This window comes from Gordonia metallireducens, assembly GCF_021245825.1.
GTDB lineage: Bacteria > Actinomycetota > Actinomycetes > Mycobacteriales > Mycobacteriaceae > Gordonia > Gordonia namibiensis.
Genome location: NZ_JAJQJP010000029.1, coordinates 1 through 57,335, shown reverse-complemented (window position 1 = coordinate 57,335; position 57,335 = coordinate 1). Strand labels below are relative to the sequence as shown.

51 protein-coding genes and 1 riboswitch are annotated in these 57,335 nt (G+C 68.5%); of the genes, 29 read left to right on the top strand and 22 right to left on the bottom strand.

The window, feature by feature from the left end; all coding sequences use genetic code 11:
• The first annotated feature begins 1 nt into the window (after position 1).
• A complete protein-coding gene (gene sepH, locus LQD00_RS11335) occupies positions 2 to 1,078 on the top strand; it encodes a septation protein SepH (protein ID WP_232717299.1) in 1,077 nt (358 codons plus the stop codon).
• Between the two features lie 3 nt (positions 1,079 to 1,081).
• Entirely contained in the window at positions 1,082 to 1,852 is a 771-nt protein-coding gene (locus LQD00_RS11330; protein WP_232717277.1) for a DUF6928 family protein, read from the top strand.
• Positions 1,853 to 2,127: 275 nt separating this feature from the next.
• Here LQD00_RS11330 and LQD00_RS11325 read toward each other — a convergent pair whose 3' ends face one another.
• The 3 genes from LQD00_RS11325 to LQD00_RS11315 form a co-directional block, all read right to left on the bottom strand.
• Positions 2,128 to 3,696 (bottom strand): HNH endonuclease signature motif containing protein, encoded by a 1,569-nt coding sequence (locus LQD00_RS11325; protein ID WP_232717297.1) that lies wholly within the window; start codon positions 3,694 to 3,696, stop codon positions 2,128 to 2,130.
• A 464-nt stretch (positions 3,697 to 4,160) separates the two neighbouring features.
• Positions 4,161 to 4,460, bottom strand: coding sequence for a DUF2537 domain-containing protein (locus LQD00_RS11320; RefSeq protein WP_232717276.1), 300 nt, complete (start codon positions 4,458 to 4,460; stop codon positions 4,161 to 4,163).
• On the bottom strand, positions 4,457 to 5,311 hold the full coding sequence (locus LQD00_RS11315; RefSeq protein WP_232717275.1) for a TrmH family RNA methyltransferase: 855 nt from the start codon (positions 5,309 to 5,311) through the stop codon (positions 4,457 to 4,459). Before LQD00_RS11315 ends, LQD00_RS11320 begins: the two co-directional genes overlap by 4 nt.
• Before the next feature lie 140 nt (positions 5,312 to 5,451).
• Between LQD00_RS11315 and LQD00_RS11310 the strand changes: the two genes are divergently transcribed.
• Entirely contained in the window at positions 5,452 to 6,702 is a 1,251-nt protein-coding gene (locus LQD00_RS11310; protein ID WP_232717274.1) for a GNAT family N-acetyltransferase, read from the top strand.
• 33 nt (positions 6,703 to 6,735) lie between these two features.
• Here the strand turns inward: LQD00_RS11310 and LQD00_RS11305 are convergent, their stop codons facing one another.
• Together LQD00_RS11305 and LQD00_RS11300 are read right to left on the bottom strand one after the other, a co-directional pair.
• Complete coding sequence (locus LQD00_RS11305) at positions 6,736 to 7,203, bottom strand: MarR family winged helix-turn-helix transcriptional regulator (protein ID WP_006868354.1); 468 nt, start codon at positions 7,201 to 7,203, stop codon at positions 6,736 to 6,738.
• A gap of 97 nt (positions 7,204 to 7,300) precedes the next feature.
• Entirely contained in the window at positions 7,301 to 8,899 is a 1,599-nt protein-coding gene (locus LQD00_RS11300; RefSeq protein WP_232717273.1) for an NCS2 family permease, read from the bottom strand.
• A gap of 24 nt (positions 8,900 to 8,923) precedes the next feature.
• On the opposite strand from LQD00_RS11300, the gene LQD00_RS11295 reads away from it, so the two are divergent.
• Positions 8,924 to 9,172: a DUF2530 domain-containing protein gene (locus tag LQD00_RS11295; RefSeq protein ID WP_006868352.1), complete on the top strand. Its 249-nt coding sequence runs from the start codon at positions 8,924 to 8,926 to the stop codon at positions 9,170 to 9,172.
• Positions 9,173 to 9,190: 18 nt separating this feature from the next.
• Here the strand turns inward: LQD00_RS11295 and LQD00_RS11290 are convergent, their stop codons facing one another.
• Complete coding sequence (locus LQD00_RS11290) at positions 9,191 to 9,793, bottom strand: TetR/AcrR family transcriptional regulator (RefSeq protein WP_232717271.1); 603 nt, start codon at positions 9,791 to 9,793, stop codon at positions 9,191 to 9,193.
• Positions 9,794 to 9,846: 53 nt separating this feature from the next.
• Between LQD00_RS11290 and LQD00_RS11285 the strand changes: the two genes are divergently transcribed.
• Positions 9,847 to 10,818, top strand: coding sequence for an oxygenase MpaB family protein (locus tag LQD00_RS11285; protein ID WP_232717268.1), 972 nt, complete (start codon positions 9,847 to 9,849; stop codon positions 10,816 to 10,818).
• Between the two features lie 3 nt (positions 10,819 to 10,821).
• Here LQD00_RS11285 and LQD00_RS11280 read toward each other — a convergent pair whose 3' ends face one another.
• From LQD00_RS11280 to LQD00_RS11265, 4 genes are read right to left on the bottom strand one after another with little or no spacing between them, the layout of a single operon-like run.
• Entirely contained in the window at positions 10,822 to 11,895 is a 1,074-nt protein-coding gene (locus tag LQD00_RS11280; RefSeq protein WP_232717266.1) for a phosphotransferase family protein, read from the bottom strand.
• Between the two features lie 47 nt (positions 11,896 to 11,942).
• A complete protein-coding gene (locus LQD00_RS11275) occupies positions 11,943 to 13,193 on the bottom strand; it encodes an acyl-CoA dehydrogenase family protein (protein WP_232717264.1) in 1,251 nt (416 codons plus the stop codon).
• 35 nt (positions 13,194 to 13,228) lie between these two features.
• The gene (locus LQD00_RS11270; RefSeq protein ID WP_406567007.1) at positions 13,229 to 15,904 is read right to left on the bottom strand and encodes an outer membrane protein assembly factor BamB family protein; all 2,676 of its coding nucleotides are present in this window, start codon (positions 15,902 to 15,904) and stop codon (positions 13,229 to 13,231) included.
• Positions 15,905 to 15,964: 60 nt separating this feature from the next.
• Positions 15,965 to 16,546 (bottom strand): phosphatase PAP2 family protein, encoded by a 582-nt coding sequence (locus LQD00_RS11265; RefSeq protein WP_232717295.1) that lies wholly within the window; start codon positions 16,544 to 16,546, stop codon positions 15,965 to 15,967.
• Between the two features lie 224 nt (positions 16,547 to 16,770).
• On the opposite strand from LQD00_RS11265, the gene LQD00_RS11260 reads away from it, so the two are divergent.
• Positions 16,771 to 17,493 carry a hemerythrin domain-containing protein gene (locus tag LQD00_RS11260; RefSeq protein WP_232717260.1) on the top strand — a complete coding sequence of 241 codons (723 nt, stop codon included), beginning with the start codon at positions 16,771 to 16,773 and terminating at the stop codon, positions 17,491 to 17,493.
• 126 nt (positions 17,494 to 17,619) lie between these two features.
• On the opposite strand, the gene LQD00_RS11255 is transcribed toward LQD00_RS11260, so the two are convergent.
• The gene (locus tag LQD00_RS11255) at positions 17,620 to 18,759 is read right to left on the bottom strand and encodes an acyl-CoA dehydrogenase family protein (protein ID WP_232717259.1); all 1,140 of its coding nucleotides are present in this window, start codon (positions 18,757 to 18,759) and stop codon (positions 17,620 to 17,622) included.
• A gap of 109 nt (positions 18,760 to 18,868) precedes the next feature.
• On the opposite strand from LQD00_RS11255, the gene LQD00_RS11250 reads away from it, so the two are divergent.
• Positions 18,869 to 19,447, top strand: coding sequence for a TetR/AcrR family transcriptional regulator (locus LQD00_RS11250; protein ID WP_232717257.1), 579 nt, complete (start codon positions 18,869 to 18,871; stop codon positions 19,445 to 19,447).
• A 471-nt stretch (positions 19,448 to 19,918) separates the two neighbouring features.
• Here the strand turns inward: LQD00_RS11250 and LQD00_RS11245 are convergent, their stop codons facing one another.
• Both LQD00_RS11245 and LQD00_RS11240 read right to left on the bottom strand, forming a co-directional pair.
• Entirely contained in the window at positions 19,919 to 22,705 is a 2,787-nt protein-coding gene (locus tag LQD00_RS11245; protein ID WP_232717255.1) for a sacsin N-terminal ATP-binding-like domain-containing protein, read from the bottom strand.
• A 17-nt stretch (positions 22,706 to 22,722) separates the two neighbouring features.
• On the bottom strand, positions 22,723 to 23,511 hold the full coding sequence (locus tag LQD00_RS11240) for a DUF3027 domain-containing protein (RefSeq protein ID WP_232717254.1): 789 nt from the start codon (positions 23,509 to 23,511) through the stop codon (positions 22,723 to 22,725).
• Between the two features lie 86 nt (positions 23,512 to 23,597).
• Between LQD00_RS11240 and LQD00_RS11235 the strand changes: the two genes are divergently transcribed.
• Positions 23,598 to 25,565, top strand: coding sequence for an MFS transporter (locus LQD00_RS11235; RefSeq protein WP_406567006.1), 1,968 nt, complete (start codon positions 23,598 to 23,600; stop codon positions 25,563 to 25,565).
• Positions 25,562 to 26,095, top strand: a complete 534-nt coding sequence (locus LQD00_RS11230; protein WP_232717252.1) for a DUF2771 family protein — start codon at positions 25,562 to 25,564, stop codon at positions 26,093 to 26,095. Before LQD00_RS11235 ends, LQD00_RS11230 begins: the two co-directional genes overlap by 4 nt.
• Before the next feature lie 36 nt (positions 26,096 to 26,131).
• Here LQD00_RS11230 and LQD00_RS11225 read toward each other — a convergent pair whose 3' ends face one another.
• Positions 26,132 to 26,545: a cold-shock protein gene (locus LQD00_RS11225; RefSeq protein ID WP_204718563.1), complete on the bottom strand. Its 414-nt coding sequence runs from the start codon at positions 26,543 to 26,545 to the stop codon at positions 26,132 to 26,134.
• A 241-nt stretch (positions 26,546 to 26,786) separates the two neighbouring features.
• Here LQD00_RS11225 and LQD00_RS11220 point away from each other — a divergent pair, with 241 nt between their 5' ends.
• The 5 genes from LQD00_RS11220 (at position 26,787) to LQD00_RS11200 (ending at position 30,003) form a co-directional block, all read left to right on the top strand.
• Positions 26,787 to 26,996: a hypothetical protein gene (locus tag LQD00_RS11220; RefSeq protein WP_232717250.1), complete on the top strand. Its 210-nt coding sequence runs from the start codon at positions 26,787 to 26,789 to the stop codon at positions 26,994 to 26,996.
• Positions 26,997 to 27,001: 5 nt separating this feature from the next.
• Positions 27,002 to 27,547, top strand: a complete 546-nt coding sequence (locus tag LQD00_RS11215; RefSeq protein WP_232717248.1) for a flavin reductase family protein — start codon at positions 27,002 to 27,004, stop codon at positions 27,545 to 27,547.
• Positions 27,548 to 27,560: 13 nt separating this feature from the next.
• Positions 27,561 to 28,649 carry a GTP 3',8-cyclase MoaA gene (gene moaA, locus LQD00_RS11210; protein ID WP_232717247.1) on the top strand — a complete coding sequence of 363 codons (1,089 nt, stop codon included), beginning with the start codon at positions 27,561 to 27,563 and terminating at the stop codon, positions 28,647 to 28,649.
• Between the two features lie 11 nt (positions 28,650 to 28,660).
• The gene (locus tag LQD00_RS11205) at positions 28,661 to 28,909 is read left to right on the top strand and encodes a MoaD/ThiS family protein (protein WP_232717245.1); all 249 of its coding nucleotides are present in this window, start codon (positions 28,661 to 28,663) and stop codon (positions 28,907 to 28,909) included.
• Positions 28,910 to 29,163: 254 nt separating this feature from the next.
• Positions 29,164 to 29,362: riboswitch (cyclic di-AMP (ydaO/yuaA leader) on the top strand.
• A 5-nt stretch (positions 29,363 to 29,367) separates the two neighbouring features.
• Positions 29,368 to 30,003: a transglycosylase family protein gene (locus tag LQD00_RS11200; RefSeq protein WP_232717244.1), complete on the top strand. Its 636-nt coding sequence runs from the start codon at positions 29,368 to 29,370 to the stop codon at positions 30,001 to 30,003.
• A gap of 111 nt (positions 30,004 to 30,114) precedes the next feature.
• On the opposite strand, the gene LQD00_RS11195 is transcribed toward LQD00_RS11200, so the two are convergent.
• Positions 30,115 to 30,966 (bottom strand): helix-turn-helix transcriptional regulator, encoded by an 852-nt coding sequence (locus LQD00_RS11195; RefSeq protein WP_232717241.1) that lies wholly within the window; start codon positions 30,964 to 30,966, stop codon positions 30,115 to 30,117.
• 86 nt (positions 30,967 to 31,052) lie between these two features.
• On the opposite strand from LQD00_RS11195, the gene LQD00_RS11190 reads away from it, so the two are divergent.
• Positions 31,053 to 31,847, top strand: coding sequence for an SDR family NAD(P)-dependent oxidoreductase (locus LQD00_RS11190; protein WP_232717239.1), 795 nt, complete (start codon positions 31,053 to 31,055; stop codon positions 31,845 to 31,847).
• Positions 31,848 to 31,895: 48 nt separating this feature from the next.
• On the opposite strand, the gene LQD00_RS11185 is transcribed toward LQD00_RS11190, so the two are convergent.
• From LQD00_RS11185 to LQD00_RS11170, 4 genes are read right to left on the bottom strand one after another with little or no spacing between them, the layout of a single operon-like run.
• Entirely contained in the window at positions 31,896 to 32,327 is a 432-nt protein-coding gene (locus LQD00_RS11185; RefSeq protein WP_006868179.1) for a molybdenum cofactor biosynthesis protein MoaE, read from the bottom strand.
• Positions 32,328 to 32,364: 37 nt separating this feature from the next.
• Complete coding sequence (locus LQD00_RS11180) at positions 32,365 to 32,868, bottom strand: MogA/MoaB family molybdenum cofactor biosynthesis protein (protein ID WP_232717238.1); 504 nt, start codon at positions 32,866 to 32,868, stop codon at positions 32,365 to 32,367.
• Positions 32,861 to 33,394: a cyclic pyranopterin monophosphate synthase MoaC gene (gene moaC, locus LQD00_RS11175; protein WP_232717237.1), complete on the bottom strand. Its 534-nt coding sequence runs from the start codon at positions 33,392 to 33,394 to the stop codon at positions 32,861 to 32,863. The genes LQD00_RS11180 and moaC overlap by 8 nt, the downstream gene beginning before the upstream one ends.
• 5 nt (positions 33,395 to 33,399) lie before the next feature.
• Positions 33,400 to 33,630 (bottom strand): hypothetical protein, encoded by a 231-nt coding sequence (locus tag LQD00_RS11170; protein ID WP_006868182.1) that lies wholly within the window; start codon positions 33,628 to 33,630, stop codon positions 33,400 to 33,402.
• Positions 33,631 to 33,719: 89 nt separating this feature from the next.
• Between LQD00_RS11170 and LQD00_RS11165 the strand changes: the two genes are divergently transcribed.
• Both LQD00_RS11165 and LQD00_RS11160 read left to right on the top strand, forming a co-directional pair.
• Positions 33,720 to 35,915 (top strand): RCC1 domain-containing protein, encoded by a 2,196-nt coding sequence (locus LQD00_RS11165; protein WP_232717236.1) that lies wholly within the window; start codon positions 33,720 to 33,722, stop codon positions 35,913 to 35,915.
• 140 nt (positions 35,916 to 36,055) lie between these two features.
• Entirely contained in the window at positions 36,056 to 38,422 is a 2,367-nt protein-coding gene (locus tag LQD00_RS11160) for a protein kinase domain-containing protein (protein ID WP_232717235.1), read from the top strand.
• A 24-nt stretch (positions 38,423 to 38,446) separates the two neighbouring features.
• Here the strand turns inward: LQD00_RS11160 and LQD00_RS11155 are convergent, their stop codons facing one another.
• Positions 38,447 to 39,208, bottom strand: coding sequence for an IclR family transcriptional regulator (locus LQD00_RS11155; protein WP_232717234.1), 762 nt, complete (start codon positions 39,206 to 39,208; stop codon positions 38,447 to 38,449).
• A 150-nt stretch (positions 39,209 to 39,358) separates the two neighbouring features.
• Between LQD00_RS11155 and LQD00_RS11150 the strand changes: the two genes are divergently transcribed.
• From LQD00_RS11150 to LQD00_RS11115, 8 genes are all read left to right on the top strand, one after another.
• Positions 39,359 to 40,627, top strand: a complete 1,269-nt coding sequence (locus LQD00_RS11150) for a DUF6986 family protein (RefSeq protein ID WP_232717233.1) — start codon at positions 39,359 to 39,361, stop codon at positions 40,625 to 40,627.
• Between the two features lie 51 nt (positions 40,628 to 40,678).
• On the top strand, positions 40,679 to 41,491 hold the full coding sequence (locus LQD00_RS11145; RefSeq protein ID WP_232717232.1) for a bifunctional allantoicase/(S)-ureidoglycine aminohydrolase: 813 nt from the start codon (positions 40,679 to 40,681) through the stop codon (positions 41,489 to 41,491).
• A gap of 73 nt (positions 41,492 to 41,564) precedes the next feature.
• Positions 41,565 to 42,227 (top strand): response regulator transcription factor, encoded by a 663-nt coding sequence (locus LQD00_RS11140; protein ID WP_232717231.1) that lies wholly within the window; start codon positions 41,565 to 41,567, stop codon positions 42,225 to 42,227.
• 3 nt (positions 42,228 to 42,230) lie between these two features.
• On the top strand, positions 42,231 to 43,664 hold the full coding sequence (locus tag LQD00_RS11135) for a sensor histidine kinase (protein WP_232717230.1): 1,434 nt from the start codon (positions 42,231 to 42,233) through the stop codon (positions 43,662 to 43,664).
• 113 nt (positions 43,665 to 43,777) lie between these two features.
• Positions 43,778 to 45,169, top strand: a complete 1,392-nt coding sequence (locus tag LQD00_RS11130) for an MFS transporter (RefSeq protein WP_232717228.1) — start codon at positions 43,778 to 43,780, stop codon at positions 45,167 to 45,169.
• A gap of 9 nt (positions 45,170 to 45,178) precedes the next feature.
• Positions 45,179 to 46,114, top strand: coding sequence for a TAXI family TRAP transporter solute-binding subunit (locus LQD00_RS11125; RefSeq protein ID WP_232717226.1), 936 nt, complete (start codon positions 45,179 to 45,181; stop codon positions 46,112 to 46,114).
• 144 nt (positions 46,115 to 46,258) lie between these two features.
• Positions 46,259 to 46,858 (top strand): LGFP repeat-containing protein, encoded by a 600-nt coding sequence (locus tag LQD00_RS11120; protein WP_232717224.1) that lies wholly within the window; start codon positions 46,259 to 46,261, stop codon positions 46,856 to 46,858.
• A 114-nt stretch (positions 46,859 to 46,972) separates the two neighbouring features.
• Positions 46,973 to 47,584 (top strand): TIGR03086 family metal-binding protein, encoded by a 612-nt coding sequence (locus LQD00_RS11115; RefSeq protein ID WP_232717223.1) that lies wholly within the window; start codon positions 46,973 to 46,975, stop codon positions 47,582 to 47,584.
• A 107-nt stretch (positions 47,585 to 47,691) separates the two neighbouring features.
• Here the strand turns inward: LQD00_RS11115 and LQD00_RS11110 are convergent, their stop codons facing one another.
• Entirely contained in the window at positions 47,692 to 48,414 is a 723-nt protein-coding gene (locus LQD00_RS11110) for an aspartate/glutamate racemase family protein (RefSeq protein ID WP_232717221.1), read from the bottom strand.
• Positions 48,415 to 48,433: 19 nt separating this feature from the next.
• Complete coding sequence (locus LQD00_RS11105) at positions 48,434 to 49,987, bottom strand: NCS1 family nucleobase:cation symporter-1 (protein ID WP_232717220.1); 1,554 nt, start codon at positions 49,985 to 49,987, stop codon at positions 48,434 to 48,436.
• Between the two features lie 249 nt (positions 49,988 to 50,236).
• On the opposite strand from LQD00_RS11105, the gene allB reads away from it, so the two are divergent.
• From allB to LQD00_RS11085, 4 genes are all read left to right on the top strand, one after another.
• A complete protein-coding gene (gene allB, locus LQD00_RS11100) occupies positions 50,237 to 51,631 on the top strand; it encodes an allantoinase AllB (RefSeq protein WP_232717218.1) in 1,395 nt (464 codons plus the stop codon).
• 391 nt (positions 51,632 to 52,022) lie between these two features.
• A complete protein-coding gene (locus LQD00_RS11095; protein ID WP_232717216.1) occupies positions 52,023 to 54,371 on the top strand; it encodes a helicase-associated domain-containing protein in 2,349 nt (782 codons plus the stop codon).
• Between the two features lie 85 nt (positions 54,372 to 54,456).
• Positions 54,457 to 55,374, top strand: coding sequence for an oxygenase MpaB family protein (locus tag LQD00_RS11090; RefSeq protein WP_232717214.1), 918 nt, complete (start codon positions 54,457 to 54,459; stop codon positions 55,372 to 55,374).
• A gap of 55 nt (positions 55,375 to 55,429) precedes the next feature.
• Positions 55,430 to 57,100 (top strand): DNA repair helicase XPB, encoded by a 1,671-nt coding sequence (locus LQD00_RS11085; RefSeq protein ID WP_406567003.1) that lies wholly within the window; start codon positions 55,430 to 55,432, stop codon positions 57,098 to 57,100.
• Positions 57,101 to 57,335: the final 235 nt, after the last annotated feature.

Sequence of the window (57,335 nt, the reverse complement as noted above, 5' to 3'; positions counted from 1 at the left end):
GATGCGTGAGCTCCGCGTCGTCGGAGTGGAAACCGATGGTTCCCACGTCATCTGCCAAGACCCTCAATCGGGTGAGAAATTCCGGATCGCCTCCGACGAACGCCTTCGCGCCGCGGCCCGCGGCGACATCACCAGGCTGGGACAGATCGAGATCGAGATGGAAAGTGCATTGAGGCCACGAGAGATCCAGGCACGCATCCGTGCGGGTGCCTCCGTCGCCGAGGTCGCCGCCGCGGCCGGTGTGGGCGTCGACAAGATCGAACGATTCGCCCACCCGGTGCTCCTCGAGCGCAGCCGCGCCACCGAGCTCGCCGGTGCGGCCCACCCGATCCGGCACGACGGCCCGGCCGTCGCGACACTCGCCGAATCCGTTGCTGAAGGTCTCGTCGCCTACGGTCACAACCCGGCCGACGCCGACTGGGACGCCTGGAAGGACGACAGCGGCTACTGGGTCGTGCAGGTCGCCTGGAGCGTCGGACGCACCGACAACCTCGCACACTGGCGCTACCAGCCCGGCACCCACGGCGGCACCGTCGACCCGCTCGACGACCTCGCCGACGAACTGACACACCCCGAGACCATCGCGCCGCGGCGTCGACTCACTCCTGTCGCCGCACCGGAGGTTGCCGTCGAGACGACGTCCGCCGGGCGTGAGGAAGTCACCATCGACGCCAACTCCCTCATCGGTGCTCAGCGTGCCCGCCAGGAACGTCGCACTGCGGACGACGACCACGGCACCGTCCCCCTGGATTTCGGGTTCGACGACGACGAGACCGACGAGCGCACGCCGCCGGCTCCGGTCACCCCGATCTCCGCTCCCGTCGCACAGGCACCCGTCGAGGCCGCCCCGGTCGAGGCACATGTCGAGGACGAGCCCGCCGAACCCGCACTCCGGGAGACCACCGACGCCGAGCCGGCGGCCACCCCGGACAGCACTCCTAATTCATCGGAGTCGTCGGCGACCCGCGATTCCGGACCGGCCCACGCCGACCGTCCGCGCAAGAAGAAGACCCGCAAGCCCGCCGTGCCCGCCTGGGAGGACGTCCTGCTCGGCGTACGTAGCAACGGGAACAGCTGATCGATGTCGGCACGCGCCGCCACCGTCTGGTTCATCGACTCCCCTGATCCGGCCGACGACCTCCGAACCGTCGTGCGCGCTCCACAGCATGACCATCAGCACGCCCAGCAGCTCGCGTCGAAGATCTACGGCGACAGCGTGCTCGTCCCGCTCGTCGACACCGACCTCGCGACCGCGGCCGCGGCGAAGGACCACCACGTCTACGCCGGCTTCTACGGCTCGCTCGCCGTGGTCTCGTGTTCACTGTTCGAGACGGCGACCCCCTCGATGCTGACCCGAACGCTGACCGCGATCCGTCCGAGCACGGTGACGACGTTGCTCTACACCGAACCCGAGACATCGTTCGGCGCATTCGCGCGATGGGAGTCGGGGTCACTTCGACGCTCGTTCTCCGCCGACCCGGTGACCATCCACGAGGACGAGGGCCTCCCGTTCACCTTCGAGAAGCCGTTCTGGGGCGGCGAGTTCCCTCTCACCTACGCCGACGGCGTGCCGAACCAAGGTATGGCACTCCCCTTCCATCCGGCGCAGCTCGCCGAGGAGGCCAACCGGTCCTGGCTCGGGTTCCGCTACACCCACCCCCTCGCGGCGACGGACCTCGATCCGGCCGACATCACCGTCACCTGCTTCGCACTCCATCCCGCGGAATACGAGCCGACCGCCGACGATTTCGAGAACTACCGGCGAGCCACCGCCGCGCGTGGCGCGGACCGCAGCGCGCCCGCGGGGGCACCTCGCAAGCGTGGACGGTTCCGGGAGTATTTCGGGTTCTAGGTCGAGGACGATCGCCCGGTCTCAACCTCTGAGGCATGGGGGCGTTTACATGCGTCACCCTCGCTCCCTGCGGCTTGAGAGCGCAGCGAGCCTCTGAGGCCTGGTGAAACACCGTCGCCCACCTGACTACCGGTCGACGTCAACCCGACCGGCAGACTTCGATCGACGTCGGCCGGTCGAGTTGAGGTTCGGCAGTCGGGATTTGGGCGCTTCTCAGGGAGCGGACCCGTTCGACCCTGACGACGGCCGGTTCACCAGCTTCGAGGCTCGCTGGGTCAGCTGCGCGGGTACGCCGCCGCGAGGAGGATCGAGGCGAGGGTGGCTTCGGCGTCGGAGGCGATGCGCAGGTCGATGACCTGACGCATCTGGAGGCGTGGGGTATCGCCGGACTCGGTGTCGGGTCCGTGGATCTCGGTGCGCACTTGTTGGAGGTGTTCGGCGAACCGGCGGGGTATGTCGGGTCGCCGGTTGATGCGTTCAGGATTCGGTGGTGCGCCGGGTTCGGCGTTGAGCCGCCAGGCGCAGCGCCCTTCGTCGGGTCCTTCACGCACCATGCGGGTGGTGTAGCCGCCGGGTTGGTTACTCACCATGCGGTTGTGTTTCGGGCACGCCGGGGCGAGGTCGGTGATGTCGGTGAGTCCGCCGTCGGCCCAGTCGAGTTGGGCGTGATGCATTTCCACGTGTGCGGCGGCCAGGCCGCAGCCGGGGGTGGAGCAGTTCTCGCCGTCGGGTCGGGCGAAGGACACGAGTCGTTGTTCCCGGGTGGCCAGGCGTTTGCCGCGGCCGAAGTACAGCGGGACGGCGGTGGCGTCTTTGAACACCGCCAACCAGGGTTGGGCATCGGCGGCCATGTTGATGAGGTCGGGGATGGGGATCGGGGTGCCGGTGGCGGTGGTGGCGAACCCGGCTTCGCGGCGGAGGTCGGTGAGGTCGGCTTTGATGATCAGCTGGGTCGGCAACCCGCGGTGACTCTTACCCAGGAGGCCGTCGTCGAAGACGGCTTTGAGGAGTGCGTTGACGGCGTCGTGGTTGAGCTGGGCGGGGGTGCGGTCATCGCGCGCGGCAGCCGCTTCGACCATCTCCGGATCGGCGTCCTCAATAGAACCGATGGGCGAGTCGGGGTCGTCGGGGTTGTTCATGCCGGGTTTGGCCCACACGGCGAGCAGCATCGTGACCCGGGCGAGCGCTTCGGGGGTGAGGTTGGCGGTTATCTTGGCGGTGCCGTCGGCGCGTTGGCGGTGGACTGACAGGTTGCGGCGGCGTTTGCGGTCGGTGTCGTCGGCGAGTGTGCCGTCGGGGTCGAGGTGGGCCAGTAGCCGCGCGCCGAGGGCGGTGATGTCGGCTGGGGTGTGGTCGATGGCGATCTCGGCCATCTGTCGTTCGGCGGCGACTTTGATGTCGTGGTCGACGGCGTGCGGGATCTGCTCGAGCACCTCGACGACCGCTCGCACGTGCGCAGGCCCGACACGGCCACCGGCGAACGCCTCGGCCAGGGCGGGATGCTGCGGCGGTAGCTGCTCGCCGGTGTGGCTGGGAAAGGTTGCGGTGGCGGACATCTGGTTGCGGCGTCGGATCGGTTCGGCGACGCGCAACCGGTGAGTCATGAACTGGATGACGCTGCGGTGACCGGTCTTACGGGGCAGATCTCGTTCGGTGGCTTCGACGATCTGACGGTCACCGGCGAAACTCAGTCGCGCCATGGCACGTTCGGTCTCGACAGCGACGTCGACGAGTTCGGCATCCGAACACTGCGTCAGATCGGCGGCCTGGAGTTCGGCGGTGATCCGATGCGATTCCTGCACGAGTTCACAAGCGCGCGAAACCGGGGCGTCGGACTGCGACATCTCGGTCAAGACGGTCACCCCCCGGAGACAGTTTTCGAATGTATGTTCGACTGTACTCCGAAACTTGTTGCTGTGCAACGATTGCCGAGACCATCGCGATCGCCGAAGTTGTCGGTGGCATCTGGTATTGGGCGTTGGTGGTTGTCCCTTCGATACGCTCGCAAGCTCGCTACTCAGGGAGCAGAACACCGCCCGACACGCTCGCTACTCAGGGAGCACGACGACCGCCCGACACGCTCGCTACTCAGGGAGCAGAACGACCACCCGGCAAGCTCGCCACTCAGGGAGCAGAACGACCACCCGGCAAGCTCGCCACTCAGGGAGCAGAACGACCGCCCGGCAAGCTCGCTACTCAGGAAGCAGAACGACCGCTCGCTACCTAGGCGAGCTAGGGAAATAGCTAGCTAGCTAGCTACCTAGCTACCTAGCTAGATAGATAGCTAAATAGCTAGATAACAGAACGGTCAGCGACCCATGATCAACAGCGCGATCGATGAGGTGACCCCGGCTAGAAAGCCGATGAGAAGACCCCACACGATCCAGCGCCAGACGTAGCGGTAGCGGAACTCCCAGAGGGTCCAGCCGAGGCCGCCGGCGACGATGAGCACCGCTGCGATGCCGAGGAACTTCAGGATGCCGCCGATGAGTTCGTAGATCCCGACGAGCACGAAGGCGCCGAAGAGCGCACACACCGCAGACACGATGATCCCGAGCGCCCAGGGCGTGGGCTCCGCGGTCCGATCGAACGGTTCGGGGGTGTTCACTCCCCCATCGTGCCCGATCGGACGCGTTCGTAAAACGCAACGGCGGCGGCTGTCGCGACGTTGAGCGAATCGGTTCCGCGACTCATCGGGATGCGGGCCTTCACGTCTGTCGCCGCCATCGCCGACGCGGTGAGACCCGGACCCTCGGCGCCTACGAGGAAGGCGACCTTCTCGGCGTCGACCGCCTCGGCGAGCGTCACGGCGTCAGGGTCGGGGGTCATCGAGACGAGACGGAAGTCGCGCGAGCGCAGTTCGTCGAGTCCGCGCGGCCACTCGTCGAACTTCGCGAAGGGCACCAGCAGGGCGTGACCCATCGAGACCCGCACGCAGCGCCGGTACAGCGGGTCGGCGCAGCCCTGACCGAACAGGACGGCGTCGACTCCGAGGCCGGCGGCATTGCGGAAGATCGAGCCGATGTTCTCGTGGTCGTTGACGCCTTCGAGGATCGCGACGGTGCGCGCGGTCTCCAGGATCTCGGGCACCGACAACACCTCGGGGCGTCGCGCGACGGCGAGGACTCCGCGGTTGAGATGGAACCCGACGATCTCGGCCATCACCTCGGCCGAGGCGCGGAAGAACGGGACACCCGACAGCGACGGGTCGCGCAGATCGTCGTCGAGTTCCTTGAGGCGCTTGTCGACGCCGAGGAAGGCGTGGGCCGAGAATCGCGAGGCGATCATGCGCTGCGCGACGAGCACGCCCTCCGCGATCACCAGGCCACGTCCTGGCCGGCCGCCGGGCAGCACCGGGAGGTCGGGCCGGCGGTCCACCGAGTTGAGGTCTCGAAAGTCCTCGACCCGGGGATCCTGCGGGTCGTCGATGTCGATCACTTCCACTGCGAGCCCGGGCACCGCAACAGTGTGCCACCCGGACCGCCGTGACCTCGATACGGTCCTCGGCTGACGCCTCGGACCTACTCGGCCGGCAGGTTGACACCCGGTACAAGACCCAATGAATGCCCGAGACGCGGCGATGTGAAAACGTTGAGGACGTGACCAACAGCGGCTCGACATCTCAGTCACGTCTGTCCCTCAAGCGCGCCACCGACGCCGACTGGGACGACATCATCACCACGGATGCCCGCGCATTCGCGATGCGCAATCCGCTGCCCGACGACGAGCGCGCCGACCTTCGCGGCAAGGTCGCCGACGACGACATCGTCCTGGTGCGCGACACCGGCCTGCCGTCGAAGCCCCTTGTCGGGGTGTCGATGTTCTACCGGATGTCGATGTCGCTGCCCGGTGCAGGTGTCGCCGACGCCGCCGGTCTGTCGTGGGTCTCGGTGGCCTCGACGCATCGTCGTCGGGGAATCCTGCGCACGATGCTGACCGAGCTCTTCGAGCAGTGGGAGGCCGAGAACTACACGTTCGCGATCCTCACCGCGAGCGAGGGCACCATCTACGAGCGCTTCGGGTTCGGTCCGGCCTGCTTCTCCAACACCGTGTCGATCACGCCCGGCCAGGCCCCGCTCCGCGGCGACCAGCCGAAGGACGCGACCGTGCGGTTCGCCGACCCCGCCGAGATCGCGGCGGCCGTCCCCGATCTCCACGCGCGCTGGACCCTCACCACCCCCGGTGCACTCACCCGCACCCCCGCCTGGTGGGCACCCATCCTCGCCGACCGCCCGTCGGAACGCCCGCTGCCCGCGAGCGGACTGCACTACCTGCTGCACGACGACGGTTACGCCAGCTACCGCATCTACAAGAACGAGAACGGTGGCGTCCGCGGCGAGGTCAACGAGGTCTTCGCCGTCACCGACGACGCCCACACCGACCTGTGGCGGGTGCTGACCAGTCTCGACCTGATCCCGTCGCTCACCGCGACCATCCCGGTCGACGATCCGTTGCGGCACAAGCTCATCAACGCCCGGGCAGTGTCGATCACCGGCCTGCGTGACGAGATGTGGCTGCGCATCCTCGACATCCCGGCAGCACTGGGATCGCGGAAGTACGCCGCCGACCTCGACGTCGTCATCGAGGTCACCGACGAGTTCCGCGGTCGCGGAGGGGTGTTCACGGTGTCAGCGCGCGGTGGCGACGCCATCGTCGCCCCGGCGCCCGAGACCGCGACACCGACGGTGTCGATGGACACCTCGGCGCTGTCGAGCATCTACCTCGGCGGTACCCGCCCGTCGGCATTTGCGGCGGCCGGCCGGCTCCGCGTTGACTCCCCGACAACGCTTCGAGCTCTGGACCAGGCCTTCACCACCGATCGAGCACCGTTCTCCGGCACCTTCTTCTAGCCCTTCGCAAGCTCCGGACTCCTCAGGAAGCGATCAGACCGCCCGGGGTCGAGGTATCTCGGTGTCGGGCTTGGTGAGGATCTTGTTGAAGATCCTCACGCCCTCCCGGAGGGCGTCCCGTTCGCCGGGCGTGAGTTCGCGCAGACGGTCGCTCAGCCAAGCCTCACGTGCCGCCAGCTCTTCCTTGATGACCTCGACGCCGGACGGCGACAGCGTCACGATCGCCTGTCGGCCGTCGGTCGGGTGCGGTTCACGTTTGATCATCCCGAGGTCGGACAGCGACGCGATGACCCTTGTCATGGACGGCGGGCGAACCCGCTCGGCCGCGGCGAGGGCGCCGGGTGTCATCGGGCCTTCGTGATGCAGCGTGTACAGCGCCGAGAGCTGCGTCAGCGAGACCAACTTGTTCTCGCGACGCCCTCTCAGACGGCGCGCGAGTCGTACCACGGCGAGGGACAAGTCCCCGGAGAGACTTCCGTCGTCACCATACGGCGAATGCATTGCCCCAGCGTAAGGCATGTAAATCGCCGTCGAACCTTAAGCAATGCAAATTGACCCGGCTGGATGACAAACCGGTCGCAATTTTTGACTACACGCGTTAGCCGATCAGGTCGGAGATCGGTCCCCGCGCGAAGTAGGCGGCGAAGACGGCGGCCACCAGCCACAGGAGGGGGTGGACGGTGCGTGCCTTGCCGCTCGCGGTCGCCATGACGACCCAGCTGATGAAGCCCACGCCGATGCCGTTGGCGATCGAGTAGGTGAACGGCATCGTCACGAGCGTGAGGAAAGCAGGCAGTGCGTAGTCCATGCGGGAGAAGTCGACGTCGCGCAGCTGGCCGATCATCATCGCACCGACCACGACGAGTGCGGGCGCGACCGCCTCGAGCGGGATCACCTCGTACAGCGGGGTCAGGAACATCGCGGCGAGGAACAGGACACCGGTGACGATGTTGGCGAGACCGGTGCGCGCGCCCTCGGCGATACCGGAGGCCGATTCGACGAAGACCGTGTTCGACGACGAGGAGGCGACGCCGCCGGCGATGGCACCACTGCCCTCGACGACCAGCGCACGGCCGATGCCCGGCAGGTTGCCCTTCTCGTCGGTCAGGCCGGCTTCCTTGCCGAGGCCGGTCATCGTGCCCATGGCGTCGAAGAAGTTGGAGAGCACGAGCGCGAAGACGAACACCGAAGCGGCGAGCACACCGATGCGGGTGAACGCACCGAAGAGATCGACGTCGCCGACGAGGCTCAGGTCGGGCAGTCCGCCGAGTGCCTTGGGAATGTCAGGGACGGACAGGCCCCAGCCCGACGGGTTGTCCATGCTCGAGCCGTAGTCGAAGATCTGCTCCAGCACGATCGACAAGATGGCGGTGATCACGATGCCGATCAGCAGGCCGCCGGGCACCCTGCGTACGACGAGCACGCCCATGATCAGCACGCCGAGCGCGAAGATCAGGGTCGGGACGGTCGCGATCGAGTTGTCGACGCCGAGCTGCACCGGCACGGTGGTGCCCGCGGCGTCGGGGATGCGCTTCACGAACCCCGCGTCGACGAAGCCCACGAAGGCGATGAAGGCGCCGATGCCCGCGGCTATCGCCGCCTTGAGTTCTGGTGGCACCGCGTTGAACACCGCCGTACGGAAACCGGTGACGGCGAGCAGCACGATGATGATGCCGTCGACGACGACGAGGCCCATCGCCTCCGGCCAGGTGACCTCGGGGGCGATCGTCGCCGCGAGGAGGCTGTTGATGCCGAGGCCCGCGGCGATGGCGAACGGATAGTTGGCGACCAGACCGAACAGGATCGACATGACGCCCGCGACGAGGGCGGTCACCGCCGCGACCTGTGCCAGCGGGAGCACGTTGCCCAGGACGTCGGCGTTCTTGTCGCCGCCGGGGATGCCGCCGATGATGATCGGGTTCAGCACGACGATGTAGGCCATCGTGAAGAAGCTGACGAGGCCGCCGCGGACCTCTCGGTTGACCGTCGAGCCGCGCTCGGAGATCTTGAAGAACCGGTCGATCGCGCCGTTCGGCGTCGCCGTCCTCGCTCCCCGGGTGGTCGAGGGGCCGGTGTCCTCAGGTGGCGCTTCGGCAGCACCCGTGTCGGCCGCGTCGGTCGTCGTCTCCGACGAGTTGTCAGCGGGGTCGTCGGCGGGTGTCAGATCGCGGGACTCACTCGGGACATCTTTTGGCACCTGTCGAAAGCTACTCTTTGTCTCATGCCGGATACAGTCGACGTCCCCGAACTGCCCCGCGCGCTGCGTGCGCCCGAGCCGGTGATCGTGGTCGGGATGGTCGCGTGGCTGGTCGCGACGGTGGTCGTCGCGATCACCGATCTCGGCGGCGGCAACGCCCTGACGATCTGTCTGGTCGGGCTGGGCGTTGGATTGCTCGGCACCACGATCGTGCTGGTCCAGCGGGCGGGAGTCCGACGCGGGGCCCGCGGCGCGCAGGAGGGCCTGGACTAGAACGGGCCGTCGAACACGTCACTCCGCCGAGAAGAGAATCCACCCGACGTGTTCGCGTCCCCACGAGGCAACCTCGTCGCGGGTCGCGAAAGGACGTGTCTCGAGGGTGGTCAGCAGGAGCGAATGTGTGATGCGAACCATGACTTCGGCGACCCGCCGCGCCTCGTCGTCACCCATCGGGGCGTCCCCGGTCATCAGACCAGCCACCCGGGCAGCCAGATAGTCGACAGCACGATCGAAGACCGGCGCCGACGACACCGTCAGCACCCGCAGCGTCGTCGCCGGGTCGGCGGCATACTCGCGAGCCAGTAGCGGGTGGTCGTAGAACGACCAGAAGATCGCCGCGAACCCCTCGATCAGTCGCTCCTGCGGGTCGCCTGTTGCCGCGAGCTCCCGGTCGACGTGTGCGAACAGCTCGTCGGCCTCACGCGAGAGCAGGTCGGAGAACAGGTCCTCCTTGTGCGGCCAGCGGCGGTAGACGGTCATGTGGGACACGCCGGCCAGCGCGGCGATCGCCTCGATCGAGGTCCGCTTGAGCCCCTTCGCGAGCAACGACGACATCGCCGCGTCGAGGATCTTCTGCCCCGTCCGCTCGGCCCGGGACGCGCTCGGCGTCTTCACACCGCCATCATTGCAATGTTAGTGTTCGGCCGAACCACTAACATTGGAGTTTCATGACCGTCACCGAGAACCCGGACGCGTCCTTCGCCGCCACTCCGACGCCGCCCGGTGTCGACCTCGCCGACCTGCCCCCGGCCGTCGAACAGTTCCGGTGGCACCTGGGGAGTGTCCTGTTCGGATTCTTCGGGGCCTCGTTCTTCGACCAGGTGGCGCTGGTCCCGGTGGCCGCGGCCGTCGACCGCACCGGCCGCTTCGCCGAGAACTTCGTCGACCGTGGACTCCGCAGCTTCAGCGCCGAGCAGCTCGTCCTCTGGGGCGACGAGCGGACACGGCACGCGTTCGCCGATCGGTTGAAGTTCCTGCACCGCGAGGTCCGGGGCACCGGACGCGACGACTTCGCCGAGACCCGGTACAGCGCACTCGATCCCACGCTGTGGAACTGGATCGCGATGAGCGCCATCATGGGCTACCTCAACACGTTCACCGCGTGCACGGGCATCGAGCTCTCACCGGAGGAGGAAGAACTCGCGTACGCGGTCACACTCGAACGGCTGGGCATCCTGTCGCTGCCTGGGAAGTCGGCCCAGCTCCCACCCACACTGGCCGATGCGCGCCGCTGGTATGACGGCGTCGTCGCCGAACGACTGCAACCCAATCCGTTCCTCGACGCCGTCACCGACCAGCTGACCCGTCTCCCCCTCCCGACGATCGGCCTGCCGCGACTCCTGCGTATCGCGCTCACGCCGCCCTGGCTCGTCATCCGCCCGCTGGCCGGCCACGTCGTCAAGGTCTGCTCGTTCAGCGTCATGCACCCCGGCGTCCGGGAGCTGACGTCGGTTCGCCTGGGCCGCCGCGAGCAGTGGGAGTTCCGGGTCTACAAGCGACTGTTACGCACCGCGTGGCGCCGGCTCCCCCGACGAATCGTGCTCACGCCCATGGCATATCACGAGTACCGACGCGAGCAGCTGGCACGGACATACCACTCGATCCAGCTGGAATCGTTCGCCCCGAAGTGCCCGGTGTGATCGTCAGCTGCCGACGATCTCGTTCAACCGCTTTCCGATGATCCCCACCGCGAAGCCCAACCGCTCGAAGTCCTTGTTGGTGGTCTGACCGTGGTAGAAGCGGTAGTAGATCTGTTGGGCGATGACCACGGCCCGGAAGAGCCCGAAGGCTTCGTACCAGCGCCACTTCTCGGGTGACATCTCGAAACCCATTTTCTCGCAGTACCGTTCGACGAACTCGGCACGGGTGATCATCCCCGGCATGTTCGTCGGGACGCGGCGCATGAGTTGCAGCTCGTCGGTGTCGTCGGCTTGAATCCAGTAGGCCATCGAGCCGGCGAGGTCCATCAAGGGGTCACCGAGGGTGGCCATCTCCCAGTCGAGGATGCCGATGACCTTGGTCGGATCATCCTTGTCCAGCACCACGTTGTCGAGTTTGAAGTCGTTGTGGATGATGCAGTTCGAGACGTCGTCGGGCTGGTTCTCGGCCAGCCAGACCATCGCCTCCTCGAAGTCGGGAACGTCGTCGGTGTGCGCGTTGCGGAATCGGGTGGTCCAGCCGTCGACCTGCCGTCGGACGTAACCGAGTCCCTTGCCGAGGTCGCCGAGCCCGGTCTTCGACGGGTCGACCGAATGCACCTCCACGAGGGTGTCGATGAAGTTGAGGCAGAGCTGCCGCGCCTGGTCGGCGTCGAGCGGGACGTCGGCCGGCCATTCCTTGCGCGGGATGACGCCGTCGATGCGGCCCATGACATAGAAGTCGGCGCCGAGGACCGAGTCGTCGTCGCAGAAGGCGATCATCGGTGCGATGTAGCGGATCACCCCGGCGAGCTCGGACTGGATGCGATATTCGCGGCGCATGTCGTGCGCTCCGCGGGCCTTGGTGCCACGCGGTGCCCGACGCAGGATCAGATCCCGCGTCGGATACCGCAGCAGGAAGGTGAGATTCGAAGCGCCACCGGCGAATTGCCGGACCTCGGGCACCGCGTCGAGTCCCTCGACATCCGGTGCCGCGGTGCGCAGCCACGATGCCACCGCCTCGACGTCGAACGCGTCTTCTTCTCGAACCTCGCGCGCCTCGGTCACCTGGTCAGCCATTGGAGGAGTTCACCCTTCTCGTTCGTGGATGTGTGGACGGACCGCGGTCAGCGGTACTTGCCGAGTTCCAGACGCGCAACGACGTTGCGGTGCACCTCATCCGGGCCGTCGGCCAGCCGGAGCGAGCGAGCCCCGACCCACGCTTGCGCGAGCGGGAAGTCGTCAGTCATGCCGGCGCCGCCGTGCAGCTGAATCGCCATGTCGATGACCGAGAGGGCCATGTTGGGCACCTCGACCTTGATCTCGCTGACCGCCGACAACGCCTCCCGCGACATGCCCTGGTCGAGCAGCCAGGCGGCATGATGGACCAGCAGCCGTGAGCGGTTGATCGCGATACGCGCATCGGCGATGCGTTCGCTGTTACCGCCGAGCCGGGCCAGTTGCTTGCCGAACGCCTCTCGCGAGAGTGCCCGCTTCACACCGAGTTCCAGCGCGCGCTCGGCCAGGCCGATGGCGCGCATGCAGTGGTGCACGCGTCCCGGACCGAGCCTGCCCTGGGCGATCTCGAAGGCGCGGCCGGGTCCGAGGAGGATGTTCGACGCCGGGACGCGCACGTCGGTGAACGACACCTCGCCGTGGCCTAACGGCTCGTCGAAATAGCCCATGGTGGTGAGCATCCGGTCGACCTTGACGCCGGGGGTGTCGATCGGGATGAGCACCATGGTGTGCCGCGACTTGCGGTCGGCCTCGGCGTCGGTGACGCCCATGAAGATCAGGACCTTGCAGTCGGGATGCCCGACGCCGGTGGAGAACCATTTGGTGCCGTTGATGACGACGTCGTCGCCGTCGAGGACGGCGGTCGCCGCCATGTTGGTGGCGTCCGACGACGCGACGGCCGGTTCGGTCATGCAGAAGGCGCTGCGGATGTCGGCGCGCAGCAACGGTTCCAGCCAGCGCTCGCGCTGCTCCTCGGAGCCGTAGCGCAGCAGGACCTCCATGTTGCCGGTGTCGGGGGCGTTGCAGTTGAAGATGACCGGCGACAGCGCCGACGATCCCATCGCCTCGGCGATCGGGGCGTAGTCGACGTTCGACAGGCCTTCTCCGCCGTCGGTGCCGAAGTCCGCGGCATAGCGGCCGGCATGCGCGGCCGGCAGGAAGAGGTTCCACAGGCCCTCGGACCGGGCCTTCGCCTGCAGTTCGGCGATGATCGGCGACGGCGTCCAGGGATTGCCGTCCCCGTCGCGTCGCTCCTTGATGTCCCGGTGGATCTCGGGTTCGACGGGTTCGATCTCGTTGGTGACGAACGCCCGCACGCGCTCGGTGAGCTCTGCGGACCGCGGTGACGGAGAGAAATCCATTCCCCGACCGTATCGTGGAGGCCTCTTCTCGGGGGCTAGTTCCAGTACAGCGTCGAGCCCTCCGGGCCGGCCGTGGTGCTCACCAGTTTCGCGAAGCAGTGGTCGGGGTCGAATCCCTGCGTTCGGCACCAATTGTTCGCCTCGACCGGACCCGGGAATGTCGCCGCCGCGACCGTCACCCACCAGTCCTGATAGGAGAACACCGGCCACTCGTCGCTCCACAGCAGGCGAACATCGTTGAAACGCAGCCGAAGTGCCAGGAACTCGTCGAGGATCGCCTGATCATCCCACGTACGGCCATCCGCAACGAGTCCCGGCCGCTTCGAACTCAACTGCGCAACCCACCGATTGTTCAAATTCGCCAGGATGAACGCGCGGTCCGCGTCAGCCTGGACCCGCAGCGCGTTCACGCTGGTCCCGATGATGTTCGTTCCCGCCGGGAACGCTGCCCCTGTGGCCACCGAAGACGCCGACATGCCGGAGGCCGGCACGCTCAGCGACGGCGCCGGGCTCGACGTAGGCCCCTTCTCGCATTCGACGAGATACTGTCCGCCACCGGCACCCAAGCCGCCGGAACCCGTGCCGTTGGACGATGTTTCACCGTTCAGAGTGTCTGGTAGACGGAAGAAACCACCCGGCGGATAGGTCAGTTCCAGGGTGAGCCCCGGACCGTCGTCGGTCGGGATAGCAACCGGAGCACGCTGGAAGTCGAAGTTGCCCGACGCGACGAGACCGTTGCCGTCGGACACAGTGATCCGCGTCTGCGGCCCGTACAGGACATCGCCGCCCGGGCATTTCGCGGTGACCTTCATCGTGACGACGAGACCGCCGGCCGCGGTCCGGAACGTCTGCGGCTCGAAGACCGGCGGCGAACCGCACGGGGTCACGTATTCGGTTCCGCCATTGTCGGAGTCGCTGGATGCTCGGGTGGTACCGGGCACGATCGACCGTGGGCCGGTCGGGGCGAAGGCGGCGATGGTGGTGCTCGTCATTGTCACCAGACGATCGCCGGCGGCGAAGGTGAGCGGTGCCCGTGGCGTCGGCTCCCCGGTGCTCGGCACGTTTCCGAGTGCGGACGCCGGGATCGTCCACGCCGGCGTGCCACTTTCGAGGTCGAGCGCAACAACGCCGCCCTCGATGGTCGGTGCGATCACCCGTTCGCCATCGGTCACGGCATGGGAGGTCGCGCCGTAAGCAGTTCCCGCAGGCGACGTCCACCGAAGTCGGCCCGACTGGGTGTCCATCGCGATGATCTTCCCGTTGTACGACACCACGACCTCGCGGTCATCTGCGACCTCGATGCGAGGGTACGAATACTGCTCGATCCCTTGCATCGACCAGAGCCGTGTTCCGTCGGCAAAGTCCGTGTACGCGTTGTCGATCAGGGCGCGGTCCCGCTGGCCCGTGGTCGCGACGCTCGGTACGGACGCTGTCACGCCGTCGACCTCTTCGGTGGTCCCATCCGGACGGAGATGGATCAACGGCCCGTTCTCGGGCATGCCGTTGATCATGCGGCCGGTTGCGATGAGCAGCGAACCGTCTGGCAACGTGTCCATGCCGGTGCGTCCTGGACTCGAGAGGAGCTCCCGTCCATCGTCCGCGGACACCACGGCGACCACACCGTCTGCGCTGGCGACGAAGTGCTCGGTGGCGATGAATTGCGAACTGTCGCCGCTTGGGAGAGCTTCCGGCAGTGCGACGACGCGTTCCCATTCGGTGCCGCTCGGAGTGATCTTGTGGAACGTCACCGAGCGTCCGACGCCGCCGCCGAAGTTGCGTACGAAGGCGGCCCTGCCGTTGTAGGCGATGCCGAATGCGGATGTCGGCGCCGCAGTGGCCCCGATCTGTTGTCCGGTCCGGGTGTCGATGAAGTACGCCGTCCCGCGACCGAGGCACGCGATGGTGTCGTTGACGATCGACGCCGCGCACGAGTTGACCGGTTCGTCGAAGATCCAGCGTTCGCCCGATTCGACGTTCACGCCCAGCACCCGACGCATCGGACCGTCCGCTGTGCTCGGACCATTGATCAGGGTCACGAACGTGTCGTCGTCGTGCACAGCGCCACCCGTCCGGTACTGGGATTCCTGCGACAACACCGAGACGAATGCGTCACCACCCACTGCCTGCGCGTCGATGGTCCACGCCGCGCCCGGTACCGACGGGAACGATCCGGTGAGCTGGCCGACGACCAGCTCGGCGTCATCGTTCGAGCCCTGCGTCGCCTTCCACCACACCACCCCGCCGACGACGAGCGCCAGCACGCAGACGAGTGCGACACCGGCGATCAGGTACGCCTTGATGTTCGAACGCGGCGGTTGCGGGGGTTGCCAGCCGGGCTGCGGGTAGCCCGGCGCGGGATATCCGGGCGGCGCGCCGGGCGGGCCCATCGGTGGTGCCATCCCGGTCCGAAACGCCGGTGGAACCGTCCCGGGATACGCGCTCGGCCCCGCGGGTGCGACCGTCGGCGGGGCGTCGTATGGCGCGCGACCGAACTGAGTCGCGGTGTACGGATCGGGCTGCGCCAGAATCGAACCGGAGGGAGTCGTCGCATTCGGGTCCTGCGGCGCACTCTTGTCGAGCGAAACCCCGGGAGGACGCTTGTTCAGCGACACCCCGGGCACGACTGTGGGACGAGCCGGCTGGATGGTCGTGGGTGACTCATCGGGCCGCGGGTCGTGATTTCCATCAGACGGTGGCCCCGGATGTGACATACCCCAGTCAAGCCCAGTTCGCGCTCGTCGGACTATCCCCCGCGCGGACGAATCCCCGGGTCAGCCCGCGTCGGCGGCTGGAACGTCTGCACGCCTCCGCGTTTCGTAGCGCACCAACACCCATGTGCAGAGCGCGACCCACAGCACACCGAATATCCAGCCGGACACCACATCCGTCGTCCAGTGCACCGCGAGCTGAATACGGGTGAGTCCCACCAGGATCGACATCAGCGGTGCGAGCAGCAGAATCCATCGGTGGTCGCGCACCCACGCGGAGCAGCGGTAGGCGACGACCGCGAACAGACCGAAGACGACCATCGTCATCATCGCGTGCCCCGACGGGTACGAGAACGAGTCGATGTTCAGCAGCCGGTCCTCGATGGGCGGGCGGTTACGCGCGAACCCGAACTTGAGGCTCTGCATCAGCACGTATCCCAGGATCGTGCCGAGGGCGACGTACACGGCGTCGACGCGGCGTCCGGCGTAGGCCAGGCCGACCACGGCCAGGACGGTCAGGGCGGTGATCACCAGGGTGTTGCCGAAGGTGGTGACCACCTGGGCGACCGTGATCCACGGCTCGGACCGATTCCGGACGACCCAGTCCCACACGTTCTCGTCGAGCGTCGTCGGCGAAATGAACATCCGTTGCCGGCCTTTCTCCACCGCGGTCGCGCCGTCCGCCGCCACCGGTCCCACTTGTCGGCCACCCTATCCGGGCGCTCACAGCCATTTGTCCGACCGACACCGGACCCGCGGTGACCTGCAACAATCCGATGCGCAAGCCGTCCTCAAGTCCGCTGCAAGAGGTCAGACCGACAGTGGTCGTCGACAGCCCAACCCCGACCTTGAAGATGAGGACCCACCCGATGACGACCCATCCCGCCGCCACCGCGTTCCCGATCCAGCTCCGCCTCCCCGGTCAGGCCGCCGCGCCCGAGGGCCCGCTCGACCCGTTCATGATGTACGTCCTCCATCACGCGTTCCGGCGCGACCTCGCCGACTTCGCCGCAGCCGTCCCGCGCACCAAGCTCGAGGACCCCGGTACCTGGCGCGCTCTGGCCGACCGGTGGACGATGTTCGCCACGGCCCTGCACCACCACCACAACGGGGAGGACCTGGAACTGTGGCCGCTGCTCGAAGAACGCTGCGACGAGACCGAGAAGCGAGTGCTCGAGGCGATGGACGCCGAGCATGATCTGATCGACCCGATCCTCGAGGAGTGCACCGCCGGCTTCACCGCGATGGCCGCCCACCCGAACGAGCAGACCCGCGCCGAACTGACCGACGCCCTCGTCCGGGCCCAGCCGATCCTCGGCGATCACCTCGCCCATGAGGAGACCGAGGCCGTCGCCATCGTGCAGCGTCGCATGACCATACACGACTGGGAGGACTTCGAGGCCAAGATGGCCAAGCAGTCAGGTCTCGGTGAAATGCTGAAGATGAGCCCGATGATGGTCAAGGGGCTCTCCGACGCCGAACGCGCAGTCGTCTTCGCCCGCCTGCCCGGAATTCTCAAGCTGCTCATCAAGCTCGGCGGACCGCGCTTCCGCCGGCTCGACGGCCGCGCGTTCTACTACCTGAACCGATGAACGCGTGCTTTCCGGGAGGTCCCAGCCGCCCGCAGGATCACCACCTCGTCTCAGGAGCGCAGGCCGGAAACCGCGCTTCTGAGCGGAGGTCGCGATTCTGCAGCGGGCCCGGGTTCCGCCGAGACGTCACTTCGCGAGCGCGCGCCCGATCACGAGACGCTGGATCTGGTTGGTCCCCTCGAAGATCTGCGTGATCTTGGCCTCGCGCATGTAGCGCTCGACCGGGAAGTCGCGGGTGTAGCCGTAGCCGCCGAAGACCTGCACCGCGTCGGTGGTGACCTTCATGGCCGCGTCGGTCGCGACGAGCTTCGCGGTCGCCGCGGCCCGCGAGTACTCCATGCCCGCATCACGACGACGCGCCGCGTCGAGGTAGGTGGCACGTGCCGAGTCGACGGCAGCAGCCATGTCGGCGAGCACGAACGACAGGCCCTGGTGGTCGATGATCTTGCGGCCGAACGCGGCTCGCTCCTGGGCGTAGTCGACGGCCGCGTCGAGAGCGGCCTGCGCCAGACCGGTCGCGACCGCGGCGATGCCGAGGCGTCCGGAATCCAGTGCGGAGAAAGCGATCTGCAGACCCTGACCCTCGGCGCCGAGGCGGCGACCCTCGTCGATGAAGGCGTTGTCGTACGACGCGCCGGTGGTCGGGACCGCATGCAGACCCATCTTGTCCTCGGGCTTGCCGAATGTCAGACCCTCGGTGTCGCGGGGCACGAACAGGCAGGAGATGCCCTTCGAGCCCTCGCCGGTACGCGCGAAGACGTTGTAGACATCGGCGATGCCGCCGTGGGTGATCCACGCCTTGGAGCCGGTCATGGTGTAACCGCCCTCGGTCGGGGTCGCGCGGCACGCGAGCGCCGCGGCGTCGGACCCGGCCTGCGGTTCGCTCAGGCTGTACGCACCGATCAGCTTGCCGTTCAACAGGTCTGGGAGCCAGCGCTGCTTTTGCTCCTCGGTACCGAAGTTGAACAGCGGGTGGCAGGCGAGGCCGTGAACGCTGACGGCCACCGCGACCGAAGCCCACCGTGCGCCGAGCTCTTCGAGCACCTGCAGGTAGACCTCGTACGGCTGCCCGCCGCCGTCCCACTCGGTCGGGTACGGCAGGCCGAGCAGGCCGGCCTCGCCGAGTTCGGCGAACAGGCCCTCCGGGTACTTCCGCTCCTTCTCGTACTCGCTGGCGATCGGCGCCATCCGCTTGTCGGCGATGTCGCGGACCAGCGCGATCAGGTCGCGAGCCTCGTCGTTGGGGAGCAAGCGGTCGACCGGCATCGGAACCTCCAGGTAGAAGAGCTCAGGTAACTGAACTAGTACTCAAGTCCTCTGCACAGTACTATTTCGGCAGCGGTCAGTACAGCTGACGTGATCGGTGAGGAGTCCTATGGCACGCGAGGGGTTCGCGACGCGGCGTCGTGCCGCCCTGTTCGACGCCCTGCTCGAACTGATCCTGCGCGACGGCTTCGCCCACCTGTCGATCGCCGATCTCGCCGCCGAGCTGCGTTGCTCCAAGTCAACGCTCTACACCCTGGCGGCGAGCAAGGAACAGCTGGTCACCGCCACGGTCACCCACTTCTTCCGCACCGCCACCGAGCAGGTCGAGGCGAGGGTCGAGGCATCGGAGACTCCCCGTGACCGGGTCATCGCCTACCTGGTCGCCGTCGGCGAGGCGCTGTCGCCGGCGTCGGAAGCGTTCATGCGCGACCTCGACGCCTTCACCCCCACCCGCTCGCTCTACGAACTCAACACCGCCGCGGCCGCCACCCGGGTTCAGAAGCTGATCGCCGACGGCGTCGCCGCCGGGGACTTCCGCAACGTCGACGCCGCCTTCGCCGCCGACCTCGCCGCATCGATGATGAGCCGCATCCAACGACGCGAGGTCTGGGCCGCCACCGGACTCGACGACGCCGCCGCATACCGCCAACTCGCGAGCATCCTCACCGCGGGAATCGACGCGGGGTAGGTTTCCCGCCACTGCGACCTACCAGCAGACGCGTCCTGATCTGTCCCGCCTGTCGTGACGGGCGCGCTCCCCATGGCCGCCGCCTGAGGTGACGGGCGCGCTCCCCAAGTCCGCCGCCTGAGGCGACAGGCGCTCCCTCATCGCCGCCGCCTGAGGTGACGCCCCCCAGGGCCGCTGCCTGAGGTGTGAGGAGCGCAAGCGACGAGCCACGAAGGCCTGGTGAGATGATCTCCCGAACCGACACGAAAAGTCGTCCCCCTCAGTGTGGTTCGAGGGCACATTGCCCTCGGCAAATGCTCAGGGGGACGAGTTCTCGCGTGAATCAGACTTCTCTGGAAGCGAATGCCCGCGGTTGGTGCGGAGCGTTGCAAAGTCGCCAGCCCTTCGTGGCTTGTCGCTAACGCTCCTCGCACCTCAGGGAGCAAGTGGTCGTGGCACACTTTGGCCAACTCGCGCGACTTCGACCCGGACTCAGGACACGGAGTGCGCGCGGCGTTCGAGGTGCGTGACCCCGTCCTCGATCCACGAGCGCACTCGGACCTCGCGATGAGAGTCGCCGTCCCGCAGAGTGATCCACAACTCGTCGTGCAACCGCACCTGCCCGCGCGGTACCTCGACCCCGCGTTCGGCGCCGAACCGCACCGCTTCGGGGTGGGCCCAGGTCGCGGCATCACCGGGGTCGCGGACGGTTGCGGTGTACTCCTCGGACGCCAGTGACAGGTCGAGCAGTGTCGCGAGGGTCTCGGCGTCGGTCGCGGTGACCGTCGGTCCGGCGAGAACTGTCTCCCCATCTGACAGAGCCTGCAGGAACCACGCCTGGTCGACGACCACCGCGTTCTCGGTGACGGTACCGGCGATCGTCCGGACCCGTTCGGGGACCTCGACATCCGCCGGATCGATGACACCTCGACGGCAGGCGGCGACAACGGCGGCGTGCACCATCACCGCAGCGCCCGCGGTGATGTCACGGTCGGGATCACCGAGGCGGGTCAGCAGCAGCGCGGCGTCGTCGGCAGTGTCGGGTTCCAGACGGGCGAGCGCTCCTACCAGTGCGTCGGCGTGCGGATGGTCGAGCGGGTCGATGATCCCGGCGAGGATCTCGTCCGACGGTGCGCGGTACTCCCCCAGCAGCAACCCGTCGACCTCGGCGTGCCGTCGCAACCACCAGGCGGTGTACCCGTCGCGGTCGGCGAGCAACGGTGCGATGGCCTCGTCGGTCGCCATCATGGTCAGCGCCTCGGGCCAGGACCGGTCATCGATCAGGTCGAGATCGCGGACCGCCGTGAGTCTTTCGGGGGCGTCGGGCAGGGTGTCCCACCAGTCCTCCTCGTCGGGGAGGTCGTGGTCGGGTCCGACCGGCAGTTCGTCGACGACCGTGAGGAAGCCCCACCCGACACCGAGACGCCGCAACTCGTCTGCGCCACACTCGGACACAACCTCCGCGTCCACGACACCGAACGGATGGTCGTCGACGAGGACGGACAGCAGCGGGCTGTCGGGCAGCAGGAGTTCGTCGGCGGGGCGGAGCTCGCCGTCGGTGTCCAGCAGCGGAAGGGTGGTCAGCCACGGCGGCACGGCCGCATCCGGATCGGCGCGCAGGACCGCACAGATCTCGGCGGCCAACCCGTCGTCGCCGGCCAAGTCATCGCCCACAGCACCGTCGAGGTCGATGTCCTCGATCAGCACGCGCAGCGCCGGGTCTGCCAGCGCGTCGGTGACCGAGAGTTCCTGCACGCCGAGACGTTCCAGGAGCGAATGACGGGCATCGGGATGGACGGTGGGAATCCAGCGCATCGGCGTGGCGATGCGATCACTCACGAACAGGCCACGCACCCCGACCGACATCCGCCCGTCGGACCGCGGGATCGGCAGCGCGCCCAGTTCCTCGACCTCGCGTCCCGTCGACACGAGCGGCGCGAGCGCCTCGTACAGGTCGTGCCACCACGACGGCTCGTGGTGCAGCCCGCCGAGTCGCTCCACCAGCCCCGCCAGCCCGAGTTCCTCGACCCCCAGCCGCCCCAGTGTCGGCAGATGTTGGGCGAGAGATATGTCGGGGTGGACGAGATCGGCGAAGTGTTCGGACAACATCTCGGCCAGGCGATCGGTCAACCCGATGAGGACGACTGCCCGCGAAGGCAGCAACGGCTCGCCGTCCGCACCCGGCAGCCACGCGATGTCGCGGAGTTGCCCGCGCACGGCCTCGATCAGCCTGGCATCGTCACGATTTCGCGCGAGGTGCAGCTCCGGTACGAGCTGTAACCGACGAACCGGGTCGACCAGGAGCAGCAGGTCCACGTAACCAGTTGCGGCATCGCCGATCTCGGCGCCCGGATGGAGGTGCCGGCGGTCCGGGGTGAGCGCGAGGTCGGTGATGCACCGGCACGGCAGGCTCAGTTCGATGTCGGTGGGCGTGGGTGCGCGCAGCACGTCGCGCTCGGGTGCGCGACCACCGTCGGCGTCGACGAGCCAGCGTGTCCCGCCGCGCGTCACCTCCAGCCAGCGCCGAGTCGATGCCGAGCCGGCAGCGTCCACGGACACGGTGACGATCGCGGACGAGGCCTGGTCGTCCTCGACCGCGGGGCCGGCGGACCGCTCGACCGAGACCTCCACACCGTCGACGGTGATCCGTTGCAGCGCGGCGAGTTCCACGACGAGGTCGGGTGCCTGCTCGAGCATCGCCTCGATCAGCGGACCCGCCGGCTCCCGAAGACTCAGGACCACCTCGGTGTCGAATCCGTCTGCGGGCCCGACCTCCGACGGCCACACGAGTCGCAGGACCGGAACGGTGTCACCCGAGAGACCGGCATCTCGAACGGCTTCCACAGTGGCGGCGCGGTCGAAGACGACCGACCCGGTGCGCGAACGGATCTCGACGCGGTCGGCGACTGTCGCGGTGGCGGTGAACCCGACGCCGAATCGTCCGATCTGGCCGTCGGTGGTCGCCTTCGCCGACACACGCAGCGCCGCCAGCGAGCGAACACCCTCGACGCTCAGTGGCTCACCGGTGTTCGCGACATGTAGCTCGTCACCGTCAACCCAGACGGCGAGCTCCCCCGCGATCCCCGCCGCAGCTGCGGCGTCGGCGGCATTGGCGGCGAGTTCGGTGAGCAGCCGGTCGCGGTACCCGACCGTCACCAGGTCCGACTCGGCGGCGGCATCCTCGGCGAGACGCGTCGGCGAGGCCACCCAGGCGTCGAGCGTCGACGACCGCAGTGCGGCGGTGTCAAACGGGTCTGGGCCGAACGGATCGGCGCTCATCGGCGGTGAGGTGTCGTTCAGGAGCGGGCCGGTTCGGCGTCCCGGGTGACCGAGATGACCTCTACGGCGCCGTCGTCGTAGGCATCGTAGGCGGGTGAACCCTCACCCTTGGGCGCCTGGACGTCCGAGTGTGCACCGCAGCCGTACTCGGCGGAGACCACCCGGCCGTCGGCCGCGTATTCGTTCGCGCAGACACCGAATCCGGCGCGCAGCGCACCCGCGAGGGGCACATAGAAACCACAGGTCCAACAGGTGAACGGGGCTGCCTGAGCCATCTCCGACGACGGCCCGAAGTCGCCGTCGTACCAGCGCTGCGCGGCGTCGGCGCGACCGTCGTAGCTCAGCAGTCGACGGCGGCCGAGGCCGATCTCGCCGGCGATCTGTCCGATATCGTCAGGGTCCTCGGACTCGGAGTCGAAGCGGAACTCGTCGCCGGTGTCGATTTGGTTGGGCACCAGACGCGGATCGTCGGGCTCGGCGGCCAGCAGATCGCCGGGCGCGAGGTCGCCGGAGGCGACACGCTCGGCCCAAGGCACCCACGGCGGGGCGAGCAGCGAGCCCTCGCCCGGCAGCAGCACGACCTCACTGAGGGTGATCTCGTCGCTGCCCGGGGCACCGGCCAGCACGACGCACCACTGCCATCCGCGATAGCCTGCGAGCTCGGCGTCGAAGTAATGTGCAGCGGCCCACTCGCCCTCGGCAACGCTGCGCCGATGCGCACCAGGCTGCTGTCCTTCGTCGACCAGCGCGGCTCGTGCGATGTCGACGGCCGCCAGCAGTCGTCCGCCCTCACTTACGTCAGTCACGCATCCAGTGTGCAATATCGCCGACGTGTGCCACACAACGACCCGGTTCAAGCGGCACCGGCCCGAGATGAGGAACAATCGTGGACGTGATCCCACGGAGTTCCCGACACGACGATGGGCGCGGGGCCCCCAGGGGTCCGGCGAGCCAACATCCTCGCCCGCCGACAGACGATCGCGGCCGGCGCGCCGCGCAGCACCCCGGGTCGGCCAACTACCCGGCCGACGAGACCCGTCAGATGCGCGGCCGTCGGCCCGCACCGGGCTGGGGACCGCCGCCCGGGCCGGGTCCCGGCCGCAACGCCTACCTGCCCCCGCCCACCCACAATCCCCATCTGCCGCCGCTCGACGACCGCGGGCAACCGCAGTACGACGAGTCGGCGACCCGCGCGATGCCGGCCGATCACGGGCCGCGAACGCCCAAGAAGCTCACCGTGATGCGTGTCGCCGCGATGCGCAGCCGGGAGCTGACGGGCAAGGGCATCGGCAAGATCCACCGGGCCGCGACCGCCGACGGCGCCGACCAGTCCGGCCTCACCGCGCTCACCCTGCCGGTGATCGCGAACTTCGCCGCCGACGCCGCGATGGCCGTCGCGCTGGCCAACACCCTGTTCTTCGCGGCCGCGACGGGTGAATCCAAGACCAATGTCGCGCTGTACCTGGCGCTGACGATCGCGCCGTTCGCACTCATCGCTCCCCTGATCGGCCCACTCCTCGACCGGCTCCAGCGCGGTCGTCGTATCGCGATGGCCGCGACCTTCGGTCTGCGTGTCATCCTGGCGCTGCTGATCATGGCGAACGTCCAATGGAACGACGCCACGCAACAACTCGAGTACGACCCGTGGGTGCTCTATCCCTGCGCCTTGGGCCTGCTGGTGCTGTCGAAGTCCTTCGGCGTGCTCAAATCGGCGGTCACGCCGCGTGTGGTGCCCCCGACCATCGACCTGCCGCGGGTGAACTCCCGCCTGACCACCTTCGGTCTGATCGGCGGCACGATCGTCGGCGGCGCGGTGGCCGCGCTGATCGAGATGCTGCTCGGCAAGCTGCTGCCGCTGCACCTGCCGGGAGCCATGGTGTGGCTGGCGATCGTCGCCGCGGCCGGCGCCTACCTGTGTATGCGCATCCCGTCGTGGGTCGAGTCGACCGAGGGCGAGATCCCCACGACCCTGACCTACCACGGCGAGCCCGCCCGATCGAGCGCGCCCGAACACGAACCGACCAGTGCCCGCGAGGGCGCCAAGATGCTCGCCGCCAAGATGCGTCAGCCGCTCGGCCGCACGGTCGTGGCCGGCCTGTGGGGCAACGGCACCATCCGCATCCTCACCGGCTTCCTGACGCTGTTCGTGGCCTTCTATGCCAAGGCGCAGCAGGGCGACGCGTCGGACTGGACGCAGCTGCTGCTGCTCGGCGCGGTCGGTGCCGCGGCCGGTATCGGCAACATGATCGGCAACGGCGTCGGCACCCGGCTGGAGCTGAAGAACCCGCCCGGCATCATCGTCTGGGCCACCGCGGCCTGCTTCGCCGTCGCGGTCCTCGCGGCGATCTTCGGCAACATCCTCTTCGCAGCGGTCGCCGCCCTGGTCGCGTCGGGCACCAGCGCGATCGGCAAGGTGTGCCTCGACTCGTCGATCCAGGACGATCTGCCCGACGAATCGCGCGCCTCGGCCTTCGGTCGTTCGGAGACGGTCCTGCAGCTGTCGTGGGTCTTCGGCGCCTCGCTCGGTGTGCTGCTGCCCCCGACCCTGTGGATCGGCTTCACCGTCGTCGCCGTGCTGCTCGGGCTGGGCCTGGTCCAGACCGTGATGACGACCCGCGGGTCGTCGCTGGTGCCGGGCCTGGGCGGTCGGCGCCCCGACCACGCCGCACCGACCGTCGCCTTCCGGGCCGCCGGCTCGGACGATGCACGCCGGACCGGCCCGGGATCGGCACCGACCCGGGCGCATACCCAGCGGCCGACGACCACGCGGATGCCGTCGACAGCACCGTTCCCGAACTCCGGTGACCGGACACCCGGTGACCGCCCCGCCCCCGACCAGACAGGACATCGCCGACCGTGATCAGCAGTGGTGAGAAGAAAGCTCTTTCGATCATCGCGATCGTCGTGGTGGCGTTCGTCGCGGTCGTCGGCGTCTCGGTGTTCCTGCTGACCCGCAACTCCACGCACGACGACCGGCCGTACGTCCACATCGCCGTCGGCAAGAACCTCTACACCGTCGAGCCGGTGCGGTGGTGCGACCTGATGCTCGACGAATGCGACCCGCCGCTCGGCACGTCGCAGCGCGAGGCACCCCGGGTTCCGGTGGCGGTCGGCGACACGGTGATGCTGTCGGTCTCCGGCGACATCGCGAAGGGCCCATGGAACCTCGCGGCCGTCTACTGGACACCGAAGGGGCTCGTCGAGGACGAGCAGCCCCAGGCGTCGGGTGAGACCTACACGGTCACGCTGAAGACGGCACCCGAATACGTCCTGCTGGGCGTCACCGTCTACCCGGCGTCGGCCCGGCTGACGCCGAACGACGAGATCATCCCGCGCGGCGTGCTGGCAGCGCAGACCGCGCCGGAGAACTTCCTGCAATACCTCGGCTGACGCGCGACATCGGGCTCAGTGCTCGACGAACGGCACTCAGCTCTCGAGTTCGCGAGCGACCGCGCGGACGACCTCGGAGATGCGCTGCGCGGTCTTGCGGTCGGGGTAGCGCCCCTTGCGCAGATCCGGCTGCACCTTGCCCTCGAGCAGGGTGATCAGATCTGCGACCATGCCGTGCAGCTCGTCGGGGGTGTGTCGCTTGGTGTCCTTGCGGGCGGCCTCGCGCACGTTCTTCGACACGCTCGGCGCAGGATCGAGAACCTTCACGCTCAGTGCCTGCGGCCCGCGGCGACCGGCAGCCATGCCGAACTCCACGCGCTGCCCCGGCTTGAGGGCCTCCACCCCGTCGGGCAGGGCGGACGAACGGACGTAGACGTCCTCACCGCTCTCCTGAGCGAGGAAGCCGAAGCCCTTGTCCGCGTCGTACCACTTCACCTTGCCGGTCGGCACTGTGCTCACCCTCATCTGTACGTCGTAGATCTCTTGCGGATCTGCCTGTCACAACAAAAGACGCCGTCACCCATCACACGACCCACGGCGGAAAGTCCGTATGGGCCCAGACGGATGCAAGGCGCCTGCTGCGCCCCATGGTAGCCAACACCCCACCCCGCGGTCACACCATTACCTCTGCCCTACCGGTCAGCCCCTCGCGCGGCGCCGCACTCCCGGAGTGTGCATTACCGTGGACGGCATGCAGAAGACGACGTCCCCGCGGTTGCTGCAGGCAGCCATGGTGATCTTCGCGATCGGAATCATCGCCCTCGTGGCCCTGTTCGTGACCCCGCTCGTCACCGACGGCGAGACCGCACCGACCTTCGTCTACCTGTTGACCATGTGCGCACCCCTGGGTTTTCTCCTCGGCCTGGTGTACGCACTCCGTGCCGGACGCCGAGCCAGGTGAGGACCGTGACCGCGACCATCGACACCACCCCAGAACTTGCCCCCGTCTCCGACGCCAAGGCCCTCCGGGCAGCGTTCAGCTGCTTCCCCAGCGGCGTCGTCGCGGTGTGTTGCCTTCAGGGCGAGGGAGATTCGACCACGCTGATCGGAATGGCGGCGAGCTCCTTCACCACCGTCTCCCTCGACCCACCACTGGTGTCGGTGTGCGTACAGAACACGTCGACGACGTGGCCGCAGATCCGTACCGCACCGGCCATCGGCGTGAGCGTCTTCGCCGGCGACCAGACCGATGTCTGCAAGCAGCTCGCCGGGCCGTCGGAGCGCCGGTTCGACGGCATCACGCCGCTGCGTACCGATGCCGGGGCGGTTTTCGTCCCCGACGCCGCTGCCCATCTGTCGTGCACCATCCACAACGAGATCCAGGCCGGTGACCACACCGTCGTGCTGCTGGAGATCGACACCCTGCGCGCCGACCCCGAGGTCGAGCCGCTGGTGTTCCACGCCAGCACCTTCCGTGCGCTCGAGGCCCGCAAGGACCCGAACGCGACGTGATCTGCAGGACAGCATGAGCACGGTCGGACTCGGAATCCCCACGCCACGGTCGATGACGGCCGGGGCCCCATCCGACGTGCCCACGCAGGGGCCCCTGCGCGACACGTTCGGGCGGGTGGCGAAGGACCTGCGGGTCTCGGTGACCGACCGGTGCAATCTGCGCTGTACCTACTGCATGCCGGCCGATGGACTCGACTGGATGCCGAACGACGCGGTGCTCAGCGCCGACGAGCTGATCCGCGTGCTCACGGTCGCAGTCCGGGACCTGGGGATCGAACGCATCCGCTTCACCGGCGGTGAGCCCCTGCTGCGTCGCGACCTCGAGCAGGTCATCGGCGCAGTGTCGGCGCTGCCCCAGCGTCCCGAGATCGCGATGACCACCAACGGGCTGGGCCTCACGCGGCGGATCGACGGACTGGTCGCCGCCGGGCTCAGCCGCATCAACATCTCGCTCGACACCGTCGACCGCGAACGATTCGCCGAGATCACCCGCCGCGACCGGCTCGACGACGTGCTGGCCGGTCTCGCCGCCGCCAAGCGCGCGGGTCTCGACCCGGTCAAGGTCAACGCCGTGATACCCGACCGTGCCGACCTCGACGCGATCCCCGATCTGCTCGCCTACTGCCTGGAACACGGCTACGAGCTGCGCATCATCGAACAGATGCCCCTCGACGCCGACCACGCCTGGCAGCGAAACCGGATGGTGACCGCCGACGAGATCCTCGCGACGCTGCGCACAAGGTTCGACCTGCTGCCCGATCCGGCGCCGCGCGGCAGCGCCCCGGCGGCCACCTGGATCGTCGACGGTCATCGGACCTCGCGGGGCCCGGCCAAGGTCGGGGTGATCGCCTCGGTGACCCGTCCGTTCTGCAGCGACTGCGACCGCACCCGACTCACCGCAGACGGGTCGCTGCGCAACTGCCTGTTCGCCTCGTCGGAGACCGATCTGCGTGCCGTGCTGCGCACGCTGCCCGACGACGAGGTCGACGCCGCCGTCGCCGCCCTGTGGCGCTCCGACATGTGGCAGAAGGCTCCCGGACACGAGGTGAACGCGGCCGGCTTCGTCCAGCCGACGCGGCCGATGTCCGCCATCGGCGGATAGGCTCGGCCCCGATGAACCTCACCGTCCGCTTCTTCGCCGCTGCCCGGGCAGCCGCCGGTACCGACTCGCGTGTCGTCGACATCGACCCCGCGACCACCCTCGGCGACCTCGAGTCGACGCTGTCCGCCGGCAACGCCGAACTCGCAAAGGTGCTGGAGCGCTGCTCTTATCTCCGCGACGAGATCGCCTTCACTGACCGTTCACTCCCGCTCGGCACCTGCTCGACACTCGACGTCCTTCCCCCGTTCGCAGGTGGCTGACACCACAACCGCCTTGTGACCTTAGTCACATAACGGAGCGGTAACGAGATGGCCACGGGAGCGCATCCGGCCCGATGAACTGCGGTGACGCCGAAAGTTGGTCGCGAGACCAGGTTCTGAGCAAAAAATAAGTTGCGTACAAGCAGGTGAATCGGCCGATCGAACGACGTACTGTACGAAGCGACCTTCTCGAAGGTCACGGTAAGGAAACAGAACATACGTCCCGCCGGCCGCGCCGAGCCTCGCTCCGCCGGAGGGTACGACCGCACGAAATCTAGGAGCGAGGACGGGGGACCCAACCTCATCCCCTGAGACCGGGCACCACACCAGGTGTCCTCGGGGTTAAGTCCCAGGCGCAGAACCGTGATTAACAATCTCGGTGACGCACTGGGGCCGAGCAACCTCTCGCTCGAACCCGACAGCTGACTTCGTAGGCGCGTGGAGAGAGGAATCGATCTATGTCCGGACGTCATCGCAAGCAGACGACCAGCTCGACCACCAAGACCTTCACCAAGGTCGCCCTCACCGGCGCCGTTCTCGGTGGCGGAGCCGCCCTCCTGGGCACCGGTACCGCGAACGCCGCAACCGATGCCGAATGGAACCAGGTCGCCCAGTGCGAGTCCGGCGGTAACTGGGCCATCAACACCGGCAACGGCTACCACGGCGGCCTGCAGTTCTCGCCGAGCACCTGGAGCGGACACGGCGGCGGCGAGTTCGCCCCGACCGCCGAGCAGGCCACCCGCGAGGAGCAGATCGTCGTCGCCGAGCGCGTGCTCGCCTCGCAGGGCAAGGGCGCATGGCCCACCTGTGGCGTCGGCCTGTCGGGCCACACCCCGCGCACCGCGCCGAGCGATGTTCCGGCTCCGATCGTGAAGAAGCTCCAGGACGGCAACGGCAGCTTCAGCCTCGTCAAGGCTCCTGATGCCAAGACCACCGACGACGTCGCCAAGCAGGTCACCTCGGTTCTCACCGACGCCGGTGTGAGCCCCGAGGTCGAGAACCTCTGGAACGCGGCCAAGAACAGCGGTGTCTCGCTGAGCCCCGATCAGATCAAGCTGTTCAACGACAACAAGCACCTGCTGCCCAACCCCTGACGAGTAGCAGCCCTAACCTGTAGCAGCTCGGACACAATCCGCAGCGCACAGAGGGACCCAGACGAAGGGCCCCGCACGATGACTGATCCGTGCGGGGCCCTTTTCCAATTCTCAGGTGGCCTCCGACAGCCCGGCGGCGTCGGAACCCAGGACCTGCAATAGGGCGAGCGCTTCGGCGTCTGCCGAACCCGCCGGCGCGCTGTAGAGCACCAGATGCTGATCCCGCTCGGCGAGTTCCAGCGAATCGCAGTCGACCGTGATCTCTCCGACGACCGGATGCCGCAGGGTTTTCCGGAGCGTCGGTGCGGCAGCGACGTCGTGCTGGTCCCACAGCCGGGCGAACTGTGCGCTGCCTTCCCGGAGGTCCTCGACGAGACCGACGACCGCCGGGTCCGAGGGATAGCGGGTCGCCGCCAGCTGCAACCTCGCGACGACGTGGTGGCGGAACTCCGCGCCGTCGGAGATACCGTACAGCGGCGCGGCGTCGTCGGTGAGGAACGCGCGGCGCGCGAGGTTGCGATCGGCCGGGCCGAGTTCGCCGAAGTCCTCCAGAAGCGCCGCCGCCAGATCGTTCCACGCGAGCACCTCGAAGATCGCCGACATCACGAAACCCGCGGTCTGCGGCATGCGGTTCAGGAGGGCGACGATGCTCGGCCGCACGTCCCGCCGGTGGAGGGAGTTTCGCAGTGGTGCCGTTCCGGCGAGCATGTGCAGATGGTCGGACTCTTCATCGGTGAGCAGCAGCGCTCCGGCGATGCCGACGAGGACCTCCGCGGACGGCCGGGGCGCGCGGCCCTGCTCGAGCCGCACGTAGTACTCGGTCGAGATGTGTGCGAGCACCGCGACCTCCTCCCGTCTCAGACCAGGGGTTCCACGCCGGGTGCCGGCCGGCAGACCGACGTCCTCCGGCTGCAAACGCTCACGTCGACTCCGCAGGAAAGAGGCGAGCCCGTGCTTGTCCATACCTCGAGTGTGCGTCCGATCGGCCGGCGGAGAGTAGTACTGCCTGTGCCTGAATGAGCTCGCCCGTCGCGGCCACGCTGAATTCCATGAACCAGAACACCGAAATCCGGTCCACCCCGTCCATCGGCCTGCTCACCGGCAAGGTCATCTTCATCAGCGGCGCCAGCCGCGGAATCGGCGCCGCCGCGGCCCATCTGTTCGCCCACGAGGGCGCCTCGGTGGTGCTCGGCGCGCGCGGCATCGATGCCCTCGAGCGGATCGTCGACGACATCCGGTCGACCGGCGGCACCGCCGACGCGGTGGCCCTCGACCTGGCCGACGATGCCGGTGTCCACGCCGCGATCGCGCGTGCCGAGGAGCTGCACGGCCGCCTCGACGGCGCGTTCAACAACGGCGCCGTCGTCCAGGAGGCACCCGGTCCGCTGCAGGACACCACGGCCGCCGACATCGACCGGCAGTTCGCGGTGAACTTCCGAGCGCACTGGATCGCGATGAATGCCGAAGCCGAGCTGATGCGGCGCAATGGCGGCGGCGCGATCGTGAACACCTCGAGCATCGGCTCGCGACGCGCCAACCCCGACCTTCCCGCCTACGGCGCGATGAAGCGCGCACTGAACAGCATCACCGAGACCGCGGCCGTCAGCTGGGCACGCGACGGCATCCGCGTCAACGGGCTCACACCCGGTGGCACCGCCACCGAGATGATCGACGAGTGGGAGGCGGCCAGCCCGGGAGTCTCCCGATGGATCAGCGAGTCCACTCCCCTCGGCCGGATGGCCGAACCGCGCGAGATCGCCGAGGTCGCCGCGTTCCTGCTCAGCGACCGCTCCTCATTCGTCACGGGCGCGATCGTGCCCGTCGACGGTGGTGCCGGGGCCTAGGCCCTTCGCTCCCTGAGGTGTGAGGAGCGCAGCGACGAGCCTCGACGGTTAAGCCGAGTTGATCCACTCCTCGGTGCCGTCGTCGTAGTACTGGTGCTTCCACACCGGGATACGCGCCTTGACCTCGTCGACGAGCCGGGCGCAGGTCTCGAAGGCGGCGCGGCGGTGGTCGGCGGCCACGGCGACCACGAAGGCGACGTCGCCGATCTCGAGGTCGCCGACGCGGTGCGAGACAGCGACCGCGCGGACACCCTCGACCGCCGACACCTCTTCGACGACCTCGGCGAGCACCTTCGGCGCCGTCGGATGGGCGGAGTAGGCCAGTTCGGCGACGGTCCGGCCGCCGTCGTGGTCGCGGACCGCCCCGACGAAGCCGACGATCGCACCGGCCTTGCCGTCCGAGGCGTCGGCGACCATCGCCTCGTGGTCGGCGAGCCCGATGGGCTGGTCCGACACCGCGGTGTGTACGACTACGGTCATTGGTCAATCCTGTCTTGTCACGGTGATCGGGGGACGATCAGTGATCCCCGCCGCGGATCTGATCGAGGGCGTGGTGCACGACGCCGGTGAGGACGGCCAGGCCGTCCCGCACGCCGCCGGTCGAGCCGGGAAGGTTCACCACCAGTGTGGTCCCGGCGATACCGGCGAGGCCACGCGAGAGCACGGCCGTCGGGACCTTCGGCAGTCCCGCCGCGCGGATGGCGTCGGCGAGGCCGGGGATCTCGACGTCGAGCAGCGGCCGGGTCTCCTCGGGGGTGCGGTCGGTCGGTGACAGACCCGTTCCCCCGGTGGTGAGGACGAGGTCGACGCCGGCGTAGACCGCGGCGCGGATCGCGGCGCCCACCGGCGGACCGTCGGCCACCACATCGCGCTCGGCGACGGAGAAACCCTGCTCGACGAGCCAGGCCTCGATGATCGGGCCGGTGCGATCGGGGTAGACCCCGGTGCTCGCCCGCGTCGACGCGACGACGATCTGGGCGACGCGTTGCCGCGCGGGGTCGGGAGGGGTGGTCTCAGCCATCGGACGGGGCGTCCCGCAGCCAGTCGCCGGATTTGCCGCCGGTCTTCTCGAGCAGGCGGATGCCGTCCATGCGGGCGCGCTTGTCCACGGCCTTGACCATGTCGTGCAGCGTCAACCCGGTGACGGCGACCGCGGTGAGGGCCTCCATCTCGACGCCCGTCTGGCCGGAGGTGGCTACGGTCGCGGTCACGTCGATGGAGTCGGTGCCGATGGTGAAGTCGACCTCGACCGACGACAACGCCAGCTGATGGCACAGCGGGATCAGCTCGTCGGTGCGCTTGGCCGCCATGATCCCGGCGATGCGGGCGGTCGCCAGGACGTCGCCTTTGGGCAGCTTCGACTCACTGAGGAGGCCGATCACCTCGGCCGTGGTGTGGAAGGTGCCGCCGGCGATCGCACGCCGCTTGGTCGATGCCTTGTGCCCGACGTCGACCATGCGCGCCGTGCCGCTGCCGTCGATGTGCGACAGGCGGCCGCCTTCCTCCGGAGAGACCGACCCGCCGCTGGGAGTTCCGGTGGTCGGCATCGGCGTCAGCGGTTGACGACCGTCTTCGCCTGCACGAACGGCAGGTCGTCGACCGGGAGCGGGAACTCGGTGTCACCGAACGGGGACAGCGCACCCGAGATGTGCGTCGCGAGCTCGGAGACCGCGTGGTCGGGATGGTTGCCGTCCTCGTCCTTCGGCCAGCCGTTGTCGACGTAGTGCTTCTTGCCGGCTTTGTCACCACTGTTGTTTGCCACGGGAGCATTGTGCCACGCCATTCGAATGAAAGAAGTGCGGTGTCCGGGGCATGGCGGCCGGACCGGGGCTATCGTCGTCGCATCACAGGTCACGCCACCAGGAGGCGCTGATGGCCCACCACCCAGAAGAGGTCGCCGGCTACCGCGTGATCAGCCGCCTGGGCACGGGCGGTATGGGCACGGTCTACCTGGTGGAGAACCCCCAACTCCGACGCCGCGAAGCACTCAAGGTCATCTCGGTCGCCGAGACCGTCGACGAGGAATTCGTCCGCCGGTTCAGCCGGGAGGCCCAGACCGCGGCGTCCCTCGACCACCCGAACATCGTCACGATCTTTCACTACGGCGTCACCGACGACGATCCGTGGTTCACCATGGCCTACCTCGACGGAAGGGATCTGCGGGGCGGCTCGTTCCGGCCGGACGAGATCCTCACGATCGTCGATCGCGTCGCCGACGCCCTCGACTACGCGCACACCCACGGTGTCGTGCACCGTGACATCAAACCGGGCAACATCCTCGTCACCCGGCGGGCGATGGACGACGCCCTCGACCGGGTCGTGGTCCTCGACTTCGGGATCGCGAAACTCGCCACCGCGACCACGCTGACCGCGCCGTCGTCGTTCGTGGGCACCCTGGTCTACGCCGCCCCGGAGATCCTCGACGGCAAACCGGCCGGCCCGGCGTCGGATCAGTACGCGCTCGCCTGCACCGCTTACGAACTGCTGTCCGGCGCGACGCCGTACGAGGCGGACACCCAGACCCGGCACATCGTCGCGAAGCTGACGTCACCGCCGGAGCGGATCAGCCGGTACCGGCCCGATCTCGCCGCGCTCGACCCCGTCTTCGACCGCGCCCTGGCCCGCGGCCCGCTGGACCGCTATCCCACGTGCACCGACTTCGCCCTCGATCTGCGGCGGGCGCTCGCCGCGACCGGCACCGACGCCGCGGCGACGCGGATCGTCCCGCCGCGGGCCGGTCCGACGACACGGCCACCGCCCGCGCAGCACCCGTATTCCGGACCACAACCACCTCGGTATGGGCCGGGGCCGCCGCAGGAGACGCAGCAACTCTCCGCACCGGGCTTCACTCCCCCGCTACCCGGCCACTCCGCACCCACCCGGGCAGCACCGCCGGGCGGACGACGCCGTTGGCCGCTGCTCGCGGGCGCGATCGGGGTCGTCGCGCTGCTCGCGGTGGCCGCGACCGTCGTTCTCCTCACGCGTGGCGACGAGCACAGCGGCGGCACCGGCGGTTCGAGTCCGCAGGCGGCCGCGGCCGAGGAGGTGCAACTCAGTGCCGGTCTCGGTACCACCTGTGCGATCCGCGATGGCGCCGCCTGGTGCTGGGGTGACAACCAGGCCGGACAACTCGGCGATGGCACCACGACGAACCGCTGGACACCCACCCGCGTCGCCGATCTCACCGGCGTCACCTCGATCAGCACCGGCGGGCCCAACACCTGCGCTGTCGCCGAGGGCATCGCCTATTGCTGGGGCAACAACGACTACGGACAACTCGGCGACGGCACGACGACCAGCCGCCCGAAGCCGACCCGGGTGGCCGACCTCGCCGACGTCACCGCGATCTCGACCGCCAACTGGGCCACGTGCGCCATCGCAGCCGGGTCTGCATATTGTTGGGGCACAAACGATTTCGATCAGGTGGGCGATGGTTCGACAGCCAACCAGTACCGTCCGGTGCGTGTCGCCGGGCTCGAGGACGTGACCTCGATCAGTGTCGGCGTCAACTTCGCGTGTGCGGTCGCCGGCGGCGACGCGTACTGCTGGGGACTCAACGACAACGGGCAGATCGGGGATGGCACCACCGACAACCGGTCCGAGCCCACCCGCGTGGCCGACCTCGACGCCGCGACCTCGGTGTCGGCGGGCGATCAGGCCACCTGCGCCATCGCGGGCGGCAGCGCATATTGCTGGGGCGACAACGCTTTCGGACAACTCGGCGACGGCACCAACGACTCGCGCACCACCGCAACACTCGTCTCCGGCGTCGACGACGTGACCGCGATCAGCACCGGAACCGGGCACACCACCTGCGCGATCGCGGGCGGTGTCGGCTACTGCTGGGGCGCCAACGCCTGGGGGTCGGTCGGGGACGGCACCCTGGAGGACCGCCCGAATCCCACGCGGCTCAACGGATTGTCCGATGTAACCGCGATCTCGACGGGCGACCGGACGACGTGCGCACTCGCGTCCTCGGACGTCTGGTGCTGGGGTTTCAACGCCACCGGTCAGCTCGGTGTCGGCAGCACCGACGACAAGCTGACGCCCACCCGGATCGGGTACTAGACATGGCCGTCATCCACTCGGCGGTCATCCGATTGACGGGTGCCCCGGACCGGTGCCGCATCGGTATCGTCCCAGCGTACGACCGCGACGAGTCCGAGTTCTCCCGTATTCGCTTCTCACCGTAAGAAAGAGGTGTCGCCGTGCCACTGAGTCCGGGCACCCACATCGCCGGTTACCGCGTCATCTCCCAGCTGGGCGCCGGCGGCATGGGCGAGGTGTATCTCGTCGAGAACCTGCAACTCGAGCGGCGTGAGGCGTTGAAGGTCATCTCGACCGCCGTCAGCGCCCAGCCCGGGTTCAACCAGCGCTTCACCAACGAGGCGAAGACCACCGCGAAACTCGATCACCGCAGCATCATCACGATCCACCAGTACGGCATCGAGGACGGTTCGCCGTGGTTCTCGATGAGCTACGTCGACGGCAAGGACCTCACCGAGGAGCGACTGAAGCCGGCCGAGGTCTCGACGGTCGTCACCCAGGTCGCCGACGCCCTCGACTACGCACACCGTCATCAGGTGGTGCACCGGGACATCAAGCCCGCCAACATCCTCGTCACCCGCGACCCCGGCTCTGGAGTGATCGATCGTGCCCTCGTCCTCGACTTCGGCATCGCGAAACTCGCCGGCTCGGCCAACCTGACCGGCACCCACTCGTTCATCGGGACCGTCGCGTTCTCCGCACCGGAGACCCTCGAGGGTGCCGACGCCACAGCACGTTCCGACCAGTACTCGCTGGCCTGCACCGCGTACGCACTGCTCGCGGGACAGCCACCGTTCGTCGGCCAGTCCGAGCCGTCGGTGATGCTCGGTCACATCCAGCGGCCGGTCCCCCACATCGGCCAGTTGCGCGGCGACCTCGCGCATCTCGACCCCGTCTTCCAGCGCGCCCTCGCCAAGGACCCGGCGGCACGCTACCCCGACTGCCGCAGCTTCGCCGCCGCCCTCGAGTCGGTGATCGCATCGCCGTCAGCGAAGGGCAACACGATCGCGGCCGCATCGGTTCCCCCGCCGACGCTCGTCGGCGGCAGCACCGGCGCACCGTCGGCCCCGCAGCCGTTGTACGGCCGGCCCTACGGGCAGAACACCCCGCCTCCGCAACCGACGATGACCGGACCATCCGGCCCGCAGCCGCTGATGAACCACCCCTCGGGGCCCGGCGCGACCGCGAGCATCTCTGGCCCCCAACCACTTCACAGTTCACGGCCGCAAGCTGCGATGGCGTACGCGCCGACCGGTTACCCGGGCGCATCGGGGACACCGAAGAAGAAGCGCACCGGCCTGATCATCGCCGGCGTCCTGGGTGCCGTGCTGGTCGTCGTCATCGGCGCGATCGCCGGGTTGGTGCTCCTGAGCAGCACCGCCGACGATCCCGAAAAGGCAATCGTCGCTCAGCCTTTGGTGAGCACCAACTTCGGCACCAGCTGCGCCATCGTCAACGAAACCGTGAACTGCTGGGGCGACAACACGACCGGCCAGCTCGGCGACGGGACGACCACTCCGCACAGTCGTCCGGCCACGGTCGGCGGTGTCACCGACGCGACGTCGGTCTCCGTCGGCGGCTACCTGACCGGTGAGAACAAGTATGTCGGCACGACGTGCGCGGTTGCCGCCGGCGAGGCGTGGTGCTGGGGCAACAACCACTACGGCGAGGTCGGCAACGGCTCCGACGGCAACACCGTCGACACCGCGACCAAGGTCGGCACGCTCTCCGATGTCAAGGCCATCACCACCGGCTGGGGCACCAGCTGCGCGATCGCCGGCACCGACGCTTTCTGTTGGGGCAACAACGAATACGGCCAGCTGGGCACCGGCGGCACCGACGCCGTCTCGGTCCCGACCAAGGTCCCGGGCCTCGGTGTCGTCACCGACATCTCCACCGCCTACGGCACCACCTGTGCCGTGTCCGACGGGTCGGCGTTCTGCTGGGGCAACAACGACAGCGGCCAGATCGGTGACGGCAGCACCACCGAACGGTCAGCGCCGGTGAAGGTCGGCGGGCTCGGCGAGGTCACCGACATCACCCTCGGCGGCTACCACGAGTCGGCCCCCGACGACGACAACGACCCGGCCACCAACACCAGCACCTACTTCCAGACGGCCTGCGCGATCGCCGGCGGGGACGCGTACTGCTGGGGCGCCAATGCCTACGGCCAGATCGGCAACGGCACGGCCGAACCGCGCAAGACGCCCACCAAGGTGAACACCATCGCCAAGGCGTCGGCCATCTCCACCGATTGGGGAACCACCTGCGCGGCCGCCGACGGAAAGGCCTGGTGTTGGGGCGACAACGACCGCAGCCAGCTCGGTTCCAGCGGCGGCTCGGTGAAGATCCCGCGCGAGGTCGCCAGCCTGACCGACGTCACCTCGGTCTCGACCGGCAACGGCACGTCATGCGCGATGGCGTCGGGATCGGTCTGGTGCTGGGGCTTCAACAACGACGGTCAGATCGGCGACGGCTCGAGCGGCGACTCGGCCAACCGCACGTCCCCGACCAAGCTCACCATCTGACACCGCCGCACGATGGCGAGTCGGCTACGACTCCTTCGCGCCGATGAGAGCCTCGGAGATGGTGTCCGCCGCCGCCCGCAGGGCGCCGACCGCCCGCGCGCGCAGATCGTCGTCGAACCGGGCGACCGGGCCCGAGATGCCGACCGCCATCGGCGTCGGCGCACCGGGTACGGCGACGGCCATGCCGCAGACCCCGACCTCGTACTCCTGCTCGTCGGTGGCGACACCCTCCGCGCGCACCTGTTCGACGGCCGCGAAGACGCCGGACAACGAGGTGACGCTCCACTCGGTGGCGGGCGTGAGTCCGGCCTGGGTGACGTGCTTGAGGATGCGGGCATCGTCGAGCTCGGCGAGGACCGCCTTGCCGACCGCGGTGTTGTGCATCGTCACCCGACGCCCGACCTCGTTGTTGGTGCGCATGCTGTGCGGTGAGGGGACCTGCGCCGCGTAGATGACCATGTCGCCGTCGAGCACGGCGAGGCTCGCGGTCTCACTGAGTTCGGCGACGAGCGAGCCCAGTACCGGTGCGGCGGCCGCGCCGAGTTGCCGGTTGGCCACCTCGCCGAGGCGGATCAGCCGCGGGCCCAGCGCATATGACCGGTTCGGCAGTTGCCGGACGTACCCGATGCCCACGAGCGTGCGCAGCAACCGGTGGATGGTCGGCGGCGGCAGCGGCGACTCCGACGACAGATGACTCAGGGAGCACTCGCCACCGGCGCGACCGATGAGTTCGAGGAGCTCGAAAGCCCGCTCGACCGACTGGACACCACCCGAGTTACCCGCCATTCCCACCTCCACAGTTCGGCGAAAGATTACGTTCCATGATGTGAAACCACAATCGGGGTCCACCCTCACCTCGTCCTGACGACGTGCATGGAATCAGGTAAAGTCCACTCTGCGGAATTATTTTTCCATCTGATCGACGGAGGACTCCTCATGAGCGTGCAGACCGGCCGCCTCGGTGCGGCCTTCCTGGCCGAGGTCGAGGCAGCCCTCGCCCCGGCGGACGCCCTCCTGTCCGAGAGGTATCCGGGCGACGACGGCAGCCGGCAGCCGGTCCACACCGTCTACGTCCCCGCCGACCGGTTCTCCGCCGACCTCGCGCAGCAGTGGGGCCGCACGGCGCTGGACACCGCCGCCGACCACGGGGGCCTCGACGCGGTCGCCCGCGCAACCGTGGCCCGAAGCGACTCCACCGCAACCGAACTCGCAACCCTCGTCGAGGCGAAGCTGCGCAGCGAGCCCATCGAGGATCTGCGCGTCGACTTCGAGGACGGCTATGGCGTCCGCTCCGACGACGAGGAGGACGCAGCCGTGGCGGCTGCCGTCGCCGCCATCCGCGACGCCGGCGACACCACGCCGCCGTTCCTCGGCATCCGCTTCAAATGCTTCGAGGCCGATGTGCGGGCTCGTGGCCTGCGCACCCTCGACCTGTTCATCTCCGGACTCGCCGGCACCGGCGACCTCCCGTCCGGCCTGACGCTGACCCTGCCGAAGGTGACCTCGACCGATCAGGTGACCGCGATGGTCACCGTCGCCCGCGAGCTCGAGCGCATCCACGAGCTGCCGGAGGGTCGGATCGGTTTCGAGATCCAGGTGGAGACCCCGCAGTCGGTGATGGGCGTCGACGGTTCGGCGCCGGTCGCGAAGATGATCCACGCCGGTGAGGGCCGGGTGACCGCGTTGCACTACGGGACCTACGACTACTCCGCGTCCCTCGGTATCTCCGCCGCCTACCAGTCGATGGAACATCCGGCCGCCGATCACGCGAAGGCCGTGATGCAGCTGGCCGCGGCCGGCACCGGTGTGCGCCTGTCCGACGGGTCGACCAACATCCTCCCGGTCGGCGACCGCGAGGCCGTCGAAGCCGGTTGGGCCCTGCACTCGCGCCTGGTCCGCCGCCACCTCGAACGCGGCTTCTATCAGGGCTGGGATCTCCATCCCGCCCAGCTCGTCACCCGCTTCCTCGCGACGTACGCCTTCTACCGCGACGGATTCGATTCCGCCGCAGAGCGTCTGCGCAACTATGCGCACCAGATCTCGTCGTCGGTGCTCGACGAACCGGCGACCGCCCGCTCACTCGCCGGCTTCATCCGCCGCGGCGAGGTGTGCGGCGCACTGACCGTCGACGAGGTCGAGACCGCCACCGACCTGCCCATCGCGAAGGTGCGCGAACTCGCGCTCCACCGGCCGCCCGCCGCCTGAGACCGCAAGCCCCGAACGACCATCCAGCAATCCGCCGAAGAGGACACCACGATGACCGTCTCCCCGTACTACACCCCCGCCGGTGGACTCCCGCCGCAGACCGACCTGCTCTCCGACCGCGCGATCGTCACCGAGGCCTACACGGTGATCCCGCGCGGCGTGCTCCGCGACATCGTCACCTCGGTCTTCCCCGAGTGGACCGGCACCCGCGCCTGGGTCATCAACAGCCCGGTTCCCGGTGGCGCGCAGACCTTCTCGCAGTCGATCGTCGAGGTCGCGCCGGGCGGCGGATCGGATGCCCCGGAGCCGCAGCCGGAGGTCGAGGGCTTTCTCTTCGTCACCGCGGGCACGCTGACCGTCACCGTCGCCGGTGAGGAGCGCACGCTGACCGAGGGCGGATTCGCGTTCCTGCCCGCAGGCACCGCATGGTCGGCGCACAACCGCAGCGACGCCACCACGACCTTCCACTGGATCCGCAAGCGCTACCAGCCGATCGCGGGTCACACCCCGGCCCCGAAGTTCGGCAACGAGCGCGACATCGAGCCCACCCCGATGCCCGACACCGACGCGTGGAGCACCACCCGGATGCTCGACCCGCAGGACCTGGCCTACGACATGCACGTCAACGTCGTCACCTTCAAGCCCGGGGGATCGATCCCGTTCGCCGAGACCCACGTGATGGAACACGGCCTCTACGTCCTCGAGGGCAAGGCCGTCTACCGCCTCAACGGCGACTGGGTCGAGGTTCAGGAGGGCGACTACATGTCCCTGCGCGCCTTCTGCCCCCAGGCCTGCTACGCCGGCGGACCGTCGGACTTCCGCTACCTGCTCTACAAGGACGTCAACCGGCAGATCGCCCTCTGACCCTGTCCGTCACCGGCGCACCCGCGAGGTGGCACCGGTTCCCCGGTCACCCGCTGTCGTACCGTGAGAGGCGATGCGTATCGCGGTGGTGGAGGACGACGACGGGGTCGGTGACGCCCTCGTCGACGCCCTGGTCGAGGTCGGCCACGAACCCCGCCGAATGCGGCGCGGGGCTGACCTCCTGCTCGGTCACCGGGACTTCGACCTCGCCCTTCTGGACCTGGGACTACCCGACGAGGACGGACTGACCGTATTGCGCCGGTTGCGGACGGTCAGCCGGCTGCCGGTCGTGGTTCTCACCGCACGGGACGACGAGCGATCGGTGGTGCGGGCACTGCGTGGGGGCGCCGACGACTATGTGGTCAAACCGGCACGGCTCGGCGAGCTGATGGCGCGTCTGGAGGTGGCCGCCCGCCGGCGGGTCGCCGACGCGCCGGCCGTCGCAGGGCGGCAGATATCGACCGGCGACATCACGGTCGACCTCGATGCGCGACGGGTCACCGTCGCCGGCGCCGACGTGGCACTCACCCCGAAGGAGTTCGAACTCCTCGCGCACCTCGTCGGACGCCGCGGCGAGGCCGTGAGCCGCGAACAGTTGATGGATGCGATCTGGGGCGACGCCTACGTCGCGATCTCCCGCAGCCTCGACGTCCACATGACCGCACTCCGGGCGAAGCTCGGCAGACCCGGCGTGATCGAGACGATCCGCGGGTACGGCTACCGCTGGGACTCCTGAGCGATGTGGCGGCGTGTGCTGCTCGTCCTCGTCGCCTATTCCGCGATCGTGGTCCTCGGCTTGGCCGTCCCCCTGGCTTCGACGGTGAGTCGTGAACGGCTGCAACGGTTCACCGAGAGCCGAACCGCATCCGCGACCTACTTCGCCGACCTCGCCGATCGCGAACCGGAGATACGGGGCACCGAGCTACAGCAGGCTGTCGAGCGCTACAACGCCCTCTATGGCGAGGGTGTCGTGGTGGTCGATCGAGCCGGCGCGACGCGTGCCTCGGCCGGCCTCTCGGCCCGGTCGCCGGAGGTCGCCGAAGCGGTCTCCGAGGCGTTGCGCAACCAGCGCACGCGGATCCCGTCGGGTCTGACGCCGTGGTCGCCCGCATCGGTACTGGTGTCCCGACCGATCGGTACGGGCAGTCAGGTCGACGGCGCGGTCGTGATCGCGGCATCGACGTCGGCGGCGAAGCGGGATGTCACCAGGTACTGGGCGATGATCGCCGGTGGTGCTCTTGCCATGCTGCTCGTGGGGTCGCTGATCGCGGTTGCGCTGTCGCGGTGGACGGTTCGTCCGCTGACCGCTTTGACGACCCGGGTGCGCTCGCTGCGCGCATCCATCGTCGACCACGTTCCGGACGAGGTCGAACCGCGGCCGGACGGACGTCGTGATCCCCGGCGCAGCGGCCCGCCGGAGGTCCGTGAGCTGGCCCGCATCTTCGACGCCATGGCCGACGACGTCGAGCACGCCACCGCGGCCCAGCGTCGTCTGGTCGCCGACACCGCTCACGCACTGCGTAATCCGCTCGCCGCAGTCCGGTTTCGGCTCGACACTCTCGGTCTCGGCCTGGCCGGCCGATCGCTCGCATCGCATGAGAAGACGCTGGTGGAGATCGATCGGCTGGACCGCATCGTCGAGGACCTGCTCGTCCTCGCCACCGCCGAATCGCGGCCCGCCGTCTCCGCCACCGGCGTCTGCGACGTCGCCACCGTGCTGACCGAACGTCACGACTTCTGGGCGGGAGCGTTCGCCGAGGCGGGCCTGTCGGCGTCGATCACCTTGCCGCCGGAGCGGCCACGGTCGATGATCGCCGCGGTCGACGAGGACGACCTCATCCGGGTGCTGGACGTCCTGATGAGCAACACGGTCAATCACGCGGGACCGGACGCGTCCGTCGAGTTGGGCTGCCGATCCGAAGGGCCGCGTATCCGCATCTGGGTCGCCGACACCGGTCGCGGTGTGCCCGCCTCCGAGCTGCCTCGCGTGACGGAACGGTTCTTCCGCGCGGCGACCGGCAGCGCACCGGGCTCCGGACTCGGATTGTCCATCGCCCGGGCCCTGATCGAGGGCGCCGGCGGCGAACTGACGGTGCGCGCCGGACGCCCTACGGGACTCCGGATCGACCTCTGGATACCGGCGGCGGATCTCGCGCCGGACGTCGCGTCCTAAGGGAGTGTTAGGAAACCGAGATCGGCTTTCGTCGAGCCTGTGACTGCCTTCACAGTGTTAAGGGCACCGACGCCGGACTCGTGTCGGGTGCACGTTCGACGACTGGAGGACTGATGACCGACTCGACCACCGGGCTCGCCGCGGATGCGCGCAGCGCACCACCGACATCCTCGGCCGCGGCCACTCGCCGCGCCGTCTACAACACCCTGCGCGGCTCCTCGGGCAATCTCGTCGAGTGGTACGACGTCTACGTCTACACGGTGTTCGCGACGTACTTCGAGAGCCAGTTCTTCGACTCGGCCGACAAGAACTCCACCGTCTACGTGTACGCCATCTTCGCCGTCACGTTCCTGATGCGGCCGGTGGGTTCCTGGTTCTTCGGCCGGTACGCCGACCGACGGGGCCGGCGCGCGGCGCTGACCTTCAGCGTGTCGTTGATGGCCGCGTGCTCGCTGGTCATCGCACTGACACCGGGCCGCGAATCGATCGGAGTTTGGGCGGCGGTCGTCCTGGTCCTCTGTCGTCTGGTGCAGGGCTTCGCGACCGGCGGCGAGTACGGTGCGTCGGCGACGTACATGTCCGAGGCGGCCACGCGTGAGCGTCGAGGGTTCTTCTCGTCGTTCCAGTACGTCACGCTGATCGGCGGACACGTGCTGGCGCAGCTCACGCTGCTCGTGATGCAGGGTTTCCTCGACAAGGACCAGATCTCCGACTTCGGTTGGCGCATCGCCTTCCTCATCGGCGGTGTGGCCGCGGTCGTCGTCTTCTGGCTGCGCCGCAGCATGGACGAGTCGCTCACCCCGGAGCAGTTGGAGGCCGTGCGCACCGGCGCCGATTCCGAGTCCGGATCGATTCGCGAACTCATCCTGCACCACTGGCGCTCGCTGGTGGTCTGCTTCCTGGTCACCATCGGCGGCACCATCGCCTTCTACACCTACAGCGTCAACGCCCCGGCCATCGTCAAGACCGCCTACGAGGACCACGGCCGCGCCGGAACGTGGATCAACCTGATCGGACTGGTGTTCCTGATGGCGCTGCAGCCGATCGGCGGGATGATCAGCGACAAGGTCGGACGCAAGCCGGTGCTCGTCTTCTTCGGTGTCGGCGGCGTCATCTACACCTACGTCCTGATCACCTACCTGCCCCAGACCACCTCGGTGGCCGCGTCGCTGACGCTACTCGGCATCGGCTACATCATCCTCACCGGCTACACCTCCATCAACGCGATCGTGAAGGCCGAACTGTTCCCGTCGCACGTCCGTGCTCTCGGCGTGGGCCTCGGTTACGCCCTCGCCAACTCGGCGTTCGGCGGCACCGCACCGCTGATCTACCAGGCGGCGAAGAACGGCGGTCACGTCCCGTGGTTCATCGCCTACGTCACCGCCGTGATCACGGTATCGCTGCTGGTCTACATCTTCGTGCTGCGCAACAAGGCGGAGACGCCACTCGACCGCGAGCAGGGTCGGGCCTTCGTCGACGCAGAGATCGGTGCGCGGCGCGCCTAAGGTGACACCATGTCGCACGCACGCGGGTCGGTCGACCGTCGGACCGTGCTCCGCGGGTGCGGCCTGGGTGCGCTGCTCCTGCTGTCCGCGTGCGGAACCGAGCGCGGCGCACCGGTCCGGCTCGCGGCGGGTGAGACCGGCGGCTTCTTCTGGGAGTTCGCCGGTCTCCTCGCGGCGGCGGCCGACCGGTCGGGCGCACCGCCGATCCGGCCTCGGCAGTCCAACGGCTCCGCGGAGAACCTCGACGCCCTCTCCCAGGGGTCGGCGGAGCTCGCCCTCAGCCTCCGCGACGCCGCCGTGGAACGCGCGGACCCGCAACTGACAGCTCTCGGGTGCGTATACGAGAACTATTTCCAGGTGGCGGTCCGCGACGATTCGGGCATCGCGTCGGTCGCCGATCTGCGCGGGCGGGTGGTGAGCGTCGGCGCACCGGGTTCCGGGGCCGCGGAACTCTCCGAGAGGGTTCTCGTCGCGGCCGGGCTCGGGCCCGAGCGCGACATCCGGCCGGTACGCCAGACGATGCGGGAGGCCCGCGCCGCGCTCGCCACCGGGGAGGTCGACGCGGTCATGTGGGCGGGTGGTCTGCCGACCCCGGCATTCGCCGACCCGCAGGTACCGATCGCTCTACTCGACCTCGGCGGAATCGTGCCGGCGCTACGACAGCGGCACGGCCTCGCGTACGAGCCCGTGCGCATCCCGGCCGACATCTACGGTCGGCATCCGGCGGTCACCACCGTCGGGGTCGCGAACCTGCTGCTCGCCCGTCGGGACGTGCCCGACGCGACCGCCGCGGCCGTCGTCGACCTACTGCTCGATCAATCGGCCCAGCTCGTACCGGCCCAGGCGATCGGCAGTCAGTTCCTCGACGCCCAGTCGTTGATCGTCACCGGGCCCATCCCCCTGCATCCGGGAGCCGCCGCCGAATACCGCCGCCGACACGGGTGAACGCCACTCGACCGCGAACAGGGTCGGGCATTCGCCGACGCAGAGGTGGCCGCCCGCCCGCGACCGTGGCCGATAGACTCGTGCGAAATCCGTCCGATTCGGGCGTTGTGGATCGGCTGTACTTCGAGAGTCCGGGAGACACCTATGAAGCAGACGGCTTCCCGTCGCGCCGCGTTCGTTGCCGGATTGTTCGTGATCGCGCTTGCCGCCGCCGGGTGCGGGAGTGCCGAGGCCGACCGCGATTCGTCCATCTCTACCCCCGCGGTTGATGCCGGGGCCACCCCCTCCGAGCTGACGGTGACGGGTGAGGACGACGTGTCGGTGACGCTCACCGGCCCGCTCGCGATCAAGTACGCCTCGGCGACTCAGGCACAACGAGAAGCGCTGGGCAGGCCGCTGACCGGCGATCACAACGCCGGCACTCGCGAGAGCGGTGTCGTGTACCAACAATTCCGCGGTGGTGTGATCATCGCGAAGAACAGCGACCCCGGAACGCCGGCATACATCGTCACCTCCGGCAAGATCCGCGACGCATGGAACACCGAGCGCGCCCCGGACGGCACCCCAATGCTCCTCGGCACCAACGGTTCGGCCGGACCTCTCGGCGTCCCCACCAGTGACGTGACGGTCGACGGGCCTCTCGAGACGGTGACCTTCGAACACGGCGAGATCTCCGAGAACACGACGACCGGCGAGGTCACGGTGACGGTCGACGGCAACGTCGTGCCATCAGGTCTGAGATAGCCGCTACCCGACGGCTCGAGCGCCGCATCCACAGCCCTGTCGCGCGTCCGATGAGAAATCAACGGCCGGGTGGTCAGTCCCGGTGAGCACTCAGACACGAGGAGAGGGACTCGGATGCCCACCGACACCACCCAAGCGCAACTGATAGCTGCAGCCGCCGATCACATGCTGGCTTTCGCCGCCGCAATCCCCGATTCCGAACTGGACCGTCCGACGCCGTGTCGCGACACGCATCTCGCCGCGCTGCTGGCCCACGTCGACGGACTCTCGCAGGCGTTCGCGGCCGCTGCGCGCAAGGATTTCGGTCCGTTGACGTCGACGCCGCCGGAACCGGCGCAAAGCCGCCTGTCGACGAAGTGGCGAGACGAACTGCAGGGTCACGTGCGTGAACTCGCGGACTCCTGGAACGACACCGCAGCATGGGAGGGCATGACCCAGGCGGGCGGCGTCGAGTTGCCCGCCGAGATCATGGGCCTGGTCGCACTGTCGGAACTGGTTCTGCACGGCTGGGATGTCGCACGCGCTGCGGATATTGCATTCGACGTCCCCGACGAGATCCTGCAGGTCGTGTTCGACTTCCACTACCCACCCCAGCCGCAGGAAGACCGCGACGGCATGTTCGGGCCGGTGGTCGAGGTGCCCGACGACGCACCACTCGTCGACCGACTCGCCGGTCTCACCGGCCGGGACCCGCGGTGGCCGCACGCCATCCGGGAGGACCAGTAGTCGAGTAATTCGATGGCCACCGAATCAGATTGCGTTTTGTCCCGGCACCCGGGACAAAACGCAATCGGATCCTCGGGTGCCGGACCGTCGGAACCCCGACCGTCAGCTCAGATCGTGAACGGCCAGCCGGTGACCTTCTTCTCGCGCGGCTTCGCGTAGGTGCGGACCTTCGACGTCGAGAGTCCCATCCGGACAAGACCTTCGGCGATCGTGACCGCGGAACGCACACCGTCGACGATCGGGACGCCGGTCGCGGCGCGGACCTGCTCCTCGAGCTCGGCCATGCCGCCGCATCCGAGGCAGATCACCTCGGCGTGGTCGTCGTGCACCGCCTTCGTGGACTGTTCGACGATCGCCTTGACCGCCCGCTCCGGGTCCGATTCCAGTTCCAGCACACCGAGTCCCGACGCCCGGACCGACGCGCAGCGCTGGTCGAGGCCGGCGAGCTTGAGCCGGTCCTCGATCAGCGGGACCGTCCGGTCCAGCGTCGTCACGACCGAGAACTTGTGTCCCAGGTACATCGCCGTCGACGCCGCGGCCTCGGTGATGTCGACGACCGGGACCTCGAGGAGTTCCTGGAGCCCTTCCCGTCCGTGTTCGCCGTACCCGGCCTGGATGACCGCGTCGTACGGTTCGGGATAGGCGAGGATCGCGTCCATCACCGCGATGGCGGCGAGGTAGGACTCGAAGTTGCCCTCGCACGAGTCGGCACCGAATCGTGGTGTCATGCCGACGATCTCGGTGCCGGGCGAGGCGACCGACCGAGCCGAGTCGGCGATCGCCTCGGTCATCGACTCGGTCGTGTTGACATTGGCGACGAGGATGCGCATCGGATCTACCTCCTGGCGATCAGTGGGTGCTGGCGACGGAGATCGGCTCGCCCGACACCTCGGCGAACGGTCCGCGGCGATCGGCCACCAGCAGGTAGACGACCGCGCCGAGACCGGCACCGATGAACCAGGAGAACTCCGAGACCACTTCGAAGGCCGGGACGAAGGCCATCACCAGGGCGAAGGCCGCCGTCGGGACCAGCGCGACGATGGCCCGCAGGTTCACGCCGTTCCGGTAATGGTAGGCGCCATCAGGTGCCTCGGAGAACAACGCGGGCACATCGATCTTCGAGCGGCGGACGAGCCAGTAGTCGGCCATGACGATGCCGAACAGCGGTCCGAGCAGCGCACCCAGCCCACCCAGGAAGTAGTTGATCACCGCCGGCGAGTTGTACAGGTTCCACGGCAGGATGATCAGTCCGATGATCGCGGTCACGAGTGCCGCGCGGCGGAAGTTCAGGTAGCGCGGGAACAAGTTGGACAGCGCGTAGATGGGCGCGACGAAGTTGGCCATCAGGTTCACCGCGACCGTGAGGATCAGCAGCGCCAGGCAGGCCAGCACCAACAGGAAGGTGTTGGGCACGGTCTGGACGATGTCCGACGGCGACTCGATGACCCGTCCGTCGATCCGGAACTGCGCACCGGCCAGCACGACCACGATGCCGCCGAAGAGCAGCATGTTGAGCGGGATGCCCCAGAAGTTGCCGCGCACGATGGCTTTTCGCGATTCCGCGTTGCGGGTGAAGTCGCAGAAGTTCAGGACGAAGGTGCCGTAGATGGCGACCCACAGGCTCGCGCCGCCGATGATCTTCAGCCACATGTCGACGCCGGTCAGCGAGTCGGGGGTGGTCCACGCGATGGTCCAGTCGGCGTTACTGAGCATCCAGATGGCCAGCGCCACCATGGTGAACAGGATGACCGGGCCGGCGAAGGCCTCGTAGCGGCGGATCATCTCCATGCCGTAGCTGACGATGATCACCTGGATCACCCACAGCGAGACGAAAGAGATCCAGCCCAGAGTCGAGAGGCCGAGGAAGCGGTTGGCGTCCAGATCCTCCGCGCCGGGGAACAACGCGACCAGCATGATCCGGAGGACGACCGACGCGAGGTAGGTCTGGATGCCGAACCAGGCGATCGCCACGCCGCCGCGGATGAGCGCCGGGATCTGCGCGCCGCGGATACCGAACGAGATGCGGCTCATGACCGGGAACGGGACGCCCGTCTTCTCGCCCATGAAGCCGGACAGGTTGAGCAGCAGGAAGAGGAAGACACCGCCGAGCACAAGTGCGGTCAGGATCTGCCAGCCGCCCAATCCGAGGGCGAAGAGCCCGATGGCGAAGGCGTAGTTGCCCAGGCTGTGGACGTCGTTGGCCCACAGCGTGAAGATGTTGTAGCTCTTCCAGCGGCGGCCGACGCGACTCGTGGGCGCCAGGTCGTCGTTGTACAGCTTGGGACTCAATCCGGCCGGGACGGTTCCGGTCACGCCGTGGGTCTCCTCGCCGGCGGACACGCCGGTCGTGGACGTCCTCGGCGTCGCCTCGTCACGCTGGATCGTGGGCGGTTCAGTGCTCATCTCTGCACTTTCGTCGGACGGTCATCTTTGACCGCGCTCCTACACTCGTGGAACTTCCGTGATGTGGAATCGGGGTTCCGCGTTCGTGAAGGTTAGCGCCCTCGTGCGGGGCGTTGTCAATAGCATCGCGAAGCGCTACTCGCGAGTCACCTTTCCGAAATCACGCCCCGACATTCCACGATGAGGAATCTGCTGGGTTAGTCTCTGGAACGACACCAGGACACGGCGATCAGCAAGGAGTCCCGCCCCATGACCTCAGAAACCGGCGCCCCGGCCCCTCTCTCCGACACCGCCGCGGACTCGACCGTTGCGCCGTTCGACCTGGTCGTGCGTGGTGAACAGACCCTGACGACCGCAGGCATCGTGGCGCGCGAGATCGGTATCCGCGACGGCCGCGTCGTCGCCATCGAACCGCTCGGCAGCGGACTCGTCGGCACCGAGGTCATCGAACTCGCCGACGACCAGGTGATGATCCCCGGTTTGGTGGACACCCACGTCCACGTCAACGAGCCGGGCCGCACCGAATGGGAGGGCTTCGACTCCGCCACCCGTGCGGCCGCCGCCGGTGGCGTGACCACCCTCATCGACATGCCGCTCAACTCGATCCCGCCGACCGTCAACGTCGACGCCCTGGCCGAGAAGCGCGCCGCCGCGCACGGCAAGACGCACATCGACGTGGGCTTCTGGGGTGGCGCCATCCCCGGCAACGAGGACGACCTCCGCGGACTCCACGACGCCGGCGTGTTCGGCTTCAAGTGCTTCCTGCTGCATTCGGGCGTCGACGAGTTCCCGCACCTGACGGCCGACGAGATGGAAGCCGACATGGCCAAGCTCGCCGAGTTCGACTCGCTGATGATCGTCCACGCCGAGGACTCCCGCGCCATCGACCACGCCCCGTCGCCCGAGGGTGACGAGTACGCACGCTTCCTCGCCTCTCGTCCGCGCGGCGCCGAGAACCTGGCGATCGCCGAGGTCATCGAGCGCGCACGCTGGACCGGCGTCCGCGCCCACGTGCTGCACCTGTCGTCGTCGGACGCGCTGCCGATGCTGGCCAGCGCGAAGAAGGACGGCGTGAAGATCACGGTCGAGACCTGCCCGCACTACCTCACCCTGCTGGCCGAAGAGGTCCCCAACGGCGCGACCGCCTTCAAGTGCTGCCCGCCCATCCGCGAGGCCGGCAACCGTGAGTTGCTCTGGGAGGGACTGCTCGACGGCACGATCGACTGCATCGTCTCCGACCACTCCCCCTCGACCATCGACCTCAAGGACCCCGAGAACGGCGACTTCGGCGTCGCCTGGGGCGGGGTGGCCTCGCTGCAGCTCGGACTGTCGCTCATCTGGTCGGAGGCCAAGAAGCGCGGCATCGGCCTGCCGCAGGTCATCGAGTGGATGGCATCGAGGCCCGCCGATCTCGCCGGCCTGCCGTCCAAGGGCCGCATCGCCCTCGGCTGCGACGCCGACTTCGCGATCTTCGAGCCGGAGTCCGCACAGATCGTCGACGTCAACCGTCTGCACCACAAGAACGCGATCAGCCCTTACGACGGCCGCGCCCTCGCCGGCGTGGTCAAGGGCACCTGGGTTCGCGGCCAGAAGGTGGACTTCGAGACCGCCCGCGGCCGGATGCTCCGTCGCGGCGACGTCTGAGGGCTGCTGTGTAATCAGGCCCCCGCTGCCGGCTGCGTGAGGCTGCTGCCCTGCGATACGAGGCCCCCACTGCTGGTTGAGTGAGGCTGCTGCCCTGCGATACGAAGCCCCCACTGCCGGCTGTGTGAAGCTGCTGCCCTGCGGTACGAGGCCCCCACTGCCGGCTGCGTGAGGCTGCTGCCCTGCGGTACGAGGCCCCCACTGCTGGTTGAGTGAGGCTGCTGCCCTGCGATACGAGGCCCCCACTGCTGGTTGAGTGAGGCTGCTGCCCTGCGATACGAGGCCCCCACTGCTGGTTGAGTAGGCCCGAGGCGCAAGCCGAGGGCCGTATCGAAGCCAACCCATCTGCACCCGGAGTAGCGATGTCGCACCGCCCGGTAAAGTCGATCGAATGAGTTCGGATGACCAGCACGCCGGCCTGGCCGAGGAGTTGGCCGCGCGTTCCGACGACGAGCTCACCGAGCTGCTGATCGAACGACCCGACCTCGCCTCCCCCACCCCGCAGGGCACGCGTGTGCTGGCGCAGCGTGCGCTGTCCGCGGCGTCGCTGGCGCTGGCCGGCGAGGATCTCGACGTGCTGGCGGTCGCCGTCCTCGAACAGGCGATCGCGCTGGGCAGCCGCAAGACCACGAAGTCCAAACGCCCGTCGGTCACCAAGATCGTCAAGTCGCTGTCCGGCCGGGCAGCCGCCGAGGACGTCCGTGCCCGGATCGAACTCCTTCGACGCCGCGCGATCCTGTGGGGCGACAAGACCTCCCTCTGCGCGGGCGAGCACGTCGACTCCGCGATGCCGTGGCGGTCACCGCATCTCACCGGTCCGCTGGCGGGTCGGAGCGGCGAGGAGATCGCGGCGATGGTCGCCGACCTCGACGAGCGACCGAAGGAACTCTTGGAGACCCTGGCCCGCGGTCCGGCCCTGGGCCGCAGCCGCGACGCCGATCCCGACGCCGACCCGAGCACCCCGGTCGCACAACTGATCTCGTCGGGCCTGCTGGCCCGCGTCGACAATCAGACCGTTGAACTCCCGCCCATGGTCGGCGCGGTGATCCGCGACGAACCGGCCTGGCACACCGACGATCTCAATCCCCCTCCGCTGAACGAGGCCGGCCTCAAGCCGCGATTCCCGGCCAAGGCGGTCGACGCCGCGGCGGGTGGCGAGGCACTCGAACTCATCCGCCACCTCACCTCGCTGCTCAACATCCTCGGCGCCACCCCCGCCGCCGTCCTGCGGTCGGGGGCGCTCGGCGTCCGTGAACTCCGGCGATTGTCGAAGCTCTCCGGCATCGAGACGCAGCGCGTCGCGTTCCTGATCGAGCTCGCCGGTTACCTACGGATCATCGACGCCGGTTTCCCGGAACCGCCGCCGCCCAACGACTCCGGCGAGCAGTCCTTCGCGCCGACCTCCACCGCGGACACCTGGTTGCACCAGCCGCGGGAGCGTCAGTGGCTGTCGCTGGCCGACGCCTGGCTGCACATGCCCCGGCGCGCCTGGCAGGTCGGTGACCCCGACCGCGACGGCAACGCGATGGCCACCCTGTCCGCCGATCTCCACGACGCCTATGCGCCGATCCAGCGGCAACTCATCCTCTCGACGCTGGCCCACGCCGACCCCGCGGTCCCGGTGACACCCGACGCAGTACTGGCGAACCTGCACTGGCACCGTCCCCGCCAGATGCGGCGCTTCAGCCGGCGCCTCGTCGCCGAAACCCTGCGTGAGGCACGTGAAATCGGGCTCGTCGCCCACGACGCGCTGACCACCGTCGGCCGGGCGTACACCGTCGAGCCGCCGGCCGATGCCGATCCCGCCGACGCCGACGCAGCGGTGCTGGCCGCGATGCGCGCCGTGCTGCCCGAGCCGGTGGACCACTTCCTCACCCAGGCCGACCTCACCCTCACCGTGCCGGGCCCGATGACACCGGAACTCGCCGAACAGGTCGAACTCGTCGCCGACCTCGAGTCGGGCGGCGCCGCATCGGTGTACCGGATCACCCCGGAGAGCGTTCGGCGCGCGCTCGACGCCGGCCGCAGCAGCAACGAGTTGCTGTCGATGTTCACCACGCATTCGAGAACGCCGGTGCCGCAGTCACTTTCGTACCTCATCGAGGATGTCGCCCGGAAGCACGGACAGCTCCGCGTCGGCGTGGCGTCGGCGTTCATCCGCTGCGAGGACCCGACGGTCCTCGCCGCGGTGCTGCGCAGTCCGGCCGCCGAACCGCTCGCGCTGCGTGCACTCGCCCCGACCGTGGCGATCTCGCCGTCGGAGGTTCGCGAGGTCATCGACCAGCTGCGCGCCGCGGGATTCGCGCCGGCAGGCGAGGATTCGACGGGCGCCGTCGTCGACCTCCGCGAACGCGGCAGCCGAGTCACCGTGTCGCGGGCCCGGCGGCAGGCCCAGCCGCGTCGCAGCGCGCCGTCGGAGGAACAGCTCCGGTCGGTGGTCGGCCGCATCCGCTCGACCGACCGCGCCGCCGCGGCCACCCCGGTCCGCAGCACCTCGGCGTCGACACCGGTACGCGCCTCCGGCAGCGGCGAATCGGCGACCGCACTCATCCAGCTCGCACTGCGCGCCAAGCGCCGGCTCCGCGTCGGCTACGTCGACGCTCAGGGATCGGCCAGCCGCCACGTCGTGACCCCGAAGGTCCTCGGTGCGGGGCAGCTGGTCGCCGTCGAGGAGGGCAGCGACACCGAGCAGCGGTTCTCGCTCCACCGGCTGACCAGCGTCGAACTCCTCGACGCCTGACCACCGCGTTGACACGACCTGTGACATTCGTCTCAGGATCTTGCTAGGCTCGCGAGTACTCAGTGCCGAGGAAAGCTGGCCCGTCATGACCGCTGTACGCGCCGACGCCACCGCCGCCGTGCCCGACACCTACCAGCACGATCTCGTGCCGCGCATCAAACCACCGTCACGACGCCGCCGCGTGAAACGTCCCGCCGACCTCGTCACCGTCGTCGGCCCGACGCTGTCGGTCGCGAACGTGATCATGCAGCTGTCCAACCCGAAGGTCGGGTACGGCGTGTACGAGAGCCGCGTCCCGCGGGGCAACGCCATCAAACGCCCGATCAAGCGTGCCCGCACCACCGGCACCTACCTGGCCGTCGCGCTGATGGGCAGCGACTCCGACAGGGAGTACATCCACAACTGCGTCGGCCGCGTGCACGACCAGGTCTATTCGACCGAGACCAGCCCCGTCCGTTACAGCGCCAACGACTCGCGCCTGCAGCTGTGGGTCGCGGTGTGCCTGCTCAAGTACTTCATCGACCAGTACGAGCTGATCCACGGACCCCTCTCCGACGCCGAACGGCAGATGGTCCTCACCGAGGCGCACCCCCTCGGCACCGCGCTCAACGTCCCCCGCGACAAGTGGCCGGCCACCTACGACGAACTCCTCGCCTACTGGAACAGCCAGCTCGCCGAACTACGGATCGACGAGCCGGTGCGGCAGGAACTGCAGAGCCTCGCCGACCTCTCGTTCCTGGAGTTCCGCGCCGGCGCGGTGGGAACCATCGCCCACAAGACGCTGGGCGGTTTCCTCACCTACGCCATCAACGCGGGGCTCCCGCCGGAGTTCCGGTCGATGATGGGCTGGACGTGGACCGCGGACGACGCCCGCCGCTACCAGGCCATTCTCACCGTATTGCGCGTCGTCGACCCGGTGGCGGCGCCTGTGCTGCGCGGCATCTTCCGGCTGAACATCGTCGACCTGAGGGTGCGCCGCCGGCTCGGCATCCCCGTGTTCTGACCCACAAACAGGCCCGTCGCTGACAATCTCCGCTGCTATCTGGACAATGGAGCGGGTGACCGATGGACCCCTGATCGTGCAATCCGACAAGACCCTGCTGCTCGAGGTCGACCACCCCGACGCGCAGGCGGCTCGTCAGGCGATCGCACCCTTTGCCGAACTCGAACGTGCCCCCGAGCACGTCCACACCTACCGGGTCACCCCGCTTGCGCTGTGGAACGCCCGCGCCGCCGGTCACGACGCCGAACAGGTCGTCGACGCGCTGGTCACCTACTCGCGCTACGCCGTCCCGCAGCCGCTGCTGATGGACGTCGTCGACACGATGGGCCGCTTCGGCCGGCTGCAGCTGGTCAAGCATCCCGCACACGGACTGACCCTCGTGAGTCTCGACCGTGCTGTGCTGCTCGAGGTGATGCGACACAAGAAGGTCGCCCCGATGCTCGGAGCGCAGCTCGACGACGACACCGTCATCGTGCATCCGTCCGAGCGCGGCCGCCTCAAGCAGGTGCTGCTGAAGGTCGGCTGGCCGGCCGAGGACCTCGCCGGCTACGTCGACGGCGAGGCGCACCCCATCGACCTCGACCAGGGCGACTGGCACCTGCGCGACTACCAGGAGATGGCGGCCGACTCGTTCTGGGCCGGCGGCTCCGGCGTCGTCGTGCTGCCGTGTGGTGCGGGCAAGACGATGGTCGGCGCGGCCGCGATGGCCAAAGCCGGCGCCACCACGCTGATCCTGGTCACCAACACCGTCGCCGGCCGGCAGTGGAAGCGCGAGCTCATCGCGCGCACCACGCTGACCGAGGAGGAGATCGGCGAGTACTCCGGCGAACGCAAGGAGATCCGACCGGTCACCATCGCGACCTATCAGGTGATGACGCGGAAGTCGAAGGGCGAGTACCGGAATCTCGATCTCTTCGACTCCCGCGACTGGGGCCTGATCATCTACGACGAGGTGCACCTGTTGCCCGCACCCGTCTTCCGGATGACCGCCGACCTGCAGTCCCGTCGGCGCCTCGGCCTCACCGCGACCCTGGTCCGTGAGGACGGCCGCGAGGGTGACGTCTTCTCCCTCATCGGGCCCAAGCGCTACGACGCCCCGTGGAAGGACATCGAGGCGCAGGGTTGGATCGCGCCGGCCGAGTGCATCGAGGTCCGCGTGACCCTCACCGACGAGGAGCGCCTGCAGTACGCGGTCGCCGAGCCGGAGGAGAAGTACAAGCTCTGCTCCAGCGCCCACACCAAGGTCAACGTGGTGAAGGCGATCCTGAACAAACACAAGGGTCAGCAGACGCTGGTCATCGGCGCCTACATCGACCAGCTCGAGGAGCTCGGCCGCGAACTCGACTGCCCGGTCATCCAGGGGTCGACGAAGAACAAGGAACGCGAGATCCTGTTCGACCGCTTCCGTTCCGGCGAACTCCAGACCCTCGTCGTGTCGAAGGTCGCCAACTTCTCCATCGACCTCCCCGAGGCCTCCGTCGCCGTCCAGGTGTCGGGCACCTTCGGTTCACGGCAGGAGGAGGCCCAGCGCCTCGGCCGCCTGCTGCGGCCGAAACACGATGGCGGACAGGCACACTTCTACTCGGTGGTCTCGCGCGACACCCTCGACGCCGACTACGCCGCCCACCGGCAGCGCTTCCTCGCCGAACAGGGCTACGCCTACCGCATCACCGACGCCGACGACCTCCTCGGCCCGACCATCGGGGACACCACCTCCGCAGACTGACCGGGGTCCTCGCCCTGACCTGCTGAAATGCGCCCCCGGAAAGCGCCCTCCAGAGCGAGGCCGGCGACACTATGTCGCCCGGTCGCCTGAACAGGGTGCTTTCCGGGGGCGCTTTTCAGGCCGTCTCCCCCGCAGGTTGAGTAGGCGAGGAGCTCGCGACGAGCTGCCCCCCCCCCCGCGGGGGGGGGGGGGGGGGGGGGGGGGGGGGGGCGCGCGGGGGGGGGGGGGGGGGGGG

Bases quoted from the DNA above. Each gene is read 5' to 3' on its own strand.
- LQD00_RS11260 (WP_232717260.1), top strand. From the start codon at position 16,771: ATGACGACCCATCCCGCCGCCACCGCGTTCCCGATCCAGCTCCGCCTC.
- LQD00_RS11150 (WP_232717233.1), top strand. From the start codon at position 39,359: ATGAGCGTGCAGACCGGCCGCCTCGGTGCGGCCTTCCTGGCCGAGGTC.
- LQD00_RS11285 (WP_232717268.1), top strand. From the start codon at position 9,847: ATGACCGTCACCGAGAACCCGGACGCGTCCTTCGCCGCCACTCCGACG.
- LQD00_RS11295 (WP_006868352.1), top strand. From the start codon at position 8,924: ATGCCGGATACAGTCGACGTCCCCGAACTGCCCCGCGCGCTGCGTGCG.
- LQD00_RS11105 (WP_232717220.1), bottom strand. From the start codon at position 49,987: ATGAGCACTGAACCGCCCACGATCCAGCGTGACGAGGCGACGCCGAGG.
- LQD00_RS11190 (WP_232717239.1), top strand. From the start codon at position 31,053: ATGAACCAGAACACCGAAATCCGGTCCACCCCGTCCATCGGCCTGCTC.
- LQD00_RS11130 (WP_232717228.1), top strand. From the start codon at position 43,778: ATGACCGACTCGACCACCGGGCTCGCCGCGGATGCGCGCAGCGCACCA.
- LQD00_RS11195 (WP_232717241.1), bottom strand. From the start codon at position 30,966: ATGGACAAGCACGGGCTCGCCTCTTTCCTGCGGAGTCGACGTGAGCGT.
- LQD00_RS11135 (WP_232717230.1), top strand. From the start codon at position 42,231: ATGTGGCGGCGTGTGCTGCTCGTCCTCGTCGCCTATTCCGCGATCGTG.
- LQD00_RS11120 (WP_232717224.1), top strand. From the start codon at position 46,259: ATGAAGCAGACGGCTTCCCGTCGCGCCGCGTTCGTTGCCGGATTGTTC.
- LQD00_RS11205 (WP_232717245.1), top strand. From the start codon at position 28,661: ATGAACCTCACCGTCCGCTTCTTCGCCGCTGCCCGGGCAGCCGCCGGT.
- LQD00_RS11170 (WP_006868182.1), bottom strand. From the start codon at position 33,630: ATGGCGTGGCACAATGCTCCCGTGGCAAACAACAGTGGTGACAAAGCC.
- sepH (WP_232717299.1), top strand. From the start codon at position 2: ATGCGTGAGCTCCGCGTCGTCGGAGTGGAAACCGATGGTTCCCACGTC.
- LQD00_RS11125 (WP_232717226.1), top strand. From the start codon at position 45,179: ATGTCGCACGCACGCGGGTCGGTCGACCGTCGGACCGTGCTCCGCGGG.
- LQD00_RS11090 (WP_232717214.1), top strand. From the start codon at position 54,457: ATGACCGCTGTACGCGCCGACGCCACCGCCGCCGTGCCCGACACCTAC.
- LQD00_RS11110 (WP_232717221.1), bottom strand. From the start codon at position 48,414: ATGCGCATCCTCGTCGCCAATGTCAACACGACCGAGTCGATGACCGAG.
- LQD00_RS11155 (WP_232717234.1), bottom strand. From the start codon at position 39,208: ATGGCGGGTAACTCGGGTGGTGTCCAGTCGGTCGAGCGGGCTTTCGAG.
- LQD00_RS11200 (WP_232717244.1), top strand. From the start codon at position 29,368: ATGTCCGGACGTCATCGCAAGCAGACGACCAGCTCGACCACCAAGACC.
- moaC (WP_232717237.1), bottom strand. From the start codon at position 33,394: ATGCCGACCACCGGAACTCCCAGCGGCGGGTCGGTCTCTCCGGAGGAA.
- LQD00_RS11245 (WP_232717255.1), bottom strand. From the start codon at position 22,705: ATGAGCGCCGATCCGTTCGGCCCAGACCCGTTTGACACCGCCGCACTG.
- LQD00_RS11275 (WP_232717264.1), bottom strand. From the start codon at position 13,193: ATGGATTTCTCTCCGTCACCGCGGTCCGCAGAGCTCACCGAGCGCGTG.
- LQD00_RS11325 (WP_232717297.1), bottom strand. From the start codon at position 3,696: ATGTCGCAGTCCGACGCCCCGGTTTCGCGCGCTTGTGAACTCGTGCAG.
- allB (WP_232717218.1), top strand. From the start codon at position 50,237: ATGACCTCAGAAACCGGCGCCCCGGCCCCTCTCTCCGACACCGCCGCG.
- LQD00_RS11265 (WP_232717295.1), bottom strand. From the start codon at position 16,546: ATGTTCATTTCGCCGACGACGCTCGACGAGAACGTGTGGGACTGGGTC.
- LQD00_RS11185 (WP_006868179.1), bottom strand. From the start codon at position 32,327: ATGACCGTAGTCGTACACACCGCGGTGTCGGACCAGCCCATCGGGCTC.
- LQD00_RS11280 (WP_232717266.1), bottom strand. From the start codon at position 11,895: ATGGCTGACCAGGTGACCGAGGCGCGCGAGGTTCGAGAAGAAGACGCG.
- LQD00_RS11250 (WP_232717257.1), top strand. From the start codon at position 18,869: ATGGCACGCGAGGGGTTCGCGACGCGGCGTCGTGCCGCCCTGTTCGAC.
- LQD00_RS11220 (WP_232717250.1), top strand. From the start codon at position 26,787: ATGCAGAAGACGACGTCCCCGCGGTTGCTGCAGGCAGCCATGGTGATC.
- LQD00_RS11165 (WP_232717236.1), top strand. From the start codon at position 33,720: ATGGCCCACCACCCAGAAGAGGTCGCCGGCTACCGCGTGATCAGCCGC.
- moaA (WP_232717247.1), top strand. From the start codon at position 27,561: ATGAGCACGGTCGGACTCGGAATCCCCACGCCACGGTCGATGACGGCC.
- LQD00_RS11270 (WP_406567007.1), bottom strand. From the start codon at position 15,904: ATGTCACATCCGGGGCCACCGTCTGATGGAAATCACGACCCGCGGCCC.
- LQD00_RS11095 (WP_232717216.1), top strand. From the start codon at position 52,023: ATGAGTTCGGATGACCAGCACGCCGGCCTGGCCGAGGAGTTGGCCGCG.
- LQD00_RS11140 (WP_232717231.1), top strand. From the start codon at position 41,565: ATGCGTATCGCGGTGGTGGAGGACGACGACGGGGTCGGTGACGCCCTC.
- LQD00_RS11330 (WP_232717277.1), top strand. From the start codon at position 1,082: ATGTCGGCACGCGCCGCCACCGTCTGGTTCATCGACTCCCCTGATCCG.
- LQD00_RS11305 (WP_006868354.1), bottom strand. From the start codon at position 7,203: ATGCATTCGCCGTATGGTGACGACGGAAGTCTCTCCGGGGACTTGTCC.
- LQD00_RS11255 (WP_232717259.1), bottom strand. From the start codon at position 18,759: ATGCCGGTCGACCGCTTGCTCCCCAACGACGAGGCTCGCGACCTGATC.
- LQD00_RS11180 (WP_232717238.1), bottom strand. From the start codon at position 32,868: ATGGCTGAGACCACCCCTCCCGACCCCGCGCGGCAACGCGTCGCCCAG.
- LQD00_RS11145 (WP_232717232.1), top strand. From the start codon at position 40,679: ATGACCGTCTCCCCGTACTACACCCCCGCCGGTGGACTCCCGCCGCAG.
- LQD00_RS11115 (WP_232717223.1), top strand. From the start codon at position 46,973: ATGCCCACCGACACCACCCAAGCGCAACTGATAGCTGCAGCCGCCGAT.